This window comes from Formosa algae (assembly GCF_001439665.1).
Classification (GTDB): Bacteria; Bacteroidota; Bacteroidia; order Flavobacteriales; family Flavobacteriaceae; genus Formosa; species Formosa algae.
In genome coordinates, this window is the sequence record NZ_LMAK01000056.1 from 1 (window position 1) to 57,671 (window position 57,671).

Sequence of the window (57,671 nt, forward strand, 5' to 3'; positions counted from 1 at the left end):
CCCGCCTCTGCCTTGTCAGCCGATACCGTTCCTACGGTATAATCATTATATAATTTATGAGCCTCCTTGGCCCCTTTAAACATATTTATCGTACGCTGTGATGCTTCTTTAGGAATTAGTGTAATTGGTGTGACCTCATCAGGTTTCCCTTTCCCTATATAGACTAATGGGTCGTTTGGATCTGCTCCTATTACACTTGTGTTTTCAACATACACATAAGGCGGCGCACTATATACATGTGGAACCCCATAATAGTAATCGAACCCTAAATTATTGGGTTCTGGACTTAGAGGTTGTTTCCAATCGTTTTCACCGGTTCCAAAGCCTAAGTGCCATTTCCCTAATGCGGCAGTAGCATAGTCACTATTTTTTAAAACACCGGCAATAGTTAATTGTTCTGTATTAATTATTAAATCTGAAGTTATTGGTGCTGGTCCCCAAATACCATTACCATCATTTGCTCTCAATGGATACTCTCCAGTAAGCAATGCATACCGTGATGGCGTGCACACAGCAGACGCCGAATGGGCATCGGTAAACCGCTTACCTTCTTCAGCAAGTTTGTCAATATTTGGAGTTTTAACTTTTGTTGCACCATAACAGCCTAAATCACCATAGCCTAAATCGTCTGCAAATAGAATGATGATATTGGGTTTTTCTTGTACCTGCATGCCAATTACACTACAAGTAAATCCAAGCGCAATAACGATATGTTTAGGTATTCTTTTTATCATTGTATTTGTGTTCTAAAAAACTTTAATTGATTTAGTAATACTTTAAAATTTTTAAGATTCAAGCACTTCTATTGGAGTTATAAATCTAGATTGTTAATTTCAAACCGAAGCAAGTGCGCTTCCCCTTTACTTTGTCTCATACAAATTCCCCATCCTGGAATTTCTTTTGCGGCATTATCATTTTCTAAATGTGGACGATACAAACCAGGAGCCATTGGAATACTACTTAGATTTTCAGCTAAAGGTTTAAAATCTAAACCATCTTTAGCCCAATGAATAGATTTACTTAAAGAAGTAAGCGATGCTACACTTTCATTTTGATTCCATATTAACACCTCATGACCACGCTCTACTAATGGTTTAGCGTACTTTTGAAAAGGCCCCGCAGGACTATCTGCCATGGCCACCCCCATCTGTGTTTTCTTTGGGCCTTGTTTTCCGTATTCTATACATCGTCCCTTGTAATACAACCATATTTTTCCATCTTTTACCAACATACTGGCATCATCTACGCGATAACTATCAAAATCAGACGACACCTTACTAGGTGCGATTACAATATTATTTTCAGGTCTTTTAAAAGGTCCATCAGGACTATCAGCAACCGCAACCCCAATAGCTGTAAAATCTGTAGTACTGTTTCCTTCAAAATCCTTATTGGGGTTTCCTAGAGTAGGCTGCACGCCTGTATAATACATATAATATTTACCTTGATAGACTAAAATATTGGGTGTAAAAACCGAATGGCTATCAAAGTTCCCTGCTTCTCCTACATCTAAAGCCATGCGTTGTTCTTGCCACGTATGACCTTCGTCTTCGGAAGTAGCATACCAAATGGTACCCCAATACCCCGATCGTACCGGTTTATCCATACGCGTGTACCAGATGTAATAGGTATTATTAACCTTTATAATATCACTTGGATCTCTGCGGTTATAAACTGAATCTTGCCCTATACCTTCTATTTCTGAATAGGAAAAACGGACTGTCTCGGAAGGTATTTCCGTATTACTAACAGCTGCTTCCGACTCGGTTTTCTTGGCTTGTTTATTTCCACAGGCACAGAACAACAAGGCTGAAATTGCAATTAGAGGTATATAACCTAAACTTCGTTTTATATTCATTTTCATAATTGTCTTATAGTTTAATTGAGATCGTTTCTCCTGATTGTATCGTTTGTTTTTTAAGCTTTTTAGTCCCCACACCCTTTAGCGTAAATTGCTCTAAACTTAAATCTCCTGAAATCACTTTTAGTACTGCTTCTTTATTTTTCACTTCGCAAGTCCCATAACTATAGCCATTACTCCAATAGTACGTTCCAGGTTTAGAGGTGAAGGTCATTGATTTTTCTACTGCTGAATACTGAAAGCCTGTGGTTGCTAAAATACCTGCCCAAGCCACCATGCTTCTGGCATAGTGATGTCCGGCTTCGGCTTCGTTAAACGGACTCCTTTTTTTACCATCATAACGATCTCTAACATTTCGGATACTTAATAGGCCATTTTCCGTTTGTCCTTCCTGCAACATTCCAATGGCTGCAGAATATTCAAAACCTGTCATCACTTCACTATAATAAGGAAATGGTTTTTCTGGTCGCTCACCAGGATATGCCGCCATCAATAATGCAGACTCATCCCCTATAGCATAAGACCGGTGAAAATTAGTATGAGACGCCATGTTTTCAACATAATTATATTTCATTATCGACTCAAGGGTTTTCTTGATATTATCTTCATTCCCTAAATATCCTAACCCAACGATATGTGCGAACATTTGTCCCACTAACTGATCGACCAAAACCCCTTTTCCTAATTGAAAATCTGGCGAAGTAAAATCTATGGCATTTTTACTATCTGTAGCTCCTATAAGCGATTCAGCCACGTTATCTGCCGACATAGGTGGTTGAATATGTTGCTCGTAATATTCACCATTGAACAAATTAGTGTCCATCCACTCAGAACCGTTTTTAAATAGGTTTTTACATGTATTGGCGAATGCATTATCTCCTAAATACGTAGCCATTTCTTCTGAAGCTTTCAAGGCACCTAAATACCAAAAGCCCATTTGCGGATTTGGCCCGAAATATTCCACATCCATGGTATTGTGCTGCGAGCCTTCCATAACGCCATTTTTATCAGCATCCCAACCACCTGGAATCCAACAGAATTCTAATGTTTTTTTTACTTTTAGCCAGTGCTTCTTAAGAAATGCATCGTCTCCAGACAATTGCCATTCGCGATAAAACTTCATAATACTTCCCATTTGTCCGTCGGCTGCAGCTTTACCCCATTTCTGACCCTGATCTAAAGGTAAATACACTCTAAAACTCATTAAACCATCATCGTCTGTGGCATAATTATATTCGACATCCCGCATGGTTTTAGCCAAGTCTCCAAATAAAAACGCTGTGGTTTGCTCGTAATTCCAAACATGTGTACACGACCCAAAGCAGGATCCATAATCATCGAAAATACCTTCCCAGCCTAATAAGTGCCCACTTTTTATTCTGAAGACTAATTGGGTTCTTAAATGTGCTAAATTAAAAAGTGAAGCTTCCTTTATTTCTTCAGGTATGTCACTTTCAATAAGTGCATTTACAAATGTTTTAGTACTAGTTTCCAATTCACCTAAACGGGGTAAGGTTTTAGAAATCACATCCCATGAATCGCTATATTTTGTTGCGTAATAATTTCCAACTGTCGCTTTTATAAGCTCTTGAAAACCGGGTTTATCCCACGTTTGTCTGTTTGGAAAATTCCAACTAATTAAAAATTGGAAATTTCTTGACTCGCCAGCCTTTAAAATCGTTTTAACTGCTAAGGATCCCATCGGAGCATTTGCCTTCTCGTTTACACGTGGTTCAAGCATTCCATCGGTACTAAAATCGTCCCAAAACTCCAATCTCTTTTTATCCCATCTGCTCGTCATCGGTTGCCAAGCTGTGCGATAGGTTGTTGTCCCTTCATTTAAAGACACGAAACTCATGGTTCCCCATTGTTCACTTTCAGGATCTACGCCGTTTGTAGTATAATGAATGCCTTTTACACCATCATCCTCACGATAAGTGTTTATATTTTTTATTGCTTCTCCCCTTTTCCCATCAAAGCCAATGAAATTCTGAATGCTTCCTGTCAAGGAAATCGTGATGTCCTGATCAATTGTGTTTTTTACGGTATAATTTAGAATAGCCATAGGAATACTACTATCGTCTATTTTCCCTGGAATTAGCGGATTAAAAGCCCCTACAACCACATCTACTGGTAAGTCATCATCACTTAAAAACACCTGTCCAAAGGGATAAGCTGTTTTAAATTCAGCATGCCCAAAACGCGGTAAACCATGATTATTGGAAGTTGCTCCCCAAGCCCCTTCGTAATAGGCTTCGTCTGATGGTCCCTCTAACAAACGTGTCTGTGTTTCACCTTTACGATCTTCAATATAAATGGCAAAAAATGGGCCTTTTTGTTTTACAGGCCCTCGATTTTCTAGGGTTGGATTAAAACCTTTAGCTGGTCGGTTCATAATTTCCCAATCTTCTAAAGATCCTCTTCCTGTTAAAGAAATGGTTCCTGTACCAATACCGCCAACGGGCATTTTTATCTTTTGAATATGGTCTTGGTCGTAGGTTTTAAGTACTGGCCAATCCATGCCTTTGGACTGCGCAAAAGATAAACTGCTAATACCTAATGCGACTAATAATGTAGTTAGCGGTTTAATTGTAGTCATAGTTTGTTTGTATTCTTAGTTTAGCTTGTCCAATGCTTCGTTTCCCCTTTTTTCAAAGTGATAACTTCACTGAGTTTTCCTTCGGAATATATTCTGAAAGCACCATCTGTGGTGGCGTGAATTTCAGCCTTCTTGAGCTTGCCATGTTCCCAGGCTACATCTACTTCAAATCCGCCACGAGCACGCAATCCTTTTATACTTCCTTTAGACCAAGCTGAAGGTAATGCTGGTAGCAAATGTAAAATATAAGATGCATCCGCTAAAGCTTCATTCGGAACAACGGGACTAAAATAATTTGGTGTTTTAGGGTCTTGCTGATACGCTACAAACGCTGCGGCGTCTATTGTTTTCGCCGTATTATCGACACTTCTTAAATGACTTTGCAATAACATCTCGCAAACGCCTGCGACACCACCAAAGTTTCCATCGATTTGAAAGGGAGGATGAAAATCGAACAGATTAGCATAGGCTCGCTTAGACGTTAAAAACTGATAAAATTGATGGGATTTATCGCCGTTATGAAGCCGTGCCCAAAAATTAGTTTTCCAAGCGGTACTCCAACCTGTAGAAATATCACCGCGATGTTTCATGGTTACCAGCGCTGCATCTGTTAATTCTGGTGTGGTTAGTGGCGAAAAATCACGCCCTGGGTGCAAGGCTATTAAATGTGAAATATGCCGATGCTGATCGGTTGGGCTATCCCAATCTTCTGGCCATTCTTGTACTTGTCCATACTGCCCAATTTTTTGAGGCGACAATTTCAGAATTATCTGTTGAAGTTTTTTTCTAAAGGCTGCATCTTTATCTAAAACCGTTGCAGCTTCAATACAATCAGTAAACAAATTCAAAACCAATTGCTGATCCCAAGCAGCTCCATAGGTCTGCTTATTTAATTTACTAAATTGCTCTGACAAATAGGTGTTTTCTGGAGACCACGTTGGGTATACTACAAGCGATCCATCTTTCCAAGGAGCTAAAAAGTCAACATAAAATTCGGCTGCACCTTTTAGTATAGGATAAATATCTTCTAAATACGTTTTATCTTGATTAAACGCATAATGCTCGAAGAGATTCTGGCATAACCAAGCTCCAGATTGTTGCATGCGTCTACCGTGTTCATTAGGTGCTGTAAACCCAAAAACATTTCCGTTAAGCCCGACACTCCACCCATTTTGTACACCATAAGCTTCTTTAGCCACATGTTTACCTGATTCCGCTAGAATTTTCATCCATTCAACATAAGGAGAAAAAGAACTAGGTAAGTTTGCGGTTTCGACCATCCAATAATTCATAGCTACATTTATATCGTTATGATAATCGGCATTCCAAGCCGGTTTTAAATGGCCATTCCAAAGCCCTTGCAAGTTAGATGGCACAGGAGCTGTGCGAGAACTACTGATTTGAAGGTACCGTGAATAATTAAAATACAGATTTTCTAATTCTATACTTGCTCCTTTTTTTATTAACTGATCTGTAGTCAGTCCTGATGGCTTAAAATCCAACTCCAATTGACAACGATCCATGAGTGCCGAAACGTCTTTTACATGTATTTGTTTCAGATTTTCATAGCCTAGCACTACAGCTTCTTTCATCCTATCTTGTGTATCGGCCATAAAATCTCGCCCTTTAAACGTTGGATAAATAGGAAGATAATCTGAATAGGCAGTTAGGTATATTTTAACATCTGTAGCGCCTTCAACTTGCAGGGAACCATCTTTATTCTGAATTAATGTTCCATTACCAGCATCTACATAAATTAATTGCTGAAAACTGATATTATCTTGCACCATGGCCGCTTCACCAGTCAAAATCACATAATGCCCTTCCGATGTAACCCTATGATTTTCATGCAAAGTACTCGTTGAAATTTTCAAATTTAATTTGGCATGCTTCGCGGTATAACGCACTGCAATCACATCGTTTGGATGACTACAAAAATATTCGCGTGTAAAATGTCCATTACCTATATTATATTCTACCCTTCCAATTCCTGAGTGAGCATCTAAGGAGCGCATGTAATTTGATACGGAAGTACTGTCATGACCTGTGGAAATAAACACATCTGTAAATGGCGCATAATTCCCTAGAGGTTGTGTGGAGCTCAAATATTTGGTAGACATGGCTTCCATACTATCCTCGCCCGTGCCATAATGACTTTGTTCGTAAGCTTCTCTGACTTTGTCAAAATGCTTGTACCCTTCTAGTTTTACTCCAGATTGCGCTACGGAATCCATCCCACGTTTGCTATTCATCCAAAATGTAATATCGTTTATCAAAAGGTGTTCTTCATCTATTCCTCCAGAAAACATGGCGCCTAAGCGTCCGTTCCCAAATGGAAGTGCCTCTTGCATGTACCCGTTTTTCCTATAATTATTTCTTTGCTCCGTTGTGAATTTACTCGAAGGCTTATCATATTTCAATACTATTTGTGCCTTAGTTTGCAGAGAAACCATGGTTATTAAGATTAGAAATAGAAAAGCTTTATTCATTTTTGATTTAATTAGTTGGTTTTAGTTTATTGTGGTTTAAATCCGACACCTTTAATTTTCGGTTGCTACTGCTGTAGTATCCTTGATTATTTCACTGCCCCACCAATCGGTATTTGGTTGGTAATTTGGACTTAGCATTTGTTTTCTTTTTGCATCTAATCTGGGCATCAATTTATTTTTATTATCCTCTAAACGCTTGTCCCAAGCCGACTCATCCCAATTTTCATCTAATTCTGCATATTCCGTATCCATAGCTTTTAACCAATTCATCAGCTCGGTTTTCATTTCTGAAGCCTTTGTAACTTCTTCCGAAGCTAAATCATATATTTCACCTAAATCGGTATCTAAATTGTATAATTCGATATGAAGGTCTTCCCAATAATAAATCAGTTTCCAGTTTCCTTTTCTAATGATTGAAACCGGTTCGCCTCCTTGATTTCCATAATGCGGATAATGCCAAAACAAGGGCCTTTCGACAATGGTACCCCCTTCTAAAAGTGGTTTTAAACTCACACCATCGGCATGTGCTTTTGGCTGAAGTGGAATATTGGCTAAATCTAATAGTGTAGGAAACAAATCGACTCCAGAAACAGGAACTTCAATCGTCCTACCACCTTGATGTAACCAAGGCACATATACAAAATAAGGCACACGAATACCACCTTCCCACTGATAACCTTTTCCGCCACGAAGTGACAATTGGTTGGTTGAAAAATTATCTCCCGAAGTCACGCCACCATTATCGGACGTAAACACCACAATGGTATTTTTATCTAAGCCATTAGCTTTCAAGGTTTGCATAACACTACCAATGGCGCCATCTACCTCTTCGATTAAGCCTGCATATACTGGATTATCTTGATACATTCTAAATGGCAACTCATGTTCCATTTCAAAACCTTGCTCGGCAATTCCCAAGCTATCGGCCTTGTTTCTATATTTTGTCCACTTGGCTTTTGTGGTCTGAATTGGAGCATGCACCGCATAAAACGACAAGTAGGCTAAGAAAGTGGTGTCTTTATTTTTTTCTATGAATTTTGAGGTTTCTTTAGCCAATTTCATGGAAAGTGACATGCCCTTTTCATCTTCATAATCTGTCATGTTTGGGTTATTAAAAGGTGAAAAATAACCTCCCGAATACGGTCCTCCTTTTTCATATCCCCCTTGGTTAACATCAAATCCATGATTTGTAGGTAAAGATTGTTCCGCTTCACTTCCCAAATGCCATTTTCCAGCAAAAAAAGTAGCGTATCCGTTCGCTTTAAACACCTCTGGCAAGGTCACATCATTAGTATCTAAATGATGCTTATATTCTGGTGGCAAGAGTTTAGTATGCCTATTTTTCTTTTTCCAAGCCAATCCCGACGGTGCGCCATCGAATTGTGTAATACCATGTCTTGCCGTAAACTGTCCGTTTAATAAACTCGCCCGCGACGGACTACACACCGAACAGGTGGCGTAACCATTGGTAAATATATTTCCCGAAGTTGCTAAAACATCAATATTTGGCGTTTCATAATAATGGCTTCCCATAACACTTAAATCGGCATATCCTAAATCGTCTACCACAATAAAAAGGACATTTGGTTTTATAGGTTCTGGTTTTGTTTTACAGGATTGTAATACCAAAGTAATAAGCGCAAAAACATATATTGATTTGTTCATGTTATTGGTTTTGATTGTTAGGTCTAATCCACATACAGTGTCCGCCACCGGCAACCATTTTCGCTGATACCACATCGCCCTTTTTTACTGTGGCAGTGCGTACTTGGTAGGCTTCAGGATTAGTTTTACTATTTGTATCTTCGGCATCTTCGTAATAGGTAATTTTATAGGTTTCGCTGTCTTTTAGAAAGTCTAACGTAATATCTAAAGTGCCTCCATCTGCATGAACGGAACCAATATACCATGCATCGCCATGGCGACGAGCTGTAGAGATATAACGATCCATTTTAGCATGTAGAATCTTGGTGTCGTCCCATTTACCAACAGGCATTTCTTTAATAAATTCGAATACATCTGATTTTTCCGAATACGCTTCTGGTGCATCTGGAATACAAACCAAACCACTAAAAATAATAAGTGTACGCGCGGCCTCTGCTGTAACGGTGGTGACTAACGAATTTAACTTTCTCGGTCCTTTTTCGCGTTCTCCAGCATTCACACTAGAAATATCGAAAACTCCATTATTCATATCTAGTGGCCCTTGAATGGCATTAATTAAAGCCATTCTAATAAAAGTTTTTGGCGTAAATGCACGTCTAGAATCTTGTTGCGCATGGCAAAACTCTTTCGTTATAGCATTTGGATAAGTTCTTGACACGCCTGTAAATGGCACTGGACCATCATGAAAATCTATTAACAAATTACTTGCGGCACTCATTTTAATCGCGTTTCGTGTAAACTCTACATCACTCCCCATAAACCCGTATTTAATCCCTTTCATACCCAATGAATTATAATACGGAAACAAGGCTTCATCGCCATAATCGCCTTGACGTCTGTCGTAATACAATAGCAATGACACGCCTTTTTCTTTTGCATAAGCCGTCACTTTATCCAAATCTAATTTATCCGACATTTCCATATAACCCGGTTTAACATCGGTGTACCATGCATCGTCTATCATGAAATATTCTATATCGTTTTCAGCAGCAAAATCTATAAAACGATAATAACTTTCGTTATTGATACCATAGGTAAAACCGTCTTCTGCAGTAAAGCCATGTACGCGCCAATCCCATAAGGTTTTACCTGGTTTAATCCACGACGGATTTTCAATGGTATTAGCAGCAGCCACATTTAGTGGCACTGTATTGGTCAATAAATCGCCTATTCTATCTTCAATAAGAATAAGACGCCAAGGCGTTACCAAGTTGGTATCTTCTGAATTAAAATTGTTTTGAGACACTAACTTTTTGCGTTGTTGATCGAATTTAAAATCGATAACATCAAAACCAGGTGTACTTACTAAATCGGATTCCAAAAGTGATAGAAACTGATTTTGATCTCCTTCAACAACCAAAGGCATTTTTAAATTGTGTTTTATGGAATCCTGACTTTTAAAATCTTGAATTGAAAATGGTCCGAATGGTTTACCTTCTCCCGCTGGTGAGTATAATGTACTAGAATCAGCCAAATCGTATTCCATAAAAAAGGAAGGAGATATACCGTTTGAAACCTCAGTAACTTTAAAACGAAATGCTACACCTTTATCGTAAGTTCTTATAAGAAGTGTTGCAGACGTACCTTGATAATCTAGATATAGCTCCAATTCAGCATAGTGATTTTCAATGTCGCTAAACTGTCCCCACACGGGATGCCACGTCTCTTGAACCTGGTTCATTTTGACTCCTAAAACTTTCACATTAAGATTTTGAAGTATTGAAATTTCAGAATTTAAAACCAAACCTATTCCGTTTTTATAAAGGTTGTACCTTAATTGCGAGTCTTGATCGTTTATCACAACTTTGACTTCACCATTTGGAGATACAATATCTAATTGCTTTGATTTAGAGCAACTACTTAAGGTTAATATAAAACTTATGACAACGAGTATATTTTTCATTTTGATTAAGGTTTTGGTTTTTCACCAAACGCTAGTTGATGGTTATTTTTATTGCTAATTTACAAGTATAGACATTTCTATTCCAATTAGATTTACCTATTTCAACCATAAACATGTATAAAATTAACATTTTTGTTTTATCAATTTCTATCGGTTATCCCTATACAAACCATTTGAGCAGTTTGACTCACCACATGCACTAACATGCTCGACGTATATAAATAATGGTCTTAATATGTCTATAAAACCATTATTTCCAAAACCAAACATTAAACTAAAGTTCACCCATTAAAAAGATAGTTAGTAATTACATTATAATAGAGCTTTCTAGTCATCCTGTTTACCATCCTTAGTATTCATTTTTATTTTCAACTTCTAAACTTACAGACAGTACCGAAATTATTATTAGAGATATGATGATGCCTAACAAAGATGCGTTTGCATTCTGTGAAATCATAAAATCTGATACAAATCATTGCCATTTTCCAAACCGACATGGCGTTTCTCCTTCAGAGTTTTAAAAAAAATATTTTCTCCATACTAAGGATACGTTTGGAAACATTTAAGATAAATAATATCTAATTTTAAGATAAGTTAGTCTGTTACGTTTTTCATATATTTGCGCTATATTTTTTACATAAATCACAATTATTATGACATTCTACAACAAAATAAAATGGGTTCTTGGTATTCTTATGGTTTTCGTTTTAATACTTGCGACAAACTTAATAGATAGAAATAATTTTTTAAGAGTTAAAGATTCCGTTATTACTATTTATAATGATAGAATTGTTGCGAACGATATAATCTTTGAAATGTCACGGTTAGTGCAAGAAAAAGAAGTTGCCATGGCTAAACAAGATTCTATTTTTTTTGTAGACAGAAACAAGGAAGTCAATCTTGAAGTTCAGGCTTTAATTACGAGATTTGATCAAACAAAATTAACCGTTGAAGAAGGTAAAATATTTAATGCTTTTAAAGATGATTTAAAAGCACTACAAAAATCTGAAGCCGCGTTAACACAATCAGGATTATCACAAACAACAGCTTTAGAAAATCAGATTAGAAGTGTAGAAGCCAACCTGTATAAGTTGTCCAAAATTCAACTAAGTGAAGGCAGAAGACAAACGTCTTTGAGCAAAAAAGCCATTAGTTCAATAGAATTATTCACACATATGGAAATCTATATTTTAGTCTTTCTAGCCATCTTAGTTCAGATTATTGTTATTTATAAACCTAAAGAAGAGGAGTAATATTTTTGGAAATATATTTTCTCATTACATTTATAAATGCCTTATTATTTAATAATATACTTTAGTAGTTACAAAATGGTTAATTATTACATAAACTAATAAGTCTTTAATTTTCTTGTTTAAATCTTTTAAACTCTTTAATATATTTTTCTAACCTTTTGTTGTCTTTTGATTTTAAAAGAAATGGTTTTCTTTTTCCAACAATCATTACGTCATACTTCAAATTATTATTTTGATCTTTAATTTCAACATCTATATATGGTTGAAACAAACTACATTTTGTGTTCAATAAAACTCTAGAAAGACCAGCTATTTCTTTTGTAGGGAATTGATTTGAAATATCTAAAAGTTCTAATTTTGACAAATTCCATAAAGGCTTAAGGGAATTATCTTTTAAACGTAAATTAATTAAACGTAAATATCCTAAATTTCTATTGACGGCGATTGATTTAAGAGAATCTAATTTCATTGGTTTCCACATTCCTCCTTCAAGTGAAAGAGATTTTAGTTGAGAAATATTTTCGATTTCATCTATATTTGAAATTTTTGAAAAATCTCTAATAGATAAATTTTTCAATTTTTTATTTTTCTTAAAATCCCATAATTTTGTTGCCTTTGTATTCCAATCCAATAACAATGTCTCACATGCTTTCAAATTTTCAAGACAACTCAAATCATTTATTAAAACTTGATATAAACTAACATATTTAGGCTGTATAAGATTGAAAATTTTTTCAATATCTTTTTCCTTAGCCGAAAACAACCAGAGATTATCAATTTCCAAATTTTTTAAACGCTCTATATTCTTAACTTTCGAAGTGATTGACAAACTATTTGAAGTGGAATCAAAGTCTTTTAGATCTTCTATTATTCCTGGTTTTGTTTCGTATGGATCAATCAAAAATTTTGTCATTTGTCAAATCTTTATTAAATATTAAAGTATAGCTTCTGTTTTGTTCAATGCAAAATCATCTGTATTTATATTCAGTTAGCAATACTTTTATTTATTAATTTTTATGTTTATCCAAAACCTTTATAGTTCTATAATCACAAAACATTATTCAGAATAATCTGCAGGTAACTTTCTAGATTTAGTTGCTTTTTCGAACGCTAAACCAAGCTGTAATAATTCAACTTCTTGAAACGATTTGGTTATAAATGTTAAATTTTCAGGTTCCCCATTTGTTTTATACCCCATTGGAACAGTTAACGCTGGATATTTAGCTACAGCAGCCATACCTGCATAAAAATTATTAATACTCAAAATAGCATCTAACTGATTTGAATCTAAAATAGCATTTAAATGTGCTCTACTTTTATGCTCTAAATTGTCTTTAATTCCTTTTAATTGTTCTGTAGACACCGTATCGGCAACAATGCCTTCAAATAGCGCCTGACCATATGGTATTCTAATTAAACTATCTTGCTTATTATAATGAATAACCTCTGAAATATTAGAAACTTCTAAAGTTTCCTTATTCAACACATGATTTTGAATGTAAGATGGTAAATCGTGTTTCATATCTATACTTAAAATACTCCTAAACCCTGGTAAGCTTACACTTTCTGGAGTAAACACTACTATTGTTGCGCCTTGATCTTTTAAAACCTGAAGCGTTGCAGCATAAAGACTATCGGTTTCCATTTTATCTTTAAATGCTCCAAACCGCTTTCCTGATAAAGACTGCTCCTCTATATTCTTAAAATGTTTATCGGTGTCTACAGATTTTTCGTCGCTAAGATCTTGTCCTGTCATAGCCGATAATAAAATTGCTGTATCTGTAACATTTTTTGCCATCGGACCAGGTGTGTCCAAGGTACTTGATATGGGTACAATTCCAGATCTACTTAACAATCCAATAGTAGGTTTTAAACCGACAATAGAATTTTGACTTGAAGGCGACAATATAGAACCTGACGTTTCTGTTCCCACAGCTGCAACCGCATAATTGGCAGCAACAGCTGTGCCACTTCCTGCACTAGAGCCACCAGTTTCGAAAATTTTTCGTCCATACGGATTTAAAGTTTGTCCGCCAACAGCGCTATAACCAACAGGGCAACCTGAACATAAAAAATACGCCCATTCGCTTAAATTAACTTTTCCTAAAATTAATGCTCCATGAGATTTTAATTGTTTTACAATAAAAGCATCGTCTGTGTTGTTATCCATAAATGCGATTGCTCCTGCAGTAGTATGCATACCTTGAGTATCGATATTATCTTTTAAAAGAATGGGCATACCAAAAATCTCGTGTCTTTCAGCATTAGGAAATTTTGCTAAAGTTTCGTCACATAACTTGGCCTGATTTATCACCTCTTCATTTAAAGCGAGTATGGTATTTAAAGTCGTTTCATTATTTAATTCATAGTTATAAATACGATATAAATAAAATAAGACCAACTTTTCATAACTTAAATCTCCAGCAGCAATATGCGCTTGAATGGTAGGTATATCTTGTTCTAAAATAAGAGGTTTCCATGTGTTGTAATCGGCTTCTGAAATTGCAGATACGTCCTTATAAAGCGGTAGAAAAATATCGTTTTTATCTAAAACTTTAGACTGAATGAGCTTATAGCGCATACGTGATTTTTGGTGATTTGCATTCGCGACAACATCTAGAGAATCATTATATGGTTTCCAAATAACTTGACGTTCAATACTCTTATCTTTCTCTTTACACGCTATAATAAGAAGGAGAATACAAACAATTAAAATACGCTTAAAATTCATAACTAATATCATTTTAGGGAGGCTTAAAATAACACTTCAGATGTTTCTTGGTGTGATTAATCAGCTGGTGAAGGACTAAATTTAACAATTAAATTAGATATTCAGCAATAATTAAATATTTGTAGAGCGAAGTAGCAGAAGTATTCTACAATTGTTGAAACAGTTAGGATTCCATTTTTATACTAACGTAGTGTAAGTTTACAGCCATATATAACTCCTCTTGAAGCAGTATTTTACATATAATTATCTTATATTTAAGATGTAAATTTCAATTATTAGTGCACTATACATTCCAAATCCCAAAACCATGTCATAAATCTTGGCAAAGCATGAAACCTACAGAACGTGGAGCTTTTTGTTCTGCTTGCCAAAAAACGGTTATAGATTATACACAGGCGACACCTGCACAACTTCGTGACTTATTAAAACAAAAACAACCTGTTTGTGGTAAATTTAAACCTGAACTATTAGATGTGCCCATAACTAAGCCACATCCAAAATGGTATTCTAAACTGGGCTTGTATTTGGGAGTATCGTCTCTATTTTTAATCTCTCCTGCTATTTTTAGTCAGGTACAACACACACCTCAACCAACTCGTATTGCACCTACTGCTACTGAAAAAGAAAACGGCATTACCAATCCAGAACCTGTCTTAGATTCTATACGTCTTGAGGGTATTGTTTCTGATGCCAATTGGCCTTTACCAGGAGTAAATATCTTTCTTAAAGGAAGATCTGAAGGTGTGATTTCAGATTTTGATGGTCGATTTTCAATAACAATTCCTAAAACGGTTTTAAAACACGAACCTGTGCTTATCTGTTCTTCTTTGGGTTACGAAACCAAAGAACTAACTATTACAGACCTAACCCAACCCATAAAAATTGAACTTTCTGAAGAATTAGTAACCATTGGAGAAGTGGTGGTTGTAAAACAGAATGTGTTTCACCGTATTAGAAATTGGTTTAGATAGAATGAACTAAATACGTTTCTAGCGGACTTACACAGCCTCTAAATTTCCCTTAAAAATTGACATATTTACGGACTTTAAATACTTCTATTGGTCGATTTGAATTTGTGTTTTCTATAGTATAATCCCACACAACTTCTCCAGAATCTGTCACTTCAATAAGATGCGCTTCTACTCCTGAACAAACTAAAGTATTTCCTGAATCCAGCCGTTGAGCCCCCGAAATATGATCTGAATAAAATGTATTTGAATACAGCCAAACCAACACGTCTGATCTTGTAATTTCTAAAACAGCAGATTTAGCCGTTTCTGCTGTATTATTAAAAACAAGTATGTTTCCATTAACTAAAAAAGTAGCATCATGTTGCCCAGACAAAGCGTCTTCTGCAGTTAACTCTGCAATGATACCTTTACTCTCTTTATCTATTAAATATAGCGTATTTTTACCCCTTGAACTTATAAGTATATTTCCATCCTTATAATCTACCGAGTTAAAATGTAAATAATCGTCTTGGTCATTATCTTCCGGAAAAATTCCGCCATCGTCCATAGCATTCCATTCCCAAATTACGGAATTATCTGTCTTGTCTATTAAAAGAACGACCTCGTTCCAATATTCTGAATTGTTATATTCTCTCAGTTGCCAAGACAAAGCAATAATTGTATTCGTATCTACCTCTTTAAAATCATGATGAAATGTAGACGCATCACTATATTTATTAATAGACCACAGAACCTCACTCTCATCATTAAGTTCTTCAATAACTGAAGACACCAATCCGCCAGAAGAAAACGTTCCATTATTCACTTCTGAAGATTTTCCTAAGCGTAATAACGTATTGTTTTCTGACAGATAATATCCGCCCGAAGAGGAATAGGAAGACGACCAAGTTTTAACCTCTGCTCCTGTAGAATCTATAAGATAAGTCGTAGTGTCTCCAATTAAGCTATACAGCACATAACCTTCACTAACTTCATTTTCAGACTCAACACTATCGGTATCTGCTGTGGTGCTCTCACAAGCACTAATTACACAGAATAAAACCAGAACAACCCCCAAATTAAATTTCTTATTTTTCATTTTTTAACAGCTATTAATTATCTGGTCTCGTGTTATATTCCGATTCTATAATCAAAACAAGTTTAACCATTTTCACGTTTGGTGTTAACATTTTAGTTTACATCTCTTACACATCTAACAAAATTGTACACCTTACGAATATCTCCTTGCGGACCAAAAGTATCAGGGTAATCGTCTACACTCCCTGCTTTCGGGTCGTTACGTTGTGCTCCTGCACCGTGTACATCTAATAATTGACCATTCATTTCTCCTTTAGCTTCTCCAAAACAGAAATAAACCGCATCTGTATAAGGTGTTGGTCCGTCTTGTAAAGGCGAACTCGTCCAATAGTAACCATATTGACCAGAATTACCTTCGTAATCTAAAATTGGAGTACATGTAAATAAAGGATCTATAGCTGGCGAACTAGTGGTTTGTGGAGATCTTGTATAATCTACAATACTTTGAAGTTCTTTTGCATTTGGCATTCTCCAATCTGAATGATCTCCTAAGCTTAGTGATTCTGCATAAGCTAAGCCACTTTCCCAGTCGTAAGTTTCGCCGTTATCTGCTTGTTGCCACATTAATCCTGTGGCACTATCTGTAATTGTTCCATCGCCATTATCTGTAAAAATATTTTCACCATACGTTACATTTCCTCTTACCATTCTAAAATACATGGTATTAGGTGAACCGTCTGAGGGGTCGTATTTAGGATAGCCTTTTAAACGCCCATCAACAAAATTGTATCCAAATACAGTTTCGTCTCCATTCATGGTAAGTCCGACATATTCTGTAACAGACCATGTTTGACCATCAATTTCGCGTTCTCCAATAGACTCATCGCCTATAGGTTGAACAAAATAATTTTCATCTATAAACATATCTACAGCATCGTCACCATAACACCTCCCTGTGAAATTGGCTAACGAATAAAGCTCCTTGATTGTTGGTATTCTCCAATCTGTATAGTCCCCTAAATTAAAATCATCTATCAGTGCCACAGCATCTGCATAAGACATTTTTTCTCCCATATCTTGTTGCCACATTAATCCGGTTATATTGTCGGTAACTGTGCCATCTCCGTTATCTGTATAAGAAGGCTGATTTCCATTATACGTAGCATCTTGTCCGTAGAAAGCATCACTCTCACTAGGCTCGGAAATTATGGCATCGCTACTATAAAAATCTGAAACGCCAGAATCTACAATAGCATAAGTATATCCGCTTACTACCGTTCCCGTATCTTCTTCTTGCTCTTCATCTACGCTAGTCTCGGTATCATTATCGCAAGAAAAAATAGCTAACACAACGAGTATACCCATTGAATATTTTAAAAAATTAGTGTTCATAATTTATATTTTGATAGTATTTGAATTAGATAGAAATTAAAGATCAGCAATACACTTTTATATTGGAAGCCTTTTCAATAGAATAGACTTTACAATCAATGAAAAATTTGTTTTTAGAAAAAATCCTTGATACTTAAGCTTATCAACTGAAATTTAAAATTTTATATTACGTACACTTCTAACGTAATTGAACACATATCTTACATCGCCTTGAGGTCCGAAATAAGTAGGATACTGATTTTTATTACCACTTTTAGGATCACTTCTTTGGCATCCTGCGCCATGCACATCCATAAGCTGATTGCGCATTTTACCTTGTCCTTCTCCAAATGCGATATACACAGCACCAGAACTCGGATTTACACCATCTAAATGTGTTGTGCTGGTCCAAAAAAATGGATATTGACCAGAATTCCCGTTTGGATCTTTAATTTCTGTAGTAGAAAATATTGGGTTAATAGCTGGAGAATTAGTGGTCTGAGGCGACCGAGAATAATCTACAATACTTTGCAATTCTTTAGCATTAGGCAAACGCCAATCTGTATGATTTGCAAGTTCTAAATCTTCTGAATAATTTATAGCAGTTTCCCAATCCCGCGCTACACCATCATCTGCTTTTTGCCACATTAATCCTGTAGCATAATCGCTTATTGTACCATCTCCATTATCTATAAAATTATTTTTTCCGTAATCTGTATTTCCTCTTACCATTCTAAAATACATGGTATTTTCGGTACGTGTACGTTTCTTTTGTGTTGGATATCCTTTAATACGACCATCGACAAAATTAACGCCAAAAACAGTTTCATCACCTTTCATGGTCACGCCCACATATTTTGTAGACGACCACGTTTGGGCATCAATTTCGCGTTCTCCAATTTTGGTGTTTCCTAAAGTCTGATTAAAATACTTGGTATCTATAAACAGTGTATTAGATTTAGCACCTTTAATCTGACCTGTAAATAGTATTAGAGAATATAATTCTTTAATGGTAGGTACGCGCCAATCGGAATAGCCTCCTAAATTAGAATGTTGAGCTTTAGAAAAAGAAGCCTCAAAGGTCATTTTTTCACCCATATCTTTTTCCCACATTAAGCCCGTCACATTATCTGTAATTGTACCATCACCATTGTCTGTATACGATGGCTGATTTCCTGTATACGTAGCATCTTGTCCATAAAACTCATCACCAGAGTTTGGTACTGAAATCACAGCATTATTACTATAAAATACAGTTACACCTGTATCTACGATTGGATATGTTATTTGTGCGACTACAGAGTATCCTATGGATAAGCAAATACTTAAAAATAAAAACACCTGTTTTATATACGTTTTCATAATTCTAAATTTAACTAATGTAAAGGTCTACATTTAGGTGTTCGTAAAAGAATAATATCAATAGAAGGCCTATTTCTTTCAACGAAATTTATTGAAAACTAGATGGTATTATTATAAGCGTCATGAAAACCTATAGCGGTATTGAATTTTAATTGAAAAAATTATTATTTAAAAAGGTTTTGAATTCGTCTTGATATGTCTCACTTACAACAATAAATTCTTGTCTACTATAAATAATTCTATTACGCTCTACCGTTACAATATGGTTTAGGTTAACAATAAACGAACGGTGAATACGCATAAAATGTGCTTTTGGTAGAATGTCTTCAATATTTTTTAGTCGAAATAATGTTTTCACAGACTCACCATGAGTTAAATGTATAGAGATATATTCTTTCTGTGATTCTATATATTTAATATCCTTAAAATTAATACGAATATGTTGCTGTCCCGATTTTATAAATAAAAACTCATCTTTCTTTTTAATCTCACCATCAGTCAAACGGGTTTGAAGTATCAGATCTGATGCTTTATTAGAAGCCTGCAGAAAATTGACATATTCTATGGGCTTTAATAAATAATCTATAGCATTTACTTTATACCCCTCTACAGCATATTCACTGTAAGCTGTGGTGAAAATAATTTTAGGCGGATTTACAAGCGTTTTCGCCAATTCTAAACCATTTAAATCAGCCATATGAATATCAAGAAATATTAAATCGACAGCATGTTCATTAAGAAAACTAGACACACTTAAAGCATTAGTAAACTTCCCTTTTAGTTCCAGAAAAGGCGTTTGTTCTATATAAGACACAATTTGTCTGAGTGCCAAAGGTTCATCATCTACAGCGATACATGTAATCATATTGGTATTTTTATAGTTGAACTAAATACATTTCCATGGTCTACACTATCAAATGTATAATTGTTTTGATACAGTAATTTTAATCGTTTCTGCGTATTTTCTATTCCTATTCCAGAGTTTTCTTCCGTTTTAAATTTTTCATGTAAACTATTTTCAATATTAAATTTCAATTCATGTTCATGAACGCTTAAGGTAATATCGATAAAAGATTCATGCTCGTAACTCACACCATATTTAAAAGCATTTTCGAGTATATTAGTAAATAACAGTGTTGGAATTAAAATATTTGGTGGATTTTCAGGCAAATGTAATTCAATCTTAACGTCTTCGCAAAAACGCAATTTCATGAGTTCTACATAACTTTCAATAAATTTAATTTCTTTGGTTAATGCTATGGGTTTGTCGTTAGCTTCATACAACAAATGTCGCATTAAAACAGATAGTTTTGCTATGGAGCTTTTAGCCTCTTTAGTATCAAAATCGACCAAGGCATGAATATTATTTAAGGTATTCATTAAAAAATGAGGACTGACTTGATTGCGTAAAAAAGCCAATTCATTTTTAATACTTTCTTTTTCTATTTCTGCTTTTTGTCGCTGCATTTCTGCCCATTTCACAGAAAGTTTCATTCCGGTATCAAAACCAACTAGTAAAATAGATAACAAAATTAAATTTACATAAGGCGGATACATATCTGCAGGTGCATGCCTTGATAATTGCCCCTGTGGTGCAATGTTTTTATTTGAGTTCGGAAACTGAAGAGGTGTTTGTCTAGGTGCTAAAGATGCATTTTGAGATAGAAAGGCTTTACGCATAGTGAAAGACCCAAAGACAGTACATCCGATAACACCGAGAACCATTATAAAGTAAATAAATTTCTTATTTCTGAATAAAAAAAACGGAATTAGAAGGAATCTGTTTACACTGAAGATTATTAGTAGTGGTAAATAATCAATCCAAACATTAAAAATTAAACGCCATTGTATAGCATCTGTATTAATCCATTGATAGATTAACGGTAATACAAATAAAAGTATCCAGAATATAAAAGCGAAAACAGAATCAAAAAAACTTGAATTTTGTTTAATTAACACTGTTTTATTCATCTTTTAGTTGCATTTACATTAAAACTAATCTGTAACTAAACAAAAGTGCTATTTCTATACATAGGTATCAAATATTTTCAATAGAATCTTAGTTTTAATCAACCAACAGTTAGAACTACAAACACATTTTACATTAAATGAATTTGATATTCCTCTTATTTATGGATGAGTAAAAAAGTTATTACTAATACGTTTTCAAGGTTTATATGCACTAAAATCTACAATAATTTTGATAAGATAATGTTCATCTTGTTTCTTAAATTTAATATGCTGCCTTTTATACATATTTATACAATACCAGTATAAAACATAGCATTTATCCGCTTTAAAAAACAGCATATTAAATATTTTATTGATGACAAGTTCTTAATCGACTATAATTTTTTTAGTAGTAATAATTGTATTATTATCGTCTTGAACGTTCAAGAAATATATGCCTTTTGATAACTGACTCACATCTATTTCTACATCCTTTTGGGTATTAAATGTAGCTTCTAATTGTTTTTGTCCTACCAAATTATAAAGGTTAACCTTTATGTCTTGATATGTATTTGAATTCAGTTTAATATTCAAAACATCATTAACGGGATTTGGAAAAACAACAATGGTATCTTCTGCTGTCACTTCTGAAACAGACAGACTTTCTAATTTAACTCCATTAATAATTAATGAAAAGTCTTGTAAGCCATCTTGTAATGTGCCTTTATGCGTTACATTTACAGTATATTGTCCAGATTCAATAGTTTCAACATTAATAATTTCAATATTATCTCTAAAATTATCTCCTTTTGAAGCCGCTGCCGTATAATTATCATAAGAAGTATTAGGCACCATAATCCATGGGTAATACGTCTCTGACTCTGATACAACTCTCACGTCTAAATCGTTTATTAGCATAGGAGTCGAATCATTATAAAGTTCATCTTCTAAAGGCTTTGCTGCAGGATCATTCCAACAAATAGCAACCGACAAAGGTTCTGAACCATCAACTTGAATATTTACCGAATATGTATCGTCTTGATTTAAGGTTAACTCTGATATTATTGCAGTTGTACCATTATTTGTAATTACTTCGGCTGCGTTATATGCGTTAAACAATCCCCAACCGTTAGAAAAATCTGGGCCATCAAAATCTCCTGCTTCATCGGTCGTACTTAAAATTAAACCTTTAGCCGTTGCAGCTTTCATATATACAGCGTTATTATTATAATAATGCTGTTGTAACAATGCTAAACCTCCAGAAACAATAGGCGCCGCAAAAGAACAACCTTGTCCTGTAGTATAATTTGTATCACTTGCTTCTCGTGTAGAATATGAGGAAGTACCCACTGCAGTAATATCTGGTTTAATTCTCCAATCATCGGTTGGTCCCCAACTAGTAAATACGGCCTGATTTACAGATTCTGGTCCTGTATATTCTAGAACATCTGAGCATGCGCCAACCACAATAGAGTTTTTACCAAGTTTATTACTGGCTAGTAAATCGTATCTAGACCCATCAGGATTATAGTTATTATTCCCATTATTTGAAGCTCCTGTACACATGACTAAATACGGGGCATTGTAAGATATGTCATCCCATAATTGTGAGTATTGGTTATAAACACCAAATTTCTCATAATCAGATCCTGGGTTTGCAATAATATAAGAATGACTAGATATTAAACCGCCTGCTGCTGCCCAAGCTGGAACTTCAGAAATCCAATTTGATGACGTGTACGATTCTATGGTTGCAGATGGCGCCATACCTTTGGCCTCGGCAACAACACCAGAGGCTATTAATATCCCTGCAATATGTGTAGCGTGTGAAGACGTAGTAGTATTATCTATAATAGAAATATTATCATTAAACTCTTGATGCGTAATTCTTGGCGGGCCACCATCCCATAATCCAAATTCAATACCACTTCCATTTAAATCTAAACCTGAGCTTCCTCCGGTTCTAATGACATCTATTTTTGAGGATATTGCAGAACTTTCATTTTCTAAAGTATAGTATACAGGATTTCCAGAAGTATCGAAATGCGAAAAATAGTTTATTTCGCCATCATTAGACACGATTTTATCTTGTACAGCTTTATGTTTAAACAGAAACTGCGTCGCTAAATAGTCTTCTGAAATCTGATTCAGTTTTTCAATATTTGATTCACGTTTTATAAGTGCTCTATCCTTTTCGGTTTGAGAAAACATGACTGATACAAAAAAACAAGTCAATATTAGTGTGTAAAATTTTTTCATTAATAGTTATAGGTTTTGGGAGTTAATTAAGTGAGTTATGAAAATACCCATTATACTAACTATAGCATAAAAAACAGAGGTTACACATGTACTACGCATCCTCTTTTTTACGAACTCGATAAATATTGAATAAAAATATAAACGTTTGCTTATTTTATTGAACTCTAACTAACAATCTGCAAATTGGATTCTGTTTGGATTTACATTAAGTAATATCTATAACTACGTATAAATAATGACTTTTTAAACAGCATTCTGATGAAATAACAGCACGATACCTTTTTAGAAATTAAAATACAAGGCTAAATACAGAGCCTTCGCCTTCCACACTTTTTACAATAATTCTACCTTTATGAAGTAACATGATTTGCTTACAGAGGCTCAAACCAATACCGCTCCCTGTGGCTTTACTTGTAAAGAATGGCACAAATATATTTTCTAAAATGTCTTGAGGTATCCCTGAACCATTATCGAAAACTTTTAGCACGATATCTCTATTCGGGTTTTGTACAGCAACAACTTTTATTTCGGCATTTGCTATATGTTTACAAGCGTCAACAGCATTAAGAATTAAATTAATCAACACTTGTTCTATAAGATGTGTATCGATATCTAATTCTAGTTTTGGAGAAGTAATATTAAATGAAATATCTATATTTTTAGCTTGTATGGACGGTTGCATAAGACGCTGTATATTATTAAATAATTCTGAAACCTTTGTTCTTTGTAAATTCAGGTTGGTCACTTTACTTAAACTGCGATACGTTTTAGCAAATTTTAAAAGACCTTCACTCCTATTCTTAATTGTTTTAATACCAGAATTAAGATCTTCTAATTCTAAATGTGAAGCCTCAGGAGTTTCAATTGCCATCTGCACATTTCTCTGAAGAGTATCTGCTAAAGATGAAATTGGAGCTATCGAATTCATAATCTCATGCGTCATCACACTTAATAACTTCTTCCAAGATTCCGATTCATTTTTATTTAAGGTAGTATCAATGTCTTGAATTACAATCAATTTAAAAGCATCTTCACCCACCTGAAAAACGGTATCTGAAATTAGTATTTTAATACTTTCATTTTGTAAGGCTATCGAAATTGAATTGGGTTCGCGATGGTAAGTTTCAAAAATGGTATTAAATAATTCGGGTTTTCTATTTTCTACAAACCGTACGTTTTTAAATGACGGAATATCGAGTATATCTCCAAAAGAATCGTTACTCCAAAGTACGTCTCCAGATTCTAAATTATAGGCAATAATTCCAATATCCACCATTTCAAGAATCTTCTGAAGATACACGAACTGTGCCTGATTTTGAGAATTAATTTCTTTAATGGTCCGGTTAATTTCATTAAAACCGGTATATAAAAAACGAATATCTTTTGGTCCGCGATCTTCTGGAAACCATCTTGAAAAATCGCGATACTTTACGGCTTCAAAAAAATCATCCATAGCTACAAAACGCCGTTTTACAAAAGTATACGTATTAATAAATAAATAAAGGATAGCTAGAGTAGCAAGTACAGAATATCCGGAATAATGGTTATAAATAGTATATACCAACACCAAAATCACACTCACAATAAGTAGTATTCTTAAAAACAGTGCAAAAATGTAAGCTCTATAGTTCATACTTCTCCAAACGTCTATATAAAGCGGCTCTTGTAATGCCTAGCTCTTTAGCCGATTTAGACACATTTCCTTTATTTTTTTCTAATACTGTGAGAATGGCGTTTTTTTCAATCTCGTCTAAGTTTAAACTATTGGTTGTATTACTAGTACTTGCCGGAGCACGTTCTATAGAAGAAAACACCAAATCTTCAGGTTTTAAAACTGCCCCATCTGTCATGATTACCGCTCGTTCTAAAACGTATTGAAGTTCTCTTACATTTCCAGGGAATTCGTGTTTTTTTAATTTTGAAATAAATCCAGAATCAAAAGAAAAGGCACTTTTATTATATTTTTCGGCATATAGCGATACAAAATGATGAGATAATGCTGTAATATCTGTACCACGATCTCTTAATGGTGGTACAATAATATCTACCGTATTGATTCTATAAATTAAATCTTTTCTAAATTTCTGTTCGTTTGCTAATACTTTTGGGTCGATATTGGTCGCACAAATCAATCTGATATCTACAGGAATAGCATCATTAGATCCTAAAGGTGTGACTTGTCTGTTTTGCAAAACGGTTAATAATCTTACTTGCTGACTTAAGCTAATATTTCCGATTTCATCCAGAAATAATGTACCGCCATTTGCGGCTTCAAAACGCCCTTTGCGGTCTTCTCTAGCATCTGTAAATGCTCCTTTTTTATATCCAAACAATTCACTTTCAAATAAGGAAGCGGTCAGGGCGCCAACATCTACCTTTATAAAAGGTTGGTCTCTCCTATTCGAATTATCATGAATTGCTCGTGCTATTAAATCTTTACCCGTTCCATTTTCTCCAAGCACCAATACATTAGCGTCTGTAGGTGCTACTTTTTTTAGTTTTACAAACACATCTTGCATCACATCACTATCTCCTATAATCTCATTGCTATGTGTTTTAAGCGTATTATTTTTAGTGTTCTTGGAGGCTTTATTCCCTAGAATTGTGGTAATGGTTTCTATTATTTTTTCATTTTTCCAAGGTTTCATTAAAAAATCTGAAGCCCCTTCTTTTAGTCCTCGTATAGCTAAATCTATATCGGCATAAGCCGTCATTAAAATAACCGAGGTGTCTGGTTTTTCTTTTCGGATTTTATTTAACCAAAAAATGCCCTCATTCCCCGTATTTACCAAACCATTAAAGTTCATATCTAAGATGATGATATCGTACGTTTTTTGAGTAATCTGGAAAGAAATATTACTCGGATTTTTTTCGGTAACCACTTCTTTTACGAGTGGTTTAAGTAGTAAACGTAACGCTGTGAGTACATCCACATCGTCATCTATTACTAATATTGTTGCGTTTTTTAAAATCATTACTCGATAATCGAGATTTATTGGTTAGAAGTTACATCTTGAAAAGATGTGCATTATACTTTACTTAAAAGCTCAGTTTTACAATATTACGATTTTAAATTCAGCTTATAAAGATTAGAAAAACAAAATACATATCGCGTACAAAAGTGTGCATTTCCGAACATAAAGTGTACCAAAACCGAACACTTTTATTTTAATCAAAAATATCAAACAGCTAAAAATCAGTTATTTATATTTATGGCATCATCTTCACTATACCCTATAGTATAAATAACAAATCAATAATGGACGTTCCAATTCAAAAGAAAAAATTTTCAAATCAAAAGCTTGGTCTTCTTCTCGGTATTCTAGCCATTTTAGCGTTAATAGTATATGTTACTATTAAAACGTCTGGTGGTTCTAAATTAAATGTAGAGACAGAACGCATATCTATAAACACAGTGACTAAGGCTGCATTTCAAGAAAACATACCTGTTAATGGTATCGTACTTCCTATTACAACTATTTATTTAGATGCTTTAGAAGGTGGCCGAGTTGAAGAAAAATTTGTAGAAGATGGCGCTATGCTTAAAAAAGGCGAACCTATTTTAAGATTATCGAATACCGATTTGGAATTAAGTTTAGTAAATCAAGAAACGTCTGTTTACAACTTGTTAACGCAAATGCAGATTTCTCAAAACGCAGCCCGCCAAAATACTATTAATAGACAAAATCAATTTACAGATGTTGAAAATAACTTGATTGAAGCTGAACGTATTTACAATTTAAATAAGCGTTTATACGAAAAAGGCGCGATTGGAAGAATGGATTACGAATCGTCTCAAAACAATTATGAATACCAAAAAGAGCTGATGAGATTGGCTAAACAAGTCTTAGCAGAAGATACCATTTCGACAAAATTAGAAGTAAATCAGGCTAAAAATTCCTATGCCAGAACACAAAGTGCTTTAGCATTAATGCGAAAAAAAGTAGGCGATTTAGTGGTTAGAGCGCCTATAGATGGACAATTAACATCTCTAGATGCAGAAATCGGTCAATCCATAAATAAGGGTACACGATTAGGTCAAGTAGATGTAACGAGCGGTTACAAAGTACGAGTAGATATTGATGAGCATTATATTTCCAGAATTTATAACGGACAAAGAGGCACATTTACGTTGAACAATAAGACGTATACGTTAGAAATTAAGAAAGTATTTACACAAGTGACTAACGGACGTTTTCAAGTAGATATGAAATTTGAAGGCGATATCCCAGAAGGCATAAGACGCGGTCAGAATTTACAAATACGTGTAGCACTAAGTGCTGAAAAAGAAGCCTTACTTATTGCTAAAGGCGGATTTTTTCAAAAAACAGGTGGCAATTGGATATTTAAAGTCAGTGAAGATGGTGGTTCTGCCTACAAAGTAAACATCAGATTAGGAAGCCAGAATACAGAATATTATGAAGTATTAGAAGGTTTAAACCCTGGAGATAAGGTAGTAACTTCGAGTTACGATACTTTTGGTGATGCCGAAGAATTGATTTTGAAATAGAGCCAAGAGGTAAGACTAAAGATTAAAAAGAATTTAAATATATAACCAGAAATTAGTTCATAGAGACTATCAACTATCAACCAATTACTAAAGACTAAAAGCATGATACAAATTACAGACTTAGAAAAGTTTTATAAAACTGAAGAAGTACAAACCATCGCCTTAAATAAATTATCATTTAATGTAAAAGAAGGTGAGTTTGTGGCCATTATGGGACCATCAGGATGCGGAAAATCTACCTTACTAAATATATTGGGATTATTGGATGATCCTGACGGTGGTAGTTTTAAGTTTAACGGCACCGAAGTCGCTGGCTACAACGAACGTAAACGTTCAGAATTACGTAAACACAATATCGGTTTTGTATTTCAGAGCTTTAACCTAATTGATGAACTTACCGTTTTTGAAAATGTAGAATTACCATTGATCTATACCGGTGTAAAGCCTGCTGAACGCAAAAAGCAAGTCGAAGCTGTTTTAGAAAAAATGCAGATTATGCACAGACGGAATCATTTTCCGCAACAATTATCTGGAGGGCAGCAACAACGTGTAGCCGTAGCACGAGCAGTTGTAAATAATCCGAAATTAATTTTAGCAGATGAGCCTACAGGAAATTTAGATAGTACTAATGGTAACGAAGTTATGGATTTACTAATAGACCTTAACGAAGCAGGAACCACCATTATTATGGTTACACACAGTGAGCACGATGCCAAATACAGCCACCGTATTATTAGAATGCTAGACGGACAAAAAGTAACAGAGAATATTTTAGCATAAGTAGATTTTCATCAATCAATCAATCAATCAATCAATCAATCAATCAATTTGGAATGCAACACTTCAGTTTTTTATACATGAATTAGTCAATTCCCACTGAAGTGTGTCATCCAAATCAATCAAAAAACGAATAGTAAATCCTAACTGCCATGCTTAAAAATTATTTCAAAATAGCGTTCCGGAATCTTATCAAAAATAAGGTGTATTCCATAATTAACATCTCAGGGCTAGCAGTCGGTATGGCAGCAACCATTATGATAGGCTTATGGGTTACCGACGAATTAAATTTCAATAACCACTTTAAAAACAAAGCTACTATTGCACAGGTATTTCAGAGCCAAACCATGAACAAAGAAACAGGTACTGGTCCTGCTATTCCGCGTCCGTTGGAATTTGTATTGCAACAAGAGTATGCAGATAATTTTAAACATATTATTATGTCGTCTTGGTTACAACCACGCTATTTAAAGTTTGGAGATACTAATATCTACAGGGAAGGGAATGCCATGCAAGAAGGTGCGACAGCTATGTTGGATTTAGACATTATCGCGGGAGAAAAAAATGGACTAAAACAGAAAAACGCCATTATGTTATCGGAATCGGCTGCGAGGTCGTTATTTGGTAATTTACCTGCGCTTGGCAACGTCATAAAAATAAATAATGAAGATGATTTAGTGGTCACTGCCATCTATAAAGATATACCTGCCAACAATTCATTCAGTGACATGAAGTACATTATTCCCTGGAAACATTATATAACCACTCAAGACTGGATAGAATTTTCTAAAGATGCATGGGATAATAATTCGTTTCAACTCTTCGTACAACTACATGATAATACGACTATGGAATCTGTAACAGCTAAAATTAAAGATATAAAGAAAGATACTGCACCAGATACCGCAGAATTTAATCCGCAGTTATTTTTATTACCCATGAAAGATTGGTACTTACGGAGCGATTTTGAGAATGGTGTGCAAGCTGGCGGACGTATTGAAAATGTTTGGTTGTTTGGCATTATTGGAATATTCATTTTATTACTCGCCTGTATTAATTTTATAAATTTAAGTACTGCCCGTTCCGAGAAACGAGCAACTGAAGTCGGCATAAGAAAATCGATAGGCTCAAAACGTAGTCAGCTCATTTTTCAATTTTTAAGCGAGTCGTTTTTAATTGTTGTACTATCATTTATTGTAGCATTGGGTTTGGTGTTATTATTCTTAAACGGATTCAATATTCTAGCGAGCAAAGCCATTGTTTTTCCTTGGTTCAACAGCCAATTCTGGGCTATTTCATTATTTTTTGTTATTGTAACTGCATTTTTAGCAGGAAGTTATCCAGCCATTTATTTATCGTCTTTCAATCCTGTTACTGTTTTAAAAGGCACCTTTAAATCTGGCCGTTATGCCTCTTTACCAAGAAAAATTCTTGTGGTAACCCAGTTCACCGTTTCTGTAGCCTTAATAATAGGAACGCTGGTGGTAATGAATCAAATTCAATTTTCTAAAGACAGACCTGTGGGTTATAACAAAAAAGGACTTATTCAAATTCCTGTAATGAGTAATGAGTTCTTAGGAAAACGAGATGTGATACGAAATCAGTTAATTGATTCTGGTGGCGCTATAGAAATGGCAGGAACTAGCGGACCCATGACAGATGTTTGGTCAAATCGTTCAGGTTATACTTGGGATGGAAAATCAGCAGGATTTCAAGAAGATTTAGCATACACCACCGTGTCTTATGAGTTTGTTGAAACTTTAGGCTTAAAAGTAACGGCCGGTCGCGGATTTTCTAGAGCATTTGCGACGGATTCTACTGCGGTCATTTTAAACGAAACTGCCGTAAAATACATGAATATTAAGAATCCGATAGGAAAATATATCCGCGATTCTGATACCGAGAACCAAGATCCCCCTTTAAAAATTGTTGGTGTGGTTGAAGATATGGTTATTCAATCCCCTTATAGTCCTGTAAAACAAGCCATGTATGCATTTGACCGAAATGACAATACTGCTTTTTATAATGTAAGACTTAATCCTGAACACAGTACAAGTGAAAATTTAACTCGTATTGAAGGCGTCTTTAAAAAGAACTTCCCAGATACACCTTTCGACTATCAGTTTATAGATGAAGAATATGGCGCAAAGTTTAAATCTGAAGAACGCATTGCCAGTTTATCACGCGTATTTACTGTATTGGCTATTTTTATTAGTTGTTTAGGCCTTTTCGGGTTAGCATCGTTTGTGGCCGAGCAACGCACTAAAGAAATTGGAGTTCGTAAAGTTTTAGGAGCATCCATCAGCCAGTTGTGGTTACTATTATCTAAAGACTTTATCACACTTGTAGTCATTGCTTTATTAATCGCTTCACCTATTGCCTATGTTGTTATGGGACAATGGTTGCAGAAATTTAGTTACCGAACCACTGTAAGTTGGGATGTCTTTGCTATTGCGTGTTTGGGCGCTTTAATTATCACATTAATCACGGTGAGTTTTCAAGCGATTAAAGCAGCAACATCTAATCCTGTAGATTCTTTAAGAACCGAGTAAATTAATCAAAAAGGGTACAATCATGTTTAAAAATTATTTCAAAATAGCACTCAGAAACCTTTGGAAGAATAGAACGTTTACAACACTCAATGTGGTTGGACTTACGGCAGCATTTGGAGTGGCCATATTGTTGGCGATGTATACCGTTTTTCAATTGTCTTTTGATCGCTTTCATGAGCATGGAGATGAAATCTATCAAGTGTATACAGAAGATAGTGGGTTAAATGGCATTGAAGCTAACATCTCAAAATCCGAACCTTTTGCTGCGGCTTTAAAAGATGAGGTTGCGGGAGTTGAGAAAATTACACGCTATATTAGTACTGGTGTCTTATTAAGTCAAGATGACAAGCAATTCGATATGAGTACGGCTTATGTGGATCCCGATTTTTTTGAGATATTTAGCTTTCCAATCATAAAAGGAGATACCAAAAACCCAATAACGTCAGAGTCTTCTGTGGTAATGACTGAGCTAGCTGCTAAACGTATTTTTGGAGATGAAGAGCCCATCGGACAAACGGTTAGCATTCTAAGAGATGAGCAACAAGTACCGTTTACGGTTACTGCAATCGTAAAAGATTTTCCGAATACAAGTTCAATGGATTTTGATATCGTTTTAAATTTTAAAAGTCAGAATGAACACGCATACGCCAGAACCATAGGGCGCTGGGACATGGAGAACCATGAAGTATATATGCAACTTGCAGAAGCTGTACAACAAGAGCAATTTGAAAAAAACACCACAGATTTCACCCAATTACATTATAAAAACGTGATTGATAATGCCAAGCGTGATGGGTTTCAGCCTAATCCTGAAGGTCTTTATAGACAACTAAAACTATTGCCTTTGGCAGATGTTCGATTTGCTAATTTTAATCAAGGCGCAGTAACTGTAAGTCGTACCATGCCCTATTTGGTCTTGGGGATTTCAATTTTAATTCTGTTTATCGCTTGTGTAAATTTTATCAATATGAGTATTGCTAAAAGTGCCCAACGTTTGCGTGAGATTGGCATGCGAAAAACATTAGGTGCAAACAAAAAACAACTGTTCTTTCAATTTTGGGGTGAAAGCATTTTAGTATTTTTAATTTCCATCGGACTAGGAATTTTATTAGCCGTGTTTTTACTACCATACTTTCAAACCATATTTAAAACCCAAGCGTCATTGGCAACCTTATTAAACCCATCATTGTTGTTGGTGCTTATTTTAAGTGTTTTGCTGATTACATTAATTGCTGGAGGTTATCCTGCGTTATTAATGAGTCGTCTTGGAACCTTACAAAGTTTAAAAGGAAAGCTCGACGTTCATGGTAAAAATCATTTGCGAAATAGTTTAATGGTCTTACAATTTGGAATTGCTATTTTACTGATTAGTGGTACGCTTGTACTTTGGGATCAGGTGGAATTTATGAGGACTAAAGACTTAGGTTTCAATAAAGATCAGGTGATTGCTTTTCCCTTGAATGGTCAACTTAACGATCAACAAGCAATAGAATTACTTCGAAATAAACTTCAAGATAAACCTAATATTTTAAGTGTTACTGCATCTAATACTATTTTAGGTTTAGGAAAAGATGGCTCGCGTTCGACAAGTGTCTTGGGTTTTGAACATCAGGGTCGCGGTGTGGATACACACATGGTGGTGGTTGATGCCGATTATATTGAAACCTTAGACTTGAATATTATTAAAGGTCGTGCTTTTCGAAAAAACTTAGCGAGTGATAGTCTTTCGGTTATTATCAATGAAGCTATGGCAAAGCAACTCAATGAAGATGATATTTTAGCCTCACAGATAGATTTAGATGATGCTGTATATTCTGTTGTAGGTGTTATTAAAGATTTCAATTTTCAGGAACTCGACCAGACGATTGCACCAATGACTTTATTTGCGCTTCCTAACTGGAATTTACGCAACGTATACGTTAAGGTGTCATCACAAAATTTAGAACAAGCCTACACCGATGTAAAAGCAGCTTGGAATTCTATTGAACCAAATGCCGAATTTCAAGGGTCTTTTTTAAATGAAAATATTGATAGAACCTTACGACATGAGCGCACTATGATTACCATGATTGGTAGTGGTTCTATTTTAGCTATTATCTTAAGTTGTATCGGTTTATTTGCCATGTCTTTGCTTATTGTAGCACAACGTAAAAAGGAAATCGGAGTTCGTAAAATAGTCGGCGCAAGTGTCTCGGCCATTACCATTTTACTTACCAAAGATTTTTTAAAATTAATCGTTATAGCGTTTCTTATAGCATCACCAATAGCATGGTGGGCCATGAGCAAATGGCTACAGAATTATGTGTATCGTATAGAACTCAATATTTGGATGTTTTTAGGAGCAGGTGGAATTGCTGTAGTGATTGCCATGTTAACCATAGCGGTAAAAACGATTAAAGCAGCGACTTCTAATCCTGTAGATTCTTTAAGAACCGAGTAAATCAATCAAAAAGTGTAAAATCATGATCAGAAATTATTTCAAAATAGCTTGGAGAAACCTTATGAAGCATAAGGTATTTTCTCTTATCAATATTATTGGATTAACCATTGGTATAAGTGCGTCTGTTGTAATTGGTTTAATGATTTTTTACGATACTACTTTTGATACGTTTCATAAAGATAGCGATCGCATATATAGAGTGGTTTCAGATTTTAGTGATCCCGAAGAGTCTTTTAGTAATTCAGGCGTCACACTTGCATTAGAAGATGCTATAAAAGAGCAATCTAATTTAGAAATTGTAAGTGGATTTTACATAGAACGCCCTTCTAAAGTTGAAAACAAAGCCTTAAATTCAGAATTTAAATGGCCAAACTTTGTCATTTATACCGATGAAAATTATTTTAAAATATTCGATTATAATTTTCTAGCGGGCGATACAGACCATGTTCTTACACGTCCCAATACTGTTATTCTAACCGAACAGCGAGCAGCCAATTATTTTCCAAATACAGCAGCATCAGATATTATTGGGAAAACACTTGTTTATAATGACTCGCTTCAAATTACAGTAACGGGTATTGTAGAAAATTTTAAACAACGTACAGATTTTGTCTTTGAGGAATTCATCTCGAAACCAACACTGCTACAAACCCGATTAAGAGCACAGGTATTAGAAAAAAATTGGAATAGCACCAATTCAGATTCACAGCTTTTTGTAAAAATTAATGCTAATGCCGACTTACAAACTATTCAAAACACATTAGATGATTTAGCAAAAGAACATACCGATGAAGACTCAAAAAAATATGGTGAAGAACGAAAATTTTCTTTACAACCTTTAGCAGATATTCATTTTAATGAAGCTTATGGCATTTACGATTGGAGTAAAGGTCAAGCCAGTACATCTTTATTACTAAATTTAGCATTAGTCGCTTTATTTTTATTGCTCTTGGGGTGTATTAATTTTATTAACCTCAACACTGCTCAAGCTTCACAACGTGCTAAAGAAATTGGGATTCGCAAAACCTTAGGAAGTTCAAGACAGCAACTTATTGGTCAGTTTATGGGCGAAACTTTTTTGCTAGTGCTCATATCAGCACTACTTTCTGTGTTACTTTCTAAATGGTTAATTACTGTATTTTCAGATTTTGTTCCCGAAGGTTTAGATTTCGAACTGATTACATCTCCAATAATCATTGTTGCTTTTATACTGTTGCTGCTTATCGTTACCTTTTTGTCTGGTTTTTATCCTGCCTTAGTCCTTTCAAAATTCAACACGGTTTCCGTTTTAAAAAATCATCTTGCTATTGGTCAGAAAAAAGCAAAGCTTCGTAAATTCTTAACCGTGTTTCAGTTCACCATTGCACAAGTATTTATCATTGCCACCTTGCTGGTTGGGAAACAAATTAATTTTCTGCTTACAAAAGATATGGGGTTTAAAACCGATGCTATTGTATCTGTTTATAGTCCTAGAAACGAACGTAGCATTGATAAAAAAGAGCGTTATGCACGAGCACTTAGTAAAATTCCGGAATTAAAAACCATTAGTATAGGCGGTGTAGCTCCCGCTTCATTTAATGTCTCGAGTTCTGGATTATCTTACACAAATAAAAACAAAGAAATCCATACAGACATTCAATTTCTGTATGGAGATACCCACTATTTAGACCTCTTTGAATTACAATTACTTGCAGGCCGAAACATTAGAAACGACACCATACAAGAACTTGTAATTAATGAAACTAGCAGAAAACTTTTAGGTTTTGATAATCCCAATGAAGCGATTGGGCAAATAGTACAAGTAAACAATGAAACTGTTCCTATTGTTGGCGTGATGTCCGATTTTTATCAACGTTCATTACGAAGTTCCATTAAGCCCATGGCATTGCGTGGCGATTGGTACCGCCCAGATTATAGTCAGTTTCAAACTCTGCATATTGCATTTCATAATGAAAGTTCCGAAGGTTTAAAGCAGACATTATCTAAAATTGAAGATGCCTACAGATCGGTCTATACAGATACAGAAGAGTACCGCGTAGAGTTTTTAGATGAAAACATTCAGAAATTCTATAATCGTGAGCGTAAAATCTCTAAACTTCTAAATTGGGCAACTGGTTTATCTATTCTTATTAGCTGTTTGGGCTTATTAGGCTTGGTCATTTATACCACCAACAGACGTGTTAAAGAAATTGGAGTGCGTAAGGTTTTAGGTGCTTCTCTAATGGAAATCAACACCCTATTATGTAAAGAGTTTTTAATTTTAGTCGCTATGGCTTTTGTTATTGCCGCTCCAATTGCATGGTATGGCATTACGCGTTGGTTGCAAGATTTTGCATATAAAACCAGTGTAAGCTTTTGGGTGTTTGTAGTAAGTGGTGCGGCCATGATACTCTTTGCTTTACTAGTAATTAGTTTTAAAACGCTGCAGGCTGCAAATGCCAATCCTGTAGAGGCTTTGCGTTCAGATTAAAGTGTTCGATTACGAACAAAAAGTGTATCAAAAGCGAACACTTCTGTTTTTTAAAACAAACACAAAAACTTGATAACCAATAAATTAATAGTTTGGCATCATCTTAACTATAGCTAGTATAGCAGTTATTAATTCTATCAACAAAAACAATATGATCTTAAATTATATAAAAATCGCCTTCCGAACTTTATTCAAAAATAAAGGCTACAGTTTTCTAAACATTTTCGGATTAGCTATAGGAATTACCTGTGCCAGTTTAATCTTTCTTTGGGTTGAAGATGAGGTGAGTTTTGATTCTAATTTTCCAAAACAAGATCAAGTGTATTATGTACCAACGCATCAAGAATATGATGGTGAATGGCGCACATTTAATTCTACACCAGGACCATTAGCCGAAGCTATGAAAACAGAAATCCCAGGAATAGATAAAGCCACACCTACCAAACAAGCAGATTTTTTATTTACTGTAGGAGATCATGCTATTAATCGTTCGGGACGCTATGTAAATGCTGATTTTATAGATATTTTTAGTTTAAATTTTATTGAAGGACATAAAGACCAAGCGTTTAATACTCCTGAAGCTATTGTAATTACCCAAGAAACTGCCGAAGAGTTGTTTGGAAAAGACACCAAAGTCTTAGGAAAAACACTTAGAGTTAATAATAAAGATAATTACCAGATATCGGGAGTTATTGAAAACCTACCGAAAAACATTACGTTTCCTTTTAATTGGATTGCTCCTTATGAGCGCTATACAAAAGGCAAAGAATTTACTAAAGAATATGGAAGCTTTTTTGCCGATACCTTTGTAGCATTATCTCCCGAAGCTCATTTTGAAACTGTAGATGCACAAGTTAGAAACCTACTAGAACAAAAAACAGGCGAAAGTGATTCTAAAGCATTTTTACACGCTATAACAGACTGGCATTTAAGAGATAAATTTGAAAATGGAAAACAAGTTGGTGGCGGTATTTTATATGTCCGATTATTTACAATCATCGCTTTAATTATACTTTTAATTGCTTGTATTAATTTCATGAATTTATCTACAGCACGAAGCGAAAAACGCGCAAACGAGGTTGGTGTACGTAAAGCGATGGGCTCTGGACGTTCGCGTTTAATATTTCAATTTATAACAGAAGCTCTAATCTTAGCTTTTATAGCAACACTAGTGAGTATTTTATTGCTCTTTCTTTTATTACCTCAGTTTAATTTAATTATTGCTAAAGATTTAGTTTTAGGACTTTCTAATCCAGTACACCTTTTAGTTTTATTAGGAATAACCCTAGTTTGTGGTGTTTTTGCTGGCTTATACCCTGCGTTTTATTTATCGTCTTTTAAACCTGTTGAGGTTTTAAAAGGATTAAAAGTGACTCAAGGTTCGGCTTCCTTTATTAGAAAAGGATTAGTAGTAGGACAGTTTACCATTTCTATAGTTTTTATTATCAGTACCATTTTAGTTTATCAACAAATTCAGCATGTAAAAAACAGAGATTTAGGATATAACAAGGAGCAACTTATATCACTAAATGTTAATGGTAATATGATTGAAAAATTTGATATCATTAAACAAGATTTACTAAAAACAGGAGCGATTACTAGTGTTGGCTTAAGCAATTCGGAATTATTATCTGGTGGTAACAATGGCTCTGGTTTAGAATGGACTGGCGGCACTAATACCGAAGATGTTTTAATTTCTTTTAGATATGTGAATTCTGATTTTTTAAAAACCGTAGGCATGGAACTTGTTGAAGGCCGTGGGTTTAGTGAGAACAAAGAAAAAGATAGCAGCAGTGTTTTAATTACAGAATCATTCGCCAAATTAATGGGTACTGGCAGTGCCATAGGGAAACAAGTTATGCGAGACGATGTATACACTGTTATTGGCGTGGTTAGAGATTATCAATATGGTGATATGTACGGACAGAGCGATCCTGTATTGTTTCATAATTACCACGAAGAATCTAGTTTTATGTATTTAAAAACGAATCCAAAAATAGCGCCTAACGAGATGCTAACTTTAGTAGAAGGTGTATTAAAACATCATAATCCCGCATTTCCGTTTGAATACAAATTTGTAGACGACACCTTCAATAACAAATTTAAAAGCGAACAATTGGTTGGTAAACTCTCTCAAATCTTCGCCATATTAGCCATTCTTATTTCGTGTTTAGGCCTTTTTGGATTGGCAGCTTATACCGCCGAACAACGCAGCAAAGAAATTGGAGTGCGTAAAGTTTTAGGCGCAAGCGTTTCGGGTATTGTAAGGTTACTTTCTAAAGACTTTCTAAAACTTGTAGGTCTTGCCATTATAATCGCCATTCCCATTGCTTGGTATTCCATGCACAATTGGCTTCAAGCTTACGCATATCGTATAGAAATAAACTGGTGGATTTTTGTAATAGCAGGTGTTGTCGCCATTTTAATAGCATTAGTCACCGTGAGTTTCCAAGCTATTAAAGCCGCCTTAGCCAATCCGGTAGATAGTTTAAAGACAGAATAAAAATCAATCGTCATGATTAAAAATTATATTAAAATTGCATGGAGAAGCCTGAAGACCAACCGTCTGTTTTCGGCAGTGAATATTCTCGGACTTGCTTTAGGTTTAGCAACCACATTGCTACTGTTTTTATTTATACTGCATGAGCGTAGTTTCGATTCGATGTATGCAAAAAAAGACCGGATTTACAGAGTGCTTTTGCATACCACAGAAGAAGGTATTGAAACTTGGGCGCAAGTGCCGTCTGCATTAAGTCCACAACTTACAGAACATATCCCGAGCGCACAACAATCCGGAAGACTTTTAAAAAATGATTATGGTGGAAATGCGTTTATAAAAGCAGGCGACAATATTCTTACAGAAAGTAAATTATTTTGGATAGATCCTTCTATTCTAGACATGTTTGATGTAAATATCCTTAGCGGTATGGGGGCAAAAGCACTGACTAAACCGAATACTATTTTGCTATCAAAAAGCACTGCTAAGCGTTATTTTGGTTCAGAAAACCCGTTAGGAAAAACATTAACTGTAGATAATAGAAACACTTTTGAGGTTAAAGGCATATTTGAAGACTTTTCAGAACACAGTTCACTACAATTTAATGCTGTTGTCCCAATTATGATGCGGCAAGAAGCTAAACATCCTAGTTGGGGAAATGCAAGCTTTGAAACCTTTGTAATGCTTAATTCGGACACAGGAAATCTGAATGATATTGATCAAAAACTTCAAAATATTATTGATTCAAATGTTGAAAAAGAACAGCAATGGTATACGTTTTCACTTCAACCTTTAGAGCAAATTCATTTACAATCTTCGGCTTATACCGATAGTTATTTAGAAAACTATGGTGACATCAGTCAAATAAAAAACCTCACGATTTTAGGGATTTTAATTTTAATTATTGCATGTATTAATTACATGAATTTAATTACAGCCCGCTCACAAAAGAAAGCCAAAGATGTCGGTGTAAATAAAACGTTGGGAGCATCTAGAACACAATTGATTTTAAGGTTTTATGTAGAGACCGGACTTATTACAGCCATAGCCATGATTTTAGGAGGTTTATTTACCATATTAATACTACCATCCTTTAATAACATTGTAAACAGAAATCTAGAGGCATCTTCACTATTTTCTTTACAGATCTTTGTATTCTTAGGTTTTATTTGGTTAGTAACTACACTTATTTCGGGGTCTTATCCGGCATTGTATTTGTCTCGTTTTTCACCTAAAGACGCTTTAAAGCCAACTTCTAATAAAGGAATTATGGCAAGTTTTATTAGAAAAGGATTAGTTGTAGTTCAGTTTTCGGCTTCTGTGGTCCTAATTGTTTCGGTTCTTGTGGTGCGTCAGCAATTAGAATTTGTCCAGAATAAAAACTTAGGCTTTAATCCAGAACAAGTAATAGCCATTTCAACAACAGCAGTTCCAGATGTTGCAACCAATCATGCACTTGTAAATGCCTTTAAAAAATTGCCCAATGTATCTCTAATTTCGAGAGCTCAAGGTTATCCAACGGTTAGCGTAAGTTTAAACAGTATTTACAAACCCAATAGTGATGTTGGGATGAGTGTAAACACCAATTTAGCAGAACATAATATAGTAGATATTTTACAATTAAAGTTATTGGCAGGTCAACGGTTACCATCGCATAAACAAGATGGAGATTCGTTAGTTGAAGTCCTTATTAATAAAACGGCTTTAGATTTTTTAGGATACACTCCAGAAGAAGCAATCGGAAAAAAAGTAGAAGCCAATCTTGGGAATAATAGTTATATCTATGGAGTTGTAGACGATTTTAATTTTGCATCACTCCATAAGCCTGTTGGAGCCTATGCGTTCCATAATACCGTAACAAAAGGAAATTATAATTATCTATTAGTCAGATTTAAAAATCAAAATCTCGCAACCACTGTTTCAGAATTTGAACGTACGTTTAAAAGTATTGCGACAACTTCTGCGTTTCAATATGCTTTTGTAGATAAAAACGTAGAACACTTATACCAAAAAGAGCAGCAAATGGCAAAAGTTAGTTTGTTGTTTTCAATTTTAGCGATCATAGTCGCTTGTCTTGGCTTGTTCGCCTTGGCTGCATATATGGCTGAGCAACGCCAAAAAGAAATTGGTGTCCGTAAGGTTTTTGGTGCAAGTGTTCCAAAAATTGTTCAACTATTATCTATAGACTTTATGAAATTGGTTTTGATATCATTCGCCATAAGTTTCCCTTTAGCGTTATACATCATGAACCAATGGCTACAAGATTTTGCATACCGAGTTACGATAAGCTGGAAGGTATTTTTAATTACTGGTTGCTTAGTGCTACTCATCACTTTTATCACCGTAAGTTATCAAGCTATTAAAGCCGCTATTGCCAATCCGATAAACAGTTTAAGAACAGAATAAACAACACAACATCACCATGAAAAATAAATTACTAAGTTTAAACATAGCCTCAAAAACCGTAAATTTGGGAAGTCATAAAATAGCTTTACTCGATAAAATAGATTTACAAGTACATGAAGGCGAATTTATTTCTCTTATGGGGCCATCTGGTTCTGGAAAATCTACATTATTAAATTGTATTGGCATGTTAGACCGTTTTACAGATGGTGGCTATACCTTTTTAGGAGAACCTGTACATAGCATGAAAGAAAAAAACCGTTCTAGACTCTACAAAGAGTATATCGGATTTGTATTTCAGGCCTATCATCTTATTGATGAACTTACGGTTTATGAAAATATTGAAACGCCCCTACTCTATAAAAACATAAAATCTTCTGAACGTAAAGCCATGGTTGCCGATATGTTGGACCGCTTTAATATTGTAGGAAAGAAAGATTTATTTCCTATGCAGTTAAGTGGCGGACAACAACAATTAGTTGGCATAGCGAGAGCCTTAATCGGGAAACCAAAATTGATTTTAGCAGACGAACCTACAGGAAACCTAAACTCTAAACAGAGTGACGAGATTATGGAGTTGTTTGCACAGTTAAACGAAGAGGGCGTAACCATTATTCAAGCCACACATTCAGAAAGCAATGCTGCGTATGGTTCTCGAATTATCAATTTACTAGACGGAAAAATAGTATAGTTAATAACCCATATAAAATGTCTGTTATCCAGATATTAAAGGTGTTTAAAGAAACCAAACCATGATACATAAAATCATAATATTAATCATTCTTTTTTTTATTAGCTTAATTAGTTTTTCTCAAACTAAAGAGGAAAAACAACTGACGTTAGACGAATGTATTGCTATCGCTTTAGAAAACAATCTCGATCTAAAATCTACTCATTTGTTGGAGCATTCGGCTAAAGTCAATTACAAACAATCCAAAGCCGATTTATTACCAAATCTAAATGGCGATTTTAATTTAGGTGTTAATGATGGTCGGAGTATAGACCCGTTTACAAACGATTATATAGACCAAGAATTAACTTATTCTAATTTAGGTTTAAGTATAGATATGACTATTTTTAATGGTTTTCGCCTGTTAAATACTGCCAAACAAAATCGGTTAAATTCCCAAGCATCAGAATTGGAAACGGAAGCAGAACAACAAGATTTAATATTAAATGTGACTCTAGCTTATTTACAAGTTTTAAATGCTAAAGATGTATTAGATTTAGCTCATGCTCGACTTGAAGCCACTAAACAACAGCTTAAAATACAGCAGGGATTCTTTGAAAGTGAATCTGGTAACCCTGCCGATTATGCCGATATTTTAGGACAAATTGCTAATGATGAAACGAGTATTCTTGTTTCTGAAAGTAGTTTAAATAGTGCGAAATTAAGTTTAATGCTATTATTAAATGTAGAAGAACGTTTTGACGTAAATACAGAACACCTTTTTCTTGGTTTTGAACCTTACTCACTGAGTGTGAATGAAGTTTATAAAGCTTCACTTGAAAATTTAGCTACATATAAAGCTAAAGATTTACGTATTGAAGCTGCAAAAAAAGGAATGCGCGTTGCAAAATCTCAGTTTACACCAGAGGTTTCTTTGTATGGCGGTGTGTATACAAACCATTCTAGTGCTGCAGAATTATATACATCAAACGGGACGAGTGTAAGTGAAACTGGAGATTATGTAACTGTAAACGGACAAGATTTACCTGTAATTACAGAGCAAACACTATTCACCGCTGAACAAATTAACTACCGAGACCAATTAGATAATAATTTAAATACCGCTGTAGGTATAGCTGTGAGTGTGCCTCTTTTTAATGGTTTTAGAGCAAAAAACAACGTGGCTTTAGAAAAAATAAAAGTTGAAGAATCTATCATAGAATTAGAGCGCACACAAGTCTCTATTAAAAACGTAATTAATCAAGTCTATTTTGATATGGATGCAGCCTTTAAAAGACATCAAAGTTTAGAAAAACAAGTTGTAGCTTATCAGGAATCTTATCGTATTAATGATATCCGTTTCAAAAATGGAGTCTCTAATTTTTTAAATTACATTACAAGTAAAAACAATTTAGATAATGCAAAAGTTAATCTTGCTAATGCTAAATATGAGTATTTATTACGTGTAAAAGTCTTAGACTATTATCGAGGTCTATACTAATTAAAAAAGGCTACACAGAGTTGTGAAGCCTTTTTTAATATTTCTCAATCCTATTTAATAGTATTATTCCTTAATTTTTATATCTACAGATGTTCTAGCTTGCCATCCTGTTTCGTCTGTTACAGAATACGAGCAGTGATAATCTCCATTATCAATATCGTTTGGAATGGTAACACTAACATTAATCTCGTAAGTAGGTAAACCCGTTTCAATATTGAAGTTTTCAATATAAATAAATGGGTTTACAGATTCTTTTACCTCCTCCAGATCACATTCGCCAGCTTGATCGTCATGCGTATGATGATCGAAATTATGATGAATATCTATACTGTAAGATGCTAATGCTTTATTGTCTGTCACTAAGGCTCTAAAATTATAAGTTTCGCCACGTTCTAAAACGCTACAAGCCTGAGGAAAACCATCGTCGTAATTAATATCTATAGTTGGTTTTTCTTCATCTATATCAACACTATCATCTCCAGAACAAGCAGCTAGAAGTAATAACATGGCTATAATACTACTGTATTTTAATATCCATTTCATTTTTTAAAGTATTAAACCGCATAGCACTACAACGTGCTATGCGGTAGTATTAATATTAAATATTAAGCGGTAATGTCTATTTGTGTTTCATATTCTGAAGTGTTTCCATTTTCATCTTCAACAGTAAAAATCATATGGTATTCTCCAGCTGGTGCAGTTAAAGGCACATCGATATGCTCATGAAACTCTATTGAAGTCTCTTCATGGTAACCTTCTAAAAATTCTTCTTCGTAATCCCATTCTACTTCACCATCTCCAGGAGTAATTCCATGCGCATGTATATCTACAGTTACACTGAGAATTCCGTTTACAGCATCTATTAAAAATTCTGCATGAAAATCGTCTCCTCTAGCAACAGTTGTGTCTATAGAGAAATCGCTTAATGTAATAGGATCTAAAATTTGTAAATAACCTTCAACTTCTGTGCTATTTCCTTGCTCGTCTACGACTGTTAATTCAATGTGATATTCTCCAGAAGGAATATCTGTCGGCACATCTACATGTTCGTGAAAGCCTGGATTAATTACCAAATAATCGCTATCTGTGTAAACTGTTTCGAAATCCCAATCAACCTCATCGTCTCCCAATTCCAAATCGTGAGCATGAATAGACAACGTAATACTACTTACTGTAGCTTCTGCATAAATGTCTGCTGCAATATGAATATCTGATCCTTTATAGGCAAATAAATCTGTAGAATGGGTACTCCCTTCTCCATATTCGAAGTCTGTTATTTCTGGAGCACTGGTTATTGCACTATCGTCATCACTGCTACACGATTGTAAAAAGAATCCTAATAATAGGATAATTGCTAAAAATTTTAAATTTGTTTTCATAATTTCTGTTTTCATTGTTGTTGATAATTATTAATATTTAAAAAGGTATTGTTAAGGATACGGATAGATTTCTTCCAGCTTCTGGCACGTCTATAAGACGATAGAAACTGGTGTGATCAAAATATTTTGTATTGAATACATTGTTTAGTTTTACTCGCATTTCTACAGGCAAACTATTTTTAAAAGGTTTTAATTCGGCAAGAAGCGACAGATTAAACAACTGATAACCTGGCGTGGTTTCTTCTGGCGGAACAATTTCGTCTTGTGAAGCGGTAATTCTGTAATCTGCAATAAGTTGTGGCATTTTTAAAAATATTACGTCTTTAAATTGATATCTTGCAGAAAACAAACCCGATAATGGAGGCGAGAATGGTATTGTAAACCCTTCTTTAGGACCACTTGTTTGCATGGAGTACACATACTCTGCAGAGGCATCTAATTGTAAATTTTTAATAACCGTAGTACTTGCTCGAAGCTCACCTCCTATTCTAAAAACTTTACTTTGTGTATACTCATAAATTTGTAGCGTTTCGTAATAGTCTGAGGTCGGATTCAAGTAAATAAAGTTGTCGAACATATTAATAAACGGACTCATTCCTATGCTAAATACTGGAGTTGAATGATCGATATCTAAGTCTAATTGATAAGAAGATTCTGGATTTAAATCCAAGTTTCCTTTTTCGTAGCGATACATGTGGTAATTCACACCGTCTGAAGCCAATTCGTTTGCTAATGGCATTCTAAAACTTTTTCCGATATTAATTTTAAACGTCGTATTATTTAAAATATAACTCAATCCTGTAGATGCACTGATGCTTCCAAAATTTAGGCTCTTGTCTTGAGCTCTTTGCAAATACACATAAGAGGTCGATCCGTCTGCATTATTTATCGTAGAAGGAAACCAATCGTAATACGCTTTGGTATTTACTAAGCCATAATCGTAACGCAAACCTGCTAAAATATGGAGGTTAGAGTTCACCTCAAACGTATCAAAAGCAAAAGCTCCAACAGTAAAACGATTATACTCTGGAATTAAAAAACCCCATCCTCCAATAGAATTATGTTGATATTCCATATTAACGCCTAAAACAACATCGTGAGAATCACTAAACGTAAAAGCATCTTTAACATTTAACGCATACGTATTTTTATTAAAGGCGCGTTCTTTAGTATTTGGAGGCGTTGGCATATAACCATGAGGAACGGCTTCTGAATGTTCTTCGCGATGATTATTTTGATAACCGATATCTAATAAAAAAGTATGATCTCCTGCTTTAACCGTTGTATTATTAGTTATTTTAAAGTGATTTACTTTATGATAAGGAAGATCTATATCTCTATTAGAACTGTCGTAATCGATATCTGAGGTTCTAACTTCTAAACCATGTGCGTTTGCAAAAAAACCATTTTTGGCATTTACGTTACTAAAGGTTGTTTCCGACTGTAAGTGGTCTGTTACATAACCAAAACTAAAACTACCGTTGGCTTCTCGCCCCGCAGTGTTCCTTAAATTATTATCATGTAAATTGAAGATGTAATTTTCATAACTTATCTGAACTGTAGGCACTTTGTAATCGGCATAATCTCTATACGTTAAACGTGCTCTATAAAACCATTGATGATTTCTTGCTTGTATACCTGCAGAAACACCAAGTAAATCATTATTCGTTTCTCCTAAAAGATTTACTTCTCCCTGAAAGCTATGTAAAGATGGGATAGCATTAGGTTGAATATCAACCACACCAGCAATAGCATCAGATCCATATACTAATGAAGCTGGACCTTTAATAATCTGAATATTTTCAATTCCGTACTGGTCTATTTCTAATCCATGGTCATTTCCCCATTGTTGAGCTTCGTGTTTTATCCCGTTTTGCACAACAGATACTCGATTAAAACCTAAACCTCTTATCACAGGTTTAGACTGTCCTGACCCTATACTAATGGTGCTTACTCCCGGTATTTTACTCAACGTCTGCATCAGACTATTTTCTCTATTTTCTTCTAAAAACGTTTCAGAAACGGAATAAGAAACTACTGGACTTTCCATAAGTTCTCGCTTTTTAGACTTACCGAGCACTTGTATTTCTCTTAAATTTGTAGCAAATTCTTCTAGATAAACCACAATATCTTTTAAGTCTGCATCCACCTGAACCGCAACTACTTGATTTGCGAATCCCATGCTAGAGACTTTTAAATTATAGCTGCGATTTTCTACATTATTAAGAGTAAATTGTCCACTACTAGACGTTATTGTAAATAAATTTTCACAACTTACCGAAGCACCTTCAACAGGTTGTAAGGTATTTGCATTTAGCACAGTACCATGTATTTGAAAGGTATTTTGTGCAAACGCAACAGTGCATAGGCTAAACCATAGCCAAACACTAAATATTTTTTGAAGCATATTGAAATACTATAAGATTTAAAAAATGGTTCTTGAGATAAGAACTAAGGATTAAACCTATACATGTAATTTGAAGAGCGGGCAGCGTATAAATTTTAGCATACTGCTTTTTGAGAATGAATATCTGTATTAAATGCTATTGGTGCATACACGTACCAAAAAAACATAACGAATATAGACTCCAAACCAGTTAAAAAGAAACTAGCGGAACTCTAAAAAATAAAAATGTACAGGGGAAACTTATAGTAATGTAGGTGGAGGTCTACAGAAGAGTTCATTACTTGCTATCGCATTCGAATGAATATAATTGTAATACTTTCTTAAGTCTTGTGTAAAAACATACTCCTTAATTTCAAAAGAGAATTCTTGTAAATCTGGAGCAAGTGCAGGAGTATGATTAACTGCTGCTGAATGAAAACAAATTACACAATGTAAATCGTGATCGTCATCGTCTTCATGATGAGATAGCGCATGAAGCCCAACCAATTTCATAGATAGAAAAAGGATGAGAAACAAATAAGATATACTATGTTTTACGCGTGCTGTTCTCATTAATCCGCTAAACTATTAAATAATTTTAAATGTAAATAATTTTGATGTGTTAAAATACCAGATAATTTAACAACTCGTTATGAGTCAAAATACTACATTATTTTATTAACTAATACACCATGTTAAGCATACAAAATTCAGAATTTTATATGTTTATAAACTTAATTATAAATAAAGGATTAATTATATTGAAGTGTTTAATTTTAAGAGAGGGTCTTAAACAACAAAACCTTGTAAATCAAAAGACTTACAAGGTTTTTAGTCGGGGTGGCAGGATTCGAACCTGCGGCCTCCACGTCCCAAACGTGGCGCGATAACCGGGCTACGCTACACCCCGAAAAATTATCGAGGGTGCAAATATACACCTTTTTATGAAAAACAAGTGCTTTTTTTATTAAATTGTAACTTTTATTTTAAAATAATGATTATGACCAATGTAAAACACATAGTATCAGTTATTTTACTTCTTCATTTTTTTGCTTGTGCCCAAGAAAAAAAGTCTAATAGCGCAAACTATTCCTATGAAACTATAGTTTCTGATATAGATATACCATGGGGATTTGTCTTTCTTCCCGATGGAGCTATGTTAATTACAGAAAAATCAGGAACACTTATACTCTTTAAAAATGGTAACAAAACTACTATTACGGGTTTACCAGATATTACAAGATTAGGGCAAGGTGGTTTGTTAGATATTGCTTTGCATCCTGATTTTAAAAACAACGGTTGGATTTATTTTACCTACGCCTCTTCTGAGGGTGAAGGTTCTGGAGCAAACACAGCCTTAATGCGTGCAAAAATTAAAAATAACACCTTAACTCAAAAAGAATTTTTATATAAAGCTGCTCCAAATTATAGCAGCGGCGATCATTTTGGGTCTCGTATTGTGTTTGACGACCAAGACTACTTGTTTTTTAGTATTGGCGAACGCGGACAAAGAGATCTAAACCCTCAAGATATTACGCGCGATGGTGGTAAGATTTACAGACTAAACGCTGATGGCTCTATACCTACAGACAATCCGTTTGTGAATACTCCTAAGGCTAAAAAGGCTATCTATTCTTACGGACATAGAAATCCGCAGGGCATGATTTTACATCCAGACACTAATACCATTTGGGCACATGAACACGGACCTAAAGGCGGCGATGAAATTAATATCATTTCAGCCGGAAAAAATTATGGTTGGCCGGTAGTCACTTTTGGTATTAATTACTGGGGAACGTCTATTTCAGATGATACAGAAAAGGAAGGTATGGAATCGCCAATACATCATTGGACACCTTCTATAGCGCCTTCAGGCATGTGTTATGTAACCTCAGATAAATATGCAGACTGGAAAGGAAACTTACTGGTAGGCTCGTTAAAATTTCAATATTTAAACCGTTGTATTATCAAAAATAACAGAGTAATTAAAGAAGAACGCTTGTTAGAAAATCTGGGGCGTGTAAGGTCTATAGTTCAAGGTCCTGATGGGTTTATTTATGTTGGAATTGAAAATGTTGGAATAGTTAAAATTATTCCCAAGAATTAGTCTTAAATTTGCCCATTCATTAAATATAAAAAATCAATGTTAATTATAGGTCTTACAGGTGGCACAGGTTGTGGAAAAACAACCGTAGTGAATCAAATTTTAAACGAACTGCCAGAAGCGGAAGTTGGTATTATATCTCAGGATTCCTATTATAACGACACCTCTCACCTAGCTTACGACGAACGTAAACGTATTAATTTCGATCACCCAAAGTCTATCGATTTTGACTTATTGGTATCGCATTTAAAACAATTAAAATCGGGGCAACCCATAGAACAACCGGTATATTCTTTTGTAAAACACAACAGAACTGGAGATACCGTGTTAACACATCCAAGGAAAGTCATGATTGTTGAGGGTATTTTAATTTTTACCCATCCAGATATTCGTGAATTATTTGATATTAAAATATTTGTTCATGCCGATAGTGACGAGCGTTTAATTAGACGATTAAAACGAGACATTGCAGAACGTGGTAGAGATTTAGATGAAGTTTTAAACCGTTATCAAACCACTTTAAAACCCATGCATCAGCAATTTATTGAACCGATGAAAGAGTATGCAGATATTATTATTCCGAACAATAAATTTAATACCGTAGCCATTGATATTGTGCGTACCATTATAAATGAAAAGCTAATATGAAGTTGAATTTTTTCAATAATAAATATATAAAACCTTTTAAAAATCCCTTTGTTATTCCAGGGATAGGCTTTGTTGTTTGGATGTTAATCTTTGACAGCAACTCCTTTTTAATTCATAATGAATTGAATAACGATATAGATAAACTAAACGACAAAAAGGAATACTATATTAATGAAATTACAAAAGACCGTAAAGCTTATAAAAAATTAAATACAGAAGAAGGTATTGAAAAATTCGCGCGAGAAACTTATTATTTGAAACGCGAAGATGAAGAAATTTATATTATTGAATACGAAGATAGCCTAAACGTTGAAACAAATGAATAACTCCAATTTATTTGAAGCATTTACTCCTGTATCGGCTAAGGCGTGGAAACAAAAAATTCAATACGATTTAAATGGTGCCGACTATAATAAAACACTTATATCGTTAACTCAGGAAGATATTAATATAAAACCGTTTTATAATACAGACGATTTTAAAACTGCTGCGTTAAATTTTAAGTCGAGTTCTATACCGTTTTCAATCACTCAAACTATTTATGTCAATTCAGAAGAGAAATCAAATACATTAGCACTTCAAGCTCTGCAAGATTATGCCGAAGCTATTGCTTTTACAATTCCGACATCCCATTGCGATTTAAATCAATTGCTTATCAATATAGATTTGCAATTAGTCACTATCTATTTCGATTTACAATTTTCTGATTCAGATTTTATACAAAAACTAAATACTATAGCTCAAGACAAACAGGCTGTATTTTATGTCGGTTTCGATATTATTGGTCATCTTACAACAGATGGAAATTGGTACACTTCATTACAATCAGATTTTAAAACATTAGAATCTGTATTAAAAAACAGTACACATCTAAAAAGTAGTGTTTGTGTTAATTTAGCCAACTATCAAAATGCTGGTGCCACTATAACGCAACAATTGGCTTATGGTTTAGCACATGCTAACGAATATTTACAAAGCGAAGCACAGCTATTTAATACTCAAATTACATTTAAAACAGCTATTGGTGCTAATTACTTTTTTGAAATTGCAAAACTGCGTGCCTTACGCCAATTATGGTTTACTTTAGCCCAAGAGTATCAGGCTAACTCACATTGCCATATTCGTGCAACACCTTCGCGACGCAATAAAACAATTTACAGCAGCCAAACCAACACATTACGTACACAAACAGAATGTATGAGTGCCATTTTAGGTGGTGCAGATAGTGTTTGTAATTTGGCTCACAATGCCTTGTTTCGAAAAAACCACATTAGCGGAGAACACACGGCAAGACATCAACTGCACATTTTAAAAGCAGAACAAGCCTTTGGAAAAGCAACAAACCCCGCTGATGGAGCCTATTATATAGAATCTGTAACGCAACAATTGGCAGACAAGGCACTAACGCTTTTTAAGGAGATTGAAGCCCAAGGCGGATTTTTAAAATTATTAAAGGCAGGGGTAATTCAGAAAAAAATTAAAGAAAGCGCCACAAAAGAGCAAGAGCTATTTAACAGTGGAGCGCTAAGATTAATCGGAGTTAATTCCCATATCGATACTAAAGAAAAACTTAAAGATAAACTAGAACTATATCCGTTTGTAAAGCAAAACCCTAGAAAAACACTTTTAGAACCTATTATACCTAAACGATTAGCTGAACCTTTAGAGCAAGACCGATTAACATCTGAACATTAGTATATTATAATTATATGAGCAGAAAGAATCTACAACATATCACTTTAAAGTCTATAGCACATCTTTCACATGAAGTTGACAAGTATTCAGATGCCAATCTTGAAGCTGTACAGCATTTGGATTTTGTTGCTGGAATTCCTCCATTTCTACGTGGCATATCATCAACCATGTATGTGACGTCACCTTGGAATATTATTCAATCTAACATATACACTTCTTCTGAAGAATATAATACCTTCTTGAAACACCGAGTTAAAGCAGGTCAGCGTACATTTTTATTCGATTTAAACACTCAGGATGAAACACATAGTTTACCGGAAACTTTAACCGATTTTGAAACAATCTTTAAAGATATTCCTTTAGATAAAATCACTATCTTATTAAAAAACACCTCTTATGCCCTACCCATACTTGCTTATTATTCAGAATTAGCAGACACTCAAGGGTTAGCATTAAACACCATAAAAGGCGGATTTAGTATTGATGTTTTAGAGTGTTTATCAGACTCAGAACATGGATATATTAATTCTGTTATGTTTTCTAATGATATTCTACCAAACTTTAATCGTATAGAAATCTCTGGAGACTCTTTAAAAACAAAAGAGTTCAACCCCGAAATGGAATTGGCATTAATGTTAACTTGCGGCGTAACTTACATACAAAAAGGATTAAATTTAGGATTACAAATAGACGATATCGCCTCTCGCCTATCGTTTAATTTTTCTATCGGAATACAGCATTTTACAGAAATTGCAAAACTTCGTGCCGCTCGATTATTATGGGCAAAAATTATAACAGCTTATCAACCTAAATCAAATGCATCCTCTGCATTGCAAATTCATTGTAACACACAACATTTTGATACTTTTGATGATTATGATGTCTTAGCAAAATCGACAATTGGAGCTGCCGCAGCTGTGTTTGCAGGTACACAAGATTTGCAAATTCAGACTACAAACATCGTTAATGTAGAATCCCAAAACATACACGCCTTTTTAAAAGCAGAAACACAAATTACAAAAACAGTCGATCCTTGGGCTGGTAGTTATTATGTTGAAAAAGAAACACATGAGCTAGCGCTTAATACTTGGAAATTAATAGAAGAATTTCAGAAAACAGGAGATATCCCTGAAGATATTCAATCGGAATTAGCAACATATAAATCTGCAACGATACCTCATACAGATTCACTTAAAAACGGACCAAGTGATCGTGATGAAAAAGCAGTATCTAGTGCGCTTATAAATCTTGAAGACGAATTAAAGCACAATAGAAACACGGTTCTAAAATCTACAATTGCAGCTGTTAAAAATCAGGCGACTTTAAGTGAAATTGTAAAACTCTTAAATTAATTTTTGATATGGAACGTACTGAAAACACAGATCAAGCCATACTCTTACAAGCAAAAACATTGGCCGATATTTTTGCGACTCAAGAAGGACGCCGTCCGCGTTTATTATTGTCTAATTTAAACAAAGCAGACGAGACCAATTACGAAAAACATATAGCTACTGCTTATGCAGATATAGGTTTCGATGTCGACTTAGCTCCGCTCTTTCAAAATCCAAAAGACATTGCTAAACAAGCTATAGAAAACGATGTTCATGCCATTCATTTACATGCCTTAACTCCGAAGACTACAGCGATGGTTTCAGAAATTACCTCGTCGCTTTTAGATTATGATCGTGAAGATATTTTAATTGTTGTGGATGGTAATGACCTCTCTGAAACAGATAACAAAACATTGAATGATTACGGTGTACATATACTATTACAACCAAATACCTCAACACAATCTGCTGCCATTAGCATTTTAAAGGCATTAACAGCATAAGTTAATTAGTGTTTTTTAATCTTAGGGAGTCGGCTCATTATTTCTATCAATTAAAAATTCATTAGGGTCAACCTTCATGTTATGTAAAACATATATTACATAAAAAAATTAAAAGCATGAATAAAAATACCCTTACCACTTCCAAAACGCAGCAATTTTTCAGAATCCTTTTAGGTTCATTAATGGTGATAGCCGCTATTGGACATCTTACATTTCAACGTGAAGAATTTCAAGCACAAGTCCCTAGTTGGATCCCTTTATCTAAAGATTTAGTTGTTATTTTATCAGGTATAGTAGAACTTGGTTTTGGGCTTTCTATGATTTTCTGGAAACAACAAAGAGTAAACATTGGTATCGCTTTAGCTATATTTTATATTTTAATTTTCCCAGGAAATATTGCGCAATATGTTAATGCAACCGATGCTTTTGGATTAAACACAGATACCAAAAGGTTAATAAGATTATTTTTTCAGCCCGTATTAATTTTTTGGGCCTTATGGTCTACAGGTGCTACAACGTATTTAAATCATAAATTTGATTAAATTTATACCCTCTAAAATAGTAACAGCATTAATCGGCTAACTTTGTTTTATCTTTATCATTATAACCAGCTATTTTATAGATACGTAATATCTTCAATACCTAAATATATTTTAATTCGGATAAATTTGTCTTAATTAAAATTTGTATCTATATTTGCAATTAAAATTATAATCTATGTTTTCAAAAGCATGTGAATACGGTATTCGAGCTTCAATTTTTATAGCCTTAAATTCTTTGGAACACAGACGTGTGGGACCTAAAGAAATTGCTAAAGAGATTAACTCTCCAGAAGCTTTTACTGCCAAAATTTTACAAGCTTTAGTACGCAACAATGTTGTTAATTCTGTTAAAGGTGCCCATGGTGGTTTTGAAATAGATAAAAAAGACATAAAAACCATTATGATCGCAGATATTGTTAAGGCAATAGATGGAGACAACGTTTATAAAGGTTGCGGATTAGGATTACATGAATGTAATGAAAACAAACCCTGCCCTATGCATGAAAAATTTAAATTGGTAAGAGCCGAATTGAAGTATATGTTAGAATCTACAGATTTAGAATCTTTGGCGTTAGACTTAAAATTAGGAGACACCTTTTTGAAAGTGTAAAAAAATTTATTCATAAAGAGGACAATTTTATCCGAATTAAAATAAAATTAATGAACTAACTATTTTTTGAATCATGAACAAAGAAAAAAAACTATGGATTATTTTCGGCGCAGTAATACTCATTTCCTTTAGTGTTTTAGGGTATTACGGCTTCGAAATTTATCAGCAATCGCCACCTATACCTAAAGCAATAGTATCTACTCAAGGTGAAACGATTTTTAATGAAACTGATATCCAAGACGGACAAAACATTTGGCAAAGTATTGGAGGTCAAGAATTGGGTTCTATTTGGGGACATGGAGCATACGTGGCACCCGATTGGACTGCAGACTGGCTTCATAGAGAAGCCGTTTACATCTTGGATTTGTATGCTAAAACGGATTTTAACAAACCATACGAAGATCTGAACGATGAGCAACAAGCCAGTTTAAAAATACGATTACAAAACGATGTTAGAACAAATACGTATAATGAAACATCTAAAACCATAACTATTAGTGAACATCGCGAAAAAGCCATTGCACATTTAAGTGCATACTATCACGGGTTATTTACTAACGATCCATCTTTCGATAAACTGAGAGCTGATTATGCCATCCCGACAAACACTATAAAAGATGAGGCTAAAATGCATAAAATGAATGCATTTTTCTTCTGGGCAACTTGGGCTACCGTTACCGAAAGACCAGATAGTAAAGTTAGTTATACACATAATTGGCCAGCAGACGAGTTGGTAGGAAATAGACCTACCACAGATTTAATGGTCTGGTCTGGTGTGAGCATAATATTACTAATTTTATGTATTGGTATACTAGTGTTTTACCATGTAAAATCGGGAGCAGACGAAGATACTCCTGCCCCAGCCGAAGATCCGCTCTTAAAGCAAGGTATGACACCGAGTATGCATCTCATAAAAAAATACTTTTGGGTCGTTACACTACTCATGGTTTTACAAATGTTATTAGGTATAGTAACTGCACATTATGGTGTAGAAGGCGACGGATTTTATGGGTTTGCTTTAGATCAAATTTTACCATATTCTGTAACAAGAACTTGGCATACACAACTCGCTATTTTTTGGATTGCCACTGCTTGGTTAGCTACAGGTTTATATATTGCACCAGCCGTATCCGGGAAAGATCCGAAGTTTCAAAAATTTGGAGTTAATTTCTTATTCTTCGCCCTACTTAATATTGTATTAGGTTCTATGCTTGGGCAATGGTTTGGAGTGATGCAAAAACTAAATTATGTCGATAATTTCTGGTTTGGTCATCAAGGTTATGAATACGTAGATTTAGGTCGTTTCTGGCAAATATTCTTATTTATTGGACTTGTACTCTGGTTAGCTTTAATGGTTAGACCTTTGTTACCGGTTTTAAAACGTAAAACTGAAGAAAAGAACTTGATTATTATGTTCTTAATTTCATGTACAGCGATTGCCTTATTCTATGCGTCTGGATTAATGTGGGGACAACATACCAATTTAGCGATTGCTGAATATTGGAGATGGTGGGTAGTACACTTATGGGTAGAGGGATTTTTTGAAGTTTTTGCTACCGTAGTTATCGCTTTCCTATTTGTCCGCTTAGGATTACTAAAAACAAAAACAGCTACTTTAAATGTACTACTTGCAACCATCGTCTTTATGTCTGGAGGTATTTTAGGAACTTTTCATCATTTATATTTTTCGGGAACACCAAAAGCAGTCATGGCATTAGGAGCGACATTCAGTGCTCTAGAAGTTGTACCACTAACCTTAATTGGATATGAAGCCTATCACAATTACAAATTATCGAAAGCCACCAAATGGATTGCAGATTACAAGTGGCCCATTTACTTTATGATAGCCGTAGCCTTTTGGAATTTCTTAGGTGCAGGAATCTTCGGGTTTATTATTAATCCGCCAATAGCGTTATACTATGTACAAGGCTTAAATACTACGCCTTTACATGCTCATACTGCATTGTTTGGAGTTTACGGCATGTTAGGAATTGGATTAATGTTATTTGTATTACGAAGTTTGTATCGCCATGTGCAATGGAATACAAAACTTATAAAACTATCATTCTGGTCTCTAAATATCGGATTATTAGCAATGGCTGTATTAAGTCTGTTACCAATGGGAATTTGGCAAGCTATTGAAAGTATAGAACATGGCATGTGGTATGCACGTTCTTCAGCATTAATGCAAAACCCAGACATGATTACCCTAAAATGGTTACGAACTATTGGCGATGTTATTTTCGCTGTAGGAATCGTTACAATATGCTGGTTTGTATTCGAATTAACCTTGAAAAATAAAACAACAAAACACAATTAAAACAGATAATATTATGGAAGCAATAACACAAAAACACGTAGGCGCATTTGTTGCAGAAGACTTTAGAACAGCAGCAGTTTTTACAAAATATGGAATCGATTTTTGCTGTAGAGGGAACAGATCGTTAGAAGATGTTTGTGAGAAAAACGGCATTGTAACAAGTGAATTGGTAAATAGTTTAGAACATGTTTTAAACACTAAAACCGATCAATCTATAGATTACAAATCTTGGCCTTTGGATTTATTAATTGATTATATCGAGAAAAAACACCACCGTTATGTGGAAGAAAAGTCGCCTATTATCAAACAATTTCTAGATAAACTTTGCAAAGTTCATGGGGAAAGACATCCGGAGTTATTTGAAATTAATGACTTATTTACGGCATCTGCAGGCGAATTGGCACAACATTTAAAGAAAGAAGAACTTGTATTATTTCCTTTCGTTAAAAAACTTTTAAAAGCAAAAGCAGCTAATTCTCCCTTAGAAGCACCTGGTTTTGGAACAGTTAAAAATCCGATTGCCATGATGATGCAAGAACACGATAATGAAGGTGTACGTTTTAGACAAATTGCATCCATCTCCGACAATTACACACCACCTGCAGATGCTTGTAACACTTACAAAGTTACCTTTGCGATGCTAGAGGAATTTGAACAAGATTTACACCTTCACATTCACTTAGAAAATAATATTTTATTTCCGGCCGCAGAGGTTTTAGAAAGCCAGTTCTGTTTATAACCGTTTTTAATGTCTTAAATTCCGGATGTATAAATAATGTATATCCGGAATTTTTAGTTTAAAATCATCATGAAACTTAAACCTCTTTTTCTTGTCTGTCTTTTTAATTTTTTAATTGCTGCGGCAATGGGACTCGCAATGCGTTTTATTTTTATTTATCCCA

The 57,671-nt window shown here is 34.6% G+C and carries 42 protein-coding genes and 1 tRNA gene (1 of these 43 running past the window's edge); 22 read left to right on the top strand and 21 right to left on the bottom strand.

The annotated features are described in order from the left end of the window. The 6 genes from AST99_RS12575 to AST99_RS12600 all read right to left on the bottom strand — a co-directional run. Positions 1-734, bottom strand: a 734-nt coding sequence (locus AST99_RS12575) for a sulfatase-like hydrolase/transferase (protein ID WP_157486381.1), incomplete at its 3' end; no start/stop codon positions are given. Positions 735-811: 77 nt separating this feature from the next. After that, a complete protein-coding gene (locus AST99_RS12580; RefSeq protein WP_083495683.1) occupies positions 812-1,864 on the bottom strand; it encodes a family 43 glycosylhydrolase in 1,053 nt (350 codons plus the stop codon). A gap of 7 nt (positions 1,865-1,871) precedes the next feature. Then, on the bottom strand, positions 1,872-4,460 hold the full coding sequence (locus tag AST99_RS12585; protein WP_057782192.1) for a GH116 family glycosyl-hydrolase: 2,589 nt from the start codon (positions 4,458-4,460) through the stop codon (positions 1,872-1,874). Positions 4,461-4,480: 20 nt separating this feature from the next. After that, complete coding sequence (locus tag AST99_RS12590) at positions 4,481-6,949, bottom strand: glycoside hydrolase family 95 protein (RefSeq protein ID WP_083495684.1); 2,469 nt, start codon at positions 6,947-6,949, stop codon at positions 4,481-4,483. A gap of 51 nt (positions 6,950-7,000) precedes the next feature. After that, positions 7,001-8,614 carry a sulfatase gene (locus tag AST99_RS12595; RefSeq protein ID WP_057782194.1) on the bottom strand — a complete coding sequence of 538 codons (1,614 nt, stop codon included), beginning with the start codon at positions 8,612-8,614 and terminating at the stop codon, positions 7,001-7,003. Position 8,615: 1 nt separating this feature from the next. Then, on the bottom strand, positions 8,616-10,517 hold the full coding sequence (locus tag AST99_RS12600) for a glycoside hydrolase family 97 protein (protein ID WP_069727851.1): 1,902 nt from the start codon (positions 10,515-10,517) through the stop codon (positions 8,616-8,618). 653 nt (positions 10,518-11,170) lie between these two features. Here AST99_RS12600 and AST99_RS12605 point away from each other — a divergent pair. After that, complete coding sequence (locus AST99_RS12605) at positions 11,171-11,770, top strand: MCP four helix bundle domain-containing protein (protein ID WP_057782195.1); 600 nt, start codon at positions 11,171-11,173, stop codon at positions 11,768-11,770. Between the two features lie 106 nt (positions 11,771-11,876). On the opposite strand, the gene AST99_RS12610 is transcribed toward AST99_RS12605, so the two are convergent. Then, on the bottom strand, positions 11,877-12,683 hold the full coding sequence (locus AST99_RS12610) for a hypothetical protein (RefSeq protein WP_069727852.1): 807 nt from the start codon (positions 12,681-12,683) through the stop codon (positions 11,877-11,879). A 144-nt stretch (positions 12,684-12,827) separates the two neighbouring features. Continuing rightward, the gene (locus tag AST99_RS12615) at positions 12,828-14,501 is read right to left on the bottom strand and encodes an amidase family protein (protein WP_057782196.1); all 1,674 of its coding nucleotides are present in this window, start codon (positions 14,499-14,501) and stop codon (positions 12,828-12,830) included. 329 nt (positions 14,502-14,830) lie between these two features. On the opposite strand from AST99_RS12615, the gene AST99_RS12620 reads away from it, so the two are divergent. Continuing rightward, a complete protein-coding gene (locus tag AST99_RS12620; RefSeq protein WP_057782197.1) occupies positions 14,831-15,472 on the top strand; it encodes a carboxypeptidase-like regulatory domain-containing protein in 642 nt (213 codons plus the stop codon). A 49-nt stretch (positions 15,473-15,521) separates the two neighbouring features. Here the strand turns inward: AST99_RS12620 and AST99_RS12625 are convergent, their stop codons facing one another. The 8 genes from AST99_RS12625 to AST99_RS12660 all read right to left on the bottom strand — a co-directional run bounded on the left by AST99_RS12625 (position 15,522) and on the right by AST99_RS12660 (position 26,406). Continuing rightward, the gene (locus AST99_RS12625) at positions 15,522-16,550 is read right to left on the bottom strand and encodes an arylsulfotransferase family protein (protein WP_057782198.1); all 1,029 of its coding nucleotides are present in this window, start codon (positions 16,548-16,550) and stop codon (positions 15,522-15,524) included. Positions 16,551-16,642: 92 nt separating this feature from the next. Beyond that, positions 16,643-17,881 (bottom strand): Lcl C-terminal domain-containing protein, encoded by a 1,239-nt coding sequence (locus AST99_RS12630; RefSeq protein WP_083495685.1) that lies wholly within the window; start codon positions 17,879-17,881, stop codon positions 16,643-16,645. A 153-nt stretch (positions 17,882-18,034) separates the two neighbouring features. After that, positions 18,035-19,222 (bottom strand): Lcl C-terminal domain-containing protein, encoded by a 1,188-nt coding sequence (locus AST99_RS12635; protein ID WP_057782199.1) that lies wholly within the window; start codon positions 19,220-19,222, stop codon positions 18,035-18,037. A 148-nt stretch (positions 19,223-19,370) separates the two neighbouring features. Next, entirely contained in the window at positions 19,371-20,087 is a 717-nt protein-coding gene (locus AST99_RS12640; protein ID WP_057782200.1) for a LytR/AlgR family response regulator transcription factor, read from the bottom strand. Further along, positions 20,084-21,193 carry a sensor histidine kinase gene (locus AST99_RS12645; protein ID WP_057782201.1) on the bottom strand — a complete coding sequence of 370 codons (1,110 nt, stop codon included), beginning with the start codon at positions 21,191-21,193 and terminating at the stop codon, positions 20,084-20,086. The genes AST99_RS12640 and AST99_RS12645 overlap by 4 nt, the downstream gene beginning before the upstream one ends. Before the next feature lie 366 nt (positions 21,194-21,559). After that, positions 21,560-23,431: a S8/S53 family peptidase gene (locus AST99_RS12650; protein ID WP_083495686.1), complete on the bottom strand. Its 1,872-nt coding sequence runs from the start codon at positions 23,429-23,431 to the stop codon at positions 21,560-21,562. A gap of 289 nt (positions 23,432-23,720) precedes the next feature. After that, positions 23,721-25,064: a sensor histidine kinase gene (locus AST99_RS12655; protein WP_057782203.1), complete on the bottom strand. Its 1,344-nt coding sequence runs from the start codon at positions 25,062-25,064 to the stop codon at positions 23,721-23,723. Beyond that, a complete protein-coding gene (locus AST99_RS12660) occupies positions 25,054-26,406 on the bottom strand; it encodes a sigma-54-dependent transcriptional regulator (RefSeq protein WP_057782204.1) in 1,353 nt (450 codons plus the stop codon). The genes AST99_RS12655 and AST99_RS12660 overlap by 11 nt, the downstream gene beginning before the upstream one ends. A 284-nt stretch (positions 26,407-26,690) precedes the next feature. On the opposite strand from AST99_RS12660, the gene AST99_RS12665 reads away from it, so the two are divergent. The 9 genes from AST99_RS12665 (at position 26,691) to AST99_RS12705 (ending at position 43,251) form a co-directional block, all read left to right on the top strand. Continuing rightward, positions 26,691-27,941 (top strand): efflux RND transporter periplasmic adaptor subunit, encoded by a 1,251-nt coding sequence (locus AST99_RS12665; RefSeq protein ID WP_057782205.1) that lies wholly within the window; start codon positions 26,691-26,693, stop codon positions 27,939-27,941. A gap of 102 nt (positions 27,942-28,043) precedes the next feature. Next, complete coding sequence (locus AST99_RS12670; protein ID WP_057782206.1) at positions 28,044-28,721, top strand: ABC transporter ATP-binding protein; 678 nt, start codon at positions 28,044-28,046, stop codon at positions 28,719-28,721. A gap of 149 nt (positions 28,722-28,870) precedes the next feature. Next, positions 28,871-31,270, top strand: a complete 2,400-nt coding sequence (locus AST99_RS12675; RefSeq protein ID WP_057782207.1) for an ABC transporter permease — start codon at positions 28,871-28,873, stop codon at positions 31,268-31,270. Positions 31,271-31,292: 22 nt separating this feature from the next. After that, the gene (locus tag AST99_RS12680; RefSeq protein ID WP_057782208.1) at positions 31,293-33,710 is read left to right on the top strand and encodes an FtsX-like permease family protein; all 2,418 of its coding nucleotides are present in this window, start codon (positions 31,293-31,295) and stop codon (positions 33,708-33,710) included. A gap of 61 nt (positions 33,711-33,771) precedes the next feature. Beyond that, positions 33,772-36,180, top strand: coding sequence for an ABC transporter permease (locus tag AST99_RS12685; protein WP_307414667.1), 2,409 nt, complete (start codon positions 33,772-33,774; stop codon positions 36,178-36,180). Between the two features lie 151 nt (positions 36,181-36,331). Then, a complete protein-coding gene (locus tag AST99_RS12690; protein WP_057782210.1) occupies positions 36,332-38,683 on the top strand; it encodes an ABC transporter permease in 2,352 nt (783 codons plus the stop codon). 12 nt (positions 38,684-38,695) lie between these two features. Then, a complete protein-coding gene (locus tag AST99_RS12695; RefSeq protein ID WP_057782211.1) occupies positions 38,696-41,083 on the top strand; it encodes an ABC transporter permease in 2,388 nt (795 codons plus the stop codon). Between the two features lie 16 nt (positions 41,084-41,099). Continuing rightward, positions 41,100-41,771: an ABC transporter ATP-binding protein gene (locus tag AST99_RS12700; RefSeq protein WP_057782212.1), complete on the top strand. Its 672-nt coding sequence runs from the start codon at positions 41,100-41,102 to the stop codon at positions 41,769-41,771. Positions 41,772-41,832: 61 nt separating this feature from the next. After that, complete coding sequence (locus AST99_RS12705; protein ID WP_057782213.1) at positions 41,833-43,251, top strand: TolC family protein; 1,419 nt, start codon at positions 41,833-41,835, stop codon at positions 43,249-43,251. A gap of 63 nt (positions 43,252-43,314) precedes the next feature. Here the strand turns inward: AST99_RS12705 and AST99_RS12710 are convergent, their stop codons facing one another. The 5 genes from AST99_RS12710 to AST99_RS12730 form a co-directional block, all read right to left on the bottom strand. Beyond that, entirely contained in the window at positions 43,315-43,794 is a 480-nt protein-coding gene (locus AST99_RS12710) for a DUF4625 domain-containing protein (protein WP_057782214.1), read from the bottom strand. 62 nt (positions 43,795-43,856) lie between these two features. Continuing rightward, a complete protein-coding gene (locus tag AST99_RS12715) occupies positions 43,857-44,630 on the bottom strand; it encodes a DUF4625 domain-containing protein (RefSeq protein WP_057782246.1) in 774 nt (257 codons plus the stop codon). Positions 44,631-44,667: 37 nt separating this feature from the next. Next, a complete protein-coding gene (locus AST99_RS12720; RefSeq protein ID WP_057782215.1) occupies positions 44,668-47,037 on the bottom strand; it encodes a TonB-dependent receptor in 2,370 nt (789 codons plus the stop codon). 240 nt (positions 47,038-47,277) lie between these two features. Then, positions 47,278-47,589 carry a hypothetical protein gene (locus tag AST99_RS12725; RefSeq protein WP_157486382.1) on the bottom strand — a complete coding sequence of 104 codons (312 nt, stop codon included), beginning with the start codon at positions 47,587-47,589 and terminating at the stop codon, positions 47,278-47,280. A 262-nt stretch (positions 47,590-47,851) separates the two neighbouring features. Further along, positions 47,852-47,926 (bottom strand) — tRNA-Pro (locus tag AST99_RS12730). A gap of 90 nt (positions 47,927-48,016) precedes the next feature. Here AST99_RS12730 and AST99_RS12735 point away from each other — a divergent pair. The 11 genes from AST99_RS12735 to AST99_RS12785 form a co-directional block, all read left to right on the top strand. Beyond that, complete coding sequence (locus AST99_RS12735) at positions 48,017-49,123, top strand: PQQ-dependent sugar dehydrogenase (protein WP_057782217.1); 1,107 nt, start codon at positions 48,017-48,019, stop codon at positions 49,121-49,123. 36 nt (positions 49,124-49,159) lie between these two features. Further along, positions 49,160-49,768, top strand: a complete 609-nt coding sequence (gene udk / locus AST99_RS12740; protein ID WP_057782218.1) for a uridine kinase — start codon at positions 49,160-49,162, stop codon at positions 49,766-49,768. Next, the gene (locus AST99_RS12745; RefSeq protein WP_057782219.1) at positions 49,765-50,094 is read left to right on the top strand and encodes an FtsB family cell division protein; all 330 of its coding nucleotides are present in this window, start codon (positions 49,765-49,767) and stop codon (positions 50,092-50,094) included. Before udk ends, AST99_RS12745 begins: the two co-directional genes overlap by 4 nt. Continuing rightward, positions 50,087-51,463, top strand: coding sequence for a methylmalonyl-CoA mutase subunit beta (locus AST99_RS12750; protein ID WP_057782220.1), 1,377 nt, complete (start codon positions 50,087-50,089; stop codon positions 51,461-51,463). The genes AST99_RS12745 and AST99_RS12750 overlap by 8 nt, the downstream gene beginning before the upstream one ends. A gap of 14 nt (positions 51,464-51,477) precedes the next feature. Beyond that, positions 51,478-52,815, top strand: coding sequence for a methylmalonyl-CoA mutase family protein (locus AST99_RS12755; protein WP_057782221.1), 1,338 nt, complete (start codon positions 51,478-51,480; stop codon positions 52,813-52,815). 8 nt (positions 52,816-52,823) lie between these two features. Then, on the top strand, positions 52,824-53,297 hold the full coding sequence (locus tag AST99_RS12760; protein ID WP_057782222.1) for a hypothetical protein: 474 nt from the start codon (positions 52,824-52,826) through the stop codon (positions 53,295-53,297). Positions 53,298-53,413: 116 nt separating this feature from the next. Continuing rightward, positions 53,414-53,839, top strand: a complete 426-nt coding sequence (locus AST99_RS12765; RefSeq protein WP_057782223.1) for a DoxX family protein — start codon at positions 53,414-53,416, stop codon at positions 53,837-53,839. 175 nt (positions 53,840-54,014) lie between these two features. Next, positions 54,015-54,449, top strand: a complete 435-nt coding sequence (locus tag AST99_RS12770) for an RrF2 family transcriptional regulator (RefSeq protein ID WP_057782224.1) — start codon at positions 54,015-54,017, stop codon at positions 54,447-54,449. Between the two features lie 73 nt (positions 54,450-54,522). Continuing rightward, positions 54,523-56,769, top strand: coding sequence for a nitric-oxide reductase large subunit (locus AST99_RS12775; RefSeq protein WP_057782225.1), 2,247 nt, complete (start codon positions 54,523-54,525; stop codon positions 56,767-56,769). A gap of 13 nt (positions 56,770-56,782) precedes the next feature. Next, the gene (ric, locus tag AST99_RS12780; protein ID WP_057782226.1) at positions 56,783-57,508 is read left to right on the top strand and encodes an iron-sulfur cluster repair di-iron protein; all 726 of its coding nucleotides are present in this window, start codon (positions 56,783-56,785) and stop codon (positions 57,506-57,508) included. 69 nt (positions 57,509-57,577) lie between these two features. Continuing rightward, positions 57,578-57,671: the beginning of a hypothetical protein gene (locus tag AST99_RS12785; protein WP_057782227.1), read on the top strand. The gene runs 1,130 nt beyond the window's last position; only the first 94 of its 1,224 coding nucleotides appear in the window; the start codon lies at positions 57,578-57,580; its stop codon lies beyond the right edge, outside the window.

Bases quoted from the DNA above. Each gene is read 5' to 3' on its own strand.
- AST99_RS12580 (WP_083495683.1), bottom strand. From the start codon at position 1,864: ATGAAAATGAATATAAAACGAAGTTTAGGTTATATACCTCTAATTGCA.
- AST99_RS12585 (WP_057782192.1), bottom strand. From the start codon at position 4,460: ATGACTACAATTAAACCGCTAACTACATTATTAGTCGCATTAGGTATT.
- AST99_RS12590 (WP_083495684.1), bottom strand. From the start codon at position 6,949: ATGAATAAAGCTTTTCTATTTCTAATCTTAATAACCATGGTTTCTCTG.
- AST99_RS12595 (WP_057782194.1), bottom strand. From the start codon at position 8,614: ATGAACAAATCAATATATGTTTTTGCGCTTATTACTTTGGTATTACAA.
- AST99_RS12600 (WP_069727851.1), bottom strand. From the start codon at position 10,517: ATGAAAAATATACTCGTTGTCATAAGTTTTATATTAACCTTAAGTAGT.
- AST99_RS12605 (WP_057782195.1), top strand. From the start codon at position 11,171: ATGACATTCTACAACAAAATAAAATGGGTTCTTGGTATTCTTATGGTT.
- AST99_RS12610 (WP_069727852.1), bottom strand. From the start codon at position 12,683: ATGACAAAATTTTTGATTGATCCATACGAAACAAAACCAGGAATAATA.
- AST99_RS12615 (WP_057782196.1), bottom strand. From the start codon at position 14,501: ATGAATTTTAAGCGTATTTTAATTGTTTGTATTCTCCTTCTTATTATA.
- AST99_RS12620 (WP_057782197.1), top strand. From the start codon at position 14,831: ATGAAACCTACAGAACGTGGAGCTTTTTGTTCTGCTTGCCAAAAAACG.
- AST99_RS12625 (WP_057782198.1), bottom strand. From the start codon at position 16,550: ATGAAAAATAAGAAATTTAATTTGGGGGTTGTTCTGGTTTTATTCTGT.
- AST99_RS12630 (WP_083495685.1), bottom strand. From the start codon at position 17,881: ATGAACACTAATTTTTTAAAATATTCAATGGGTATACTCGTTGTGTTA.
- AST99_RS12635 (WP_057782199.1), bottom strand. From the start codon at position 19,222: ATGAAAACGTATATAAAACAGGTGTTTTTATTTTTAAGTATTTGCTTA.
- AST99_RS12640 (WP_057782200.1), bottom strand. From the start codon at position 20,087: ATGATTACATGTATCGCTGTAGATGATGAACCTTTGGCACTCAGACAA.
- AST99_RS12645 (WP_057782201.1), bottom strand. From the start codon at position 21,193: ATGAATAAAACAGTGTTAATTAAACAAAATTCAAGTTTTTTTGATTCT.
- AST99_RS12650 (WP_083495686.1), bottom strand. From the start codon at position 23,431: ATGAAAAAATTTTACACACTAATATTGACTTGTTTTTTTGTATCAGTC.
- AST99_RS12655 (WP_057782203.1), bottom strand. From the start codon at position 25,064: ATGAACTATAGAGCTTACATTTTTGCACTGTTTTTAAGAATACTACTT.
- AST99_RS12660 (WP_057782204.1), bottom strand. From the start codon at position 26,406: ATGATTTTAAAAAACGCAACAATATTAGTAATAGATGACGATGTGGAT.
- AST99_RS12665 (WP_057782205.1), top strand. From the start codon at position 26,691: ATGGACGTTCCAATTCAAAAGAAAAAATTTTCAAATCAAAAGCTTGGT.
- AST99_RS12670 (WP_057782206.1), top strand. From the start codon at position 28,044: ATGATACAAATTACAGACTTAGAAAAGTTTTATAAAACTGAAGAAGTA.
- AST99_RS12675 (WP_057782207.1), top strand. From the start codon at position 28,871: ATGCTTAAAAATTATTTCAAAATAGCGTTCCGGAATCTTATCAAAAAT.
- AST99_RS12680 (WP_057782208.1), top strand. From the start codon at position 31,293: ATGTTTAAAAATTATTTCAAAATAGCACTCAGAAACCTTTGGAAGAAT.
- AST99_RS12685 (WP_307414667.1), top strand. From the start codon at position 33,772: ATGAAGCATAAGGTATTTTCTCTTATCAATATTATTGGATTAACCATT.
- AST99_RS12690 (WP_057782210.1), top strand. From the start codon at position 36,332: ATGATCTTAAATTATATAAAAATCGCCTTCCGAACTTTATTCAAAAAT.
- AST99_RS12695 (WP_057782211.1), top strand. From the start codon at position 38,696: ATGATTAAAAATTATATTAAAATTGCATGGAGAAGCCTGAAGACCAAC.
- AST99_RS12700 (WP_057782212.1), top strand. From the start codon at position 41,100: ATGAAAAATAAATTACTAAGTTTAAACATAGCCTCAAAAACCGTAAAT.
- AST99_RS12705 (WP_057782213.1), top strand. From the start codon at position 41,833: ATGATACATAAAATCATAATATTAATCATTCTTTTTTTTATTAGCTTA.
- AST99_RS12710 (WP_057782214.1), bottom strand. From the start codon at position 43,794: ATGAAATGGATATTAAAATACAGTAGTATTATAGCCATGTTATTACTT.
- AST99_RS12715 (WP_057782246.1), bottom strand. From the start codon at position 44,630: ATGAAAACAAATTTAAAATTTTTAGCAATTATCCTATTATTAGGATTC.
- AST99_RS12720 (WP_057782215.1), bottom strand. From the start codon at position 47,037: ATGCTTCAAAAAATATTTAGTGTTTGGCTATGGTTTAGCCTATGCACT.
- AST99_RS12725 (WP_157486382.1), bottom strand. From the start codon at position 47,589: ATGAGAACAGCACGCGTAAAACATAGTATATCTTATTTGTTTCTCATC.
- AST99_RS12735 (WP_057782217.1), top strand. From the start codon at position 48,017: ATGACCAATGTAAAACACATAGTATCAGTTATTTTACTTCTTCATTTT.
- udk (WP_057782218.1), top strand. From the start codon at position 49,160: ATGTTAATTATAGGTCTTACAGGTGGCACAGGTTGTGGAAAAACAACC.
- AST99_RS12745 (WP_057782219.1), top strand. From the start codon at position 49,765: ATGAAGTTGAATTTTTTCAATAATAAATATATAAAACCTTTTAAAAAT.
- AST99_RS12750 (WP_057782220.1), top strand. From the start codon at position 50,087: ATGAATAACTCCAATTTATTTGAAGCATTTACTCCTGTATCGGCTAAG.
- AST99_RS12755 (WP_057782221.1), top strand. From the start codon at position 51,478: ATGAGCAGAAAGAATCTACAACATATCACTTTAAAGTCTATAGCACAT.
- AST99_RS12760 (WP_057782222.1), top strand. From the start codon at position 52,824: ATGGAACGTACTGAAAACACAGATCAAGCCATACTCTTACAAGCAAAA.
- AST99_RS12765 (WP_057782223.1), top strand. From the start codon at position 53,414: ATGAATAAAAATACCCTTACCACTTCCAAAACGCAGCAATTTTTCAGA.
- AST99_RS12770 (WP_057782224.1), top strand. From the start codon at position 54,015: ATGTTTTCAAAAGCATGTGAATACGGTATTCGAGCTTCAATTTTTATA.
- AST99_RS12775 (WP_057782225.1), top strand. From the start codon at position 54,523: ATGAACAAAGAAAAAAAACTATGGATTATTTTCGGCGCAGTAATACTC.
- ric (WP_057782226.1), top strand. From the start codon at position 56,783: ATGGAAGCAATAACACAAAAACACGTAGGCGCATTTGTTGCAGAAGAC.